53 protein-coding genes and 1 riboswitch (2 of these 54 running past the window's edge) are annotated in these 57671 nt (G+C 67.8%); of the genes, 24 read left to right on the forward strand and 29 right to left on the reverse strand.

The window, feature by feature from the left end:
- A protein-coding gene (locus Q0A27_RS07670; protein WP_291474464.1) for an MFS transporter crosses the window boundary here: on the reverse strand, positions 1-1372 show its 5' portion. Its footprint begins 140 nt before the window's first position; 1372 of the gene's 1512 nt are visible here — the first part of the coding sequence; its start codon is at positions 1370-1372; its stop codon lies off the left edge, out of view.
- A 255-nt stretch (positions 1373-1627) separates the two neighbouring features.
- Here Q0A27_RS07670 and Q0A27_RS07675 point away from each other — a divergent pair, with 255 nt between their 5' ends.
- The 6 genes from Q0A27_RS07675 to Q0A27_RS07700 all read left to right on the forward strand — a co-directional run bounded on the left by Q0A27_RS07675 (position 1628) and on the right by Q0A27_RS07700 (position 9650).
- Entirely contained in the window at positions 1628-2437 is an 810-nt protein-coding gene (locus tag Q0A27_RS07675) for an aspartate/glutamate racemase family protein (protein ID WP_291474552.1), read from the forward strand.
- Entirely contained in the window at positions 2434-3939 is a 1506-nt protein-coding gene (locus tag Q0A27_RS07680) for an NCS1 family nucleobase:cation symporter-1 (protein ID WP_291474465.1), read from the forward strand. Before Q0A27_RS07675 ends, Q0A27_RS07680 begins: the two co-directional genes overlap by 4 nt.
- A gap of 9 nt (positions 3940-3948) precedes the next feature.
- Positions 3949-5304 (forward strand): aldolase/citrate lyase family protein, encoded by a 1356-nt coding sequence (locus Q0A27_RS07685; RefSeq protein ID WP_291474466.1) that lies wholly within the window; start codon positions 3949-3951, stop codon positions 5302-5304.
- An 18-nt stretch (positions 5305-5322) separates the two neighbouring features.
- Complete coding sequence (gene allB, locus Q0A27_RS07690; protein ID WP_291474467.1) at positions 5323-6885, forward strand: allantoinase AllB; 1563 nt, start codon at positions 5323-5325, stop codon at positions 6883-6885.
- Positions 6886-6915: 30 nt separating this feature from the next.
- The gene (alc, locus tag Q0A27_RS07695) at positions 6916-7968 is read left to right on the forward strand and encodes an allantoicase (RefSeq protein ID WP_291474468.1); all 1053 of its coding nucleotides are present in this window, start codon (positions 6916-6918) and stop codon (positions 7966-7968) included.
- A gap of 158 nt (positions 7969-8126) precedes the next feature.
- Complete coding sequence (locus tag Q0A27_RS07700) at positions 8127-9650, forward strand: NAD(P)-binding domain-containing protein (RefSeq protein ID WP_291474469.1); 1524 nt, start codon at positions 8127-8129, stop codon at positions 9648-9650.
- A gap of 161 nt (positions 9651-9811) precedes the next feature.
- On the opposite strand, the gene Q0A27_RS07705 is transcribed toward Q0A27_RS07700, so the two are convergent.
- Positions 9812-10264, reverse strand: coding sequence for a hypothetical protein (locus tag Q0A27_RS07705; RefSeq protein WP_291474470.1), 453 nt, complete (start codon positions 10262-10264; stop codon positions 9812-9814).
- A gap of 8 nt (positions 10265-10272) precedes the next feature.
- Positions 10273-11040 (reverse strand): aquaporin Z, encoded by a 768-nt coding sequence (gene aqpZ / locus Q0A27_RS07710; protein ID WP_291474471.1) that lies wholly within the window; start codon positions 11038-11040, stop codon positions 10273-10275.
- A gap of 302 nt (positions 11041-11342) precedes the next feature.
- Between aqpZ and Q0A27_RS07715 the strand changes: the two genes are divergently transcribed.
- The 3 genes from Q0A27_RS07715 to Q0A27_RS07725 all read left to right on the forward strand — a co-directional run bounded on the left by Q0A27_RS07715 (position 11343) and on the right by Q0A27_RS07725 (position 14489).
- Positions 11343-12410: a 2-oxoglutarate and iron-dependent oxygenase domain-containing protein gene (locus tag Q0A27_RS07715; protein ID WP_291474472.1), complete on the forward strand. Its 1068-nt coding sequence runs from the start codon at positions 11343-11345 to the stop codon at positions 12408-12410.
- 158 nt (positions 12411-12568) lie between these two features.
- Positions 12569-14032: a nucleobase:cation symporter-2 family protein gene (locus Q0A27_RS07720; RefSeq protein ID WP_291474473.1), complete on the forward strand. Its 1464-nt coding sequence runs from the start codon at positions 12569-12571 to the stop codon at positions 14030-14032.
- A gap of 64 nt (positions 14033-14096) precedes the next feature.
- Positions 14097-14489 carry a phage holin family protein gene (locus tag Q0A27_RS07725; RefSeq protein ID WP_291474474.1) on the forward strand — a complete coding sequence of 131 codons (393 nt, stop codon included), beginning with the start codon at positions 14097-14099 and terminating at the stop codon, positions 14487-14489.
- Here Q0A27_RS07725 and Q0A27_RS07730 read toward each other — a convergent pair.
- From Q0A27_RS07730 to Q0A27_RS07740, 3 genes are all read right to left on the reverse strand, one after another.
- A complete protein-coding gene (locus Q0A27_RS07730; RefSeq protein WP_291474475.1) occupies positions 14446-16224 on the reverse strand; it encodes an alpha/beta-hydrolase family protein in 1779 nt (592 codons plus the stop codon). The genes Q0A27_RS07725 and Q0A27_RS07730 overlap by 44 nt on opposite strands.
- The gene (locus Q0A27_RS07735; RefSeq protein ID WP_291474476.1) at positions 16181-17353 is read right to left on the reverse strand and encodes an MBL fold metallo-hydrolase; all 1173 of its coding nucleotides are present in this window, start codon (positions 17351-17353) and stop codon (positions 16181-16183) included. The genes Q0A27_RS07730 and Q0A27_RS07735 overlap by 44 nt, the downstream gene beginning before the upstream one ends.
- Before the next feature lie 110 nt (positions 17354-17463).
- On the reverse strand, positions 17464-17907 hold the full coding sequence (locus tag Q0A27_RS07740; RefSeq protein ID WP_291474477.1) for a pyridoxamine 5'-phosphate oxidase family protein: 444 nt from the start codon (positions 17905-17907) through the stop codon (positions 17464-17466).
- Between the two features lie 255 nt (positions 17908-18162).
- On the opposite strand from Q0A27_RS07740, the gene Q0A27_RS07745 reads away from it, so the two are divergent.
- The 3 genes from Q0A27_RS07745 (at position 18163) to Q0A27_RS07755 (ending at position 22015) form a co-directional block, all read left to right on the forward strand.
- Positions 18163-19821 carry a long-chain fatty acid--CoA ligase gene (locus Q0A27_RS07745; protein ID WP_291474478.1) on the forward strand — a complete coding sequence of 553 codons (1659 nt, stop codon included), beginning with the start codon at positions 18163-18165 and terminating at the stop codon, positions 19819-19821.
- A gap of 21 nt (positions 19822-19842) precedes the next feature.
- Positions 19843-19942: riboswitch (TPP riboswitch) on the forward strand.
- 58 nt (positions 19943-20000) lie between these two features.
- A complete protein-coding gene (locus tag Q0A27_RS07750) occupies positions 20001-20768 on the forward strand; it encodes a 3-oxoacyl-ACP reductase (protein ID WP_291474479.1) in 768 nt (255 codons plus the stop codon).
- On the forward strand, positions 20768-22015 hold the full coding sequence (locus Q0A27_RS07755; protein WP_291474480.1) for an LLM class flavin-dependent oxidoreductase: 1248 nt from the start codon (positions 20768-20770) through the stop codon (positions 22013-22015). Before Q0A27_RS07750 ends, Q0A27_RS07755 begins: the two co-directional genes overlap by 1 nt.
- A gap of 508 nt (positions 22016-22523) precedes the next feature.
- On the opposite strand, the gene Q0A27_RS07760 is transcribed toward Q0A27_RS07755, so the two are convergent.
- Genes Q0A27_RS07760 through Q0A27_RS07770 form a run of 3 tightly spaced genes read right to left on the reverse strand, consistent with a single transcriptional unit; the run spans position 22524 to position 25851 of the window.
- Entirely contained in the window at positions 22524-23594 is a 1071-nt protein-coding gene (locus Q0A27_RS07760; RefSeq protein ID WP_291474481.1) for a 2-oxoglutarate and iron-dependent oxygenase domain-containing protein, read from the reverse strand.
- An 11-nt stretch (positions 23595-23605) separates the two neighbouring features.
- On the reverse strand, positions 23606-24886 hold the full coding sequence (locus tag Q0A27_RS07765; RefSeq protein ID WP_291474482.1) for an amidohydrolase family protein: 1281 nt from the start codon (positions 24884-24886) through the stop codon (positions 23606-23608).
- The gene (locus Q0A27_RS07770; protein WP_291474483.1) at positions 24883-25851 is read right to left on the reverse strand and encodes a PDR/VanB family oxidoreductase; all 969 of its coding nucleotides are present in this window, start codon (positions 25849-25851) and stop codon (positions 24883-24885) included. The genes Q0A27_RS07765 and Q0A27_RS07770 overlap by 4 nt, the downstream gene beginning before the upstream one ends.
- A gap of 471 nt (positions 25852-26322) precedes the next feature.
- Here Q0A27_RS07770 and Q0A27_RS07775 point away from each other — a divergent pair, with 471 nt between their 5' ends.
- From Q0A27_RS07775 to Q0A27_RS07820, 10 genes are all read left to right on the forward strand, one after another.
- A complete protein-coding gene (locus Q0A27_RS07775; RefSeq protein WP_291474484.1) occupies positions 26323-27645 on the forward strand; it encodes an amidohydrolase family protein in 1323 nt (440 codons plus the stop codon).
- A 130-nt stretch (positions 27646-27775) separates the two neighbouring features.
- The gene (locus tag Q0A27_RS07780; RefSeq protein WP_291474553.1) at positions 27776-28477 is read left to right on the forward strand and encodes an ABC transporter ATP-binding protein; all 702 of its coding nucleotides are present in this window, start codon (positions 27776-27778) and stop codon (positions 28475-28477) included.
- Positions 28474-29382 carry an ABC transporter permease gene (locus Q0A27_RS07785; RefSeq protein ID WP_291474485.1) on the forward strand — a complete coding sequence of 303 codons (909 nt, stop codon included), beginning with the start codon at positions 28474-28476 and terminating at the stop codon, positions 29380-29382. Before Q0A27_RS07780 ends, Q0A27_RS07785 begins: the two co-directional genes overlap by 4 nt.
- 48 nt (positions 29383-29430) lie before the next feature.
- Positions 29431-30627 (forward strand): ABC transporter substrate-binding protein, encoded by a 1197-nt coding sequence (locus Q0A27_RS07790; RefSeq protein ID WP_291474486.1) that lies wholly within the window; start codon positions 29431-29433, stop codon positions 30625-30627.
- Positions 30628-30655: 28 nt separating this feature from the next.
- Complete coding sequence (locus Q0A27_RS07795; RefSeq protein ID WP_291474554.1) at positions 30656-32068, forward strand: FAD-binding oxidoreductase; 1413 nt, start codon at positions 30656-30658, stop codon at positions 32066-32068.
- Entirely contained in the window at positions 32065-32844 is a 780-nt protein-coding gene (locus Q0A27_RS07800) for a creatininase family protein (protein WP_291474487.1), read from the forward strand. Before Q0A27_RS07795 ends, Q0A27_RS07800 begins: the two co-directional genes overlap by 4 nt.
- Positions 32841-33503 carry a pyridoxamine 5'-phosphate oxidase family protein gene (locus tag Q0A27_RS07805; protein ID WP_291474488.1) on the forward strand — a complete coding sequence of 221 codons (663 nt, stop codon included), beginning with the start codon at positions 32841-32843 and terminating at the stop codon, positions 33501-33503. The genes Q0A27_RS07800 and Q0A27_RS07805 overlap by 4 nt, the downstream gene beginning before the upstream one ends.
- A gap of 389 nt (positions 33504-33892) precedes the next feature.
- The gene (locus tag Q0A27_RS07810) at positions 33893-35299 is read left to right on the forward strand and encodes an amidohydrolase family protein (protein ID WP_291474489.1); all 1407 of its coding nucleotides are present in this window, start codon (positions 33893-33895) and stop codon (positions 35297-35299) included.
- Positions 35300-35394: 95 nt separating this feature from the next.
- On the forward strand, positions 35395-36024 hold the full coding sequence (locus Q0A27_RS07815) for a ClpP family protease (protein ID WP_291474490.1): 630 nt from the start codon (positions 35395-35397) through the stop codon (positions 36022-36024).
- Between the two features lie 2 nt (positions 36025-36026).
- Positions 36027-36620: an ATP-dependent Clp protease proteolytic subunit gene (locus tag Q0A27_RS07820; RefSeq protein WP_291474491.1), complete on the forward strand. Its 594-nt coding sequence runs from the start codon at positions 36027-36029 to the stop codon at positions 36618-36620.
- Here the strand turns inward: Q0A27_RS07820 and Q0A27_RS07825 are convergent.
- On the reverse strand, positions 36604-36891 hold the full coding sequence (locus Q0A27_RS07825) for a helix-turn-helix domain-containing protein (protein ID WP_367273313.1): 288 nt from the start codon (positions 36889-36891) through the stop codon (positions 36604-36606). The genes Q0A27_RS07820 and Q0A27_RS07825 overlap by 17 nt on opposite strands.
- Positions 36892-37019: 128 nt before the next feature.
- Between Q0A27_RS07825 and Q0A27_RS07830 the strand changes: the two genes are divergently transcribed.
- The gene (locus tag Q0A27_RS07830) at positions 37020-38003 is read left to right on the forward strand and encodes a nitronate monooxygenase family protein (RefSeq protein ID WP_291474492.1); all 984 of its coding nucleotides are present in this window, start codon (positions 37020-37022) and stop codon (positions 38001-38003) included.
- A 31-nt stretch (positions 38004-38034) separates the two neighbouring features.
- Here the strand turns inward: Q0A27_RS07830 and Q0A27_RS07835 are convergent, their stop codons facing one another.
- Entirely contained in the window at positions 38035-38484 is a 450-nt protein-coding gene (locus Q0A27_RS07835; RefSeq protein ID WP_291474493.1) for an NUDIX domain-containing protein, read from the reverse strand.
- Between the two features lie 248 nt (positions 38485-38732).
- Between Q0A27_RS07835 and Q0A27_RS07840 the strand changes: the two genes are divergently transcribed.
- Entirely contained in the window at positions 38733-39824 is a 1092-nt protein-coding gene (locus Q0A27_RS07840) for an FAD-dependent oxidoreductase (RefSeq protein WP_291474494.1), read from the forward strand.
- Between the two features lie 12 nt (positions 39825-39836).
- Here the strand turns inward: Q0A27_RS07840 and Q0A27_RS07845 are convergent, their stop codons facing one another.
- From Q0A27_RS07845 to Q0A27_RS07930, 18 genes are all read right to left on the reverse strand, one after another.
- Positions 39837-40310 (reverse strand): MaoC family dehydratase, encoded by a 474-nt coding sequence (locus Q0A27_RS07845; RefSeq protein ID WP_291474495.1) that lies wholly within the window; start codon positions 40308-40310, stop codon positions 39837-39839.
- Between the two features lie 24 nt (positions 40311-40334).
- Entirely contained in the window at positions 40335-42119 is a 1785-nt protein-coding gene (locus tag Q0A27_RS07850; protein WP_291474496.1) for an acyl-CoA dehydrogenase, read from the reverse strand.
- 115 nt (positions 42120-42234) lie between these two features.
- Positions 42235-44511, reverse strand: coding sequence for a DUF3488 and transglutaminase-like domain-containing protein (locus Q0A27_RS07855; protein WP_291474497.1), 2277 nt, complete (start codon positions 44509-44511; stop codon positions 42235-42237).
- Positions 44511-45608, reverse strand: a complete 1098-nt coding sequence (locus tag Q0A27_RS07860) for a DUF58 domain-containing protein (protein ID WP_291474498.1) — start codon at positions 45606-45608, stop codon at positions 44511-44513. Before Q0A27_RS07860 ends, Q0A27_RS07855 begins: the two co-directional genes overlap by 1 nt.
- A 10-nt stretch (positions 45609-45618) precedes the next feature.
- Complete coding sequence (locus Q0A27_RS07865; RefSeq protein WP_291474499.1) at positions 45619-46602, reverse strand: MoxR family ATPase; 984 nt, start codon at positions 46600-46602, stop codon at positions 45619-45621.
- 16 nt (positions 46603-46618) lie between these two features.
- A complete protein-coding gene (gene uraH, locus Q0A27_RS07870) occupies positions 46619-46987 on the reverse strand; it encodes a hydroxyisourate hydrolase (protein WP_291474500.1) in 369 nt (122 codons plus the stop codon).
- A 34-nt stretch (positions 46988-47021) separates the two neighbouring features.
- Positions 47022-47510: a 2-oxo-4-hydroxy-4-carboxy-5-ureidoimidazoline decarboxylase gene (locus Q0A27_RS07875; RefSeq protein ID WP_291474501.1), complete on the reverse strand. Its 489-nt coding sequence runs from the start codon at positions 47508-47510 to the stop codon at positions 47022-47024.
- Positions 47507-48877 carry a guanine deaminase gene (gene guaD / locus Q0A27_RS07880; protein WP_291474502.1) on the reverse strand — a complete coding sequence of 457 codons (1371 nt, stop codon included), beginning with the start codon at positions 48875-48877 and terminating at the stop codon, positions 47507-47509. The genes Q0A27_RS07875 and guaD overlap by 4 nt, the downstream gene beginning before the upstream one ends.
- 181 nt (positions 48878-49058) lie before the next feature.
- Positions 49059-50648, reverse strand: a complete 1590-nt coding sequence (locus Q0A27_RS07885) for a nucleobase:cation symporter-2 family protein (protein WP_291474503.1) — start codon at positions 50646-50648, stop codon at positions 49059-49061.
- A gap of 68 nt (positions 50649-50716) precedes the next feature.
- Positions 50717-52309 carry a nucleobase:cation symporter-2 family protein gene (locus Q0A27_RS07890; protein WP_291474504.1) on the reverse strand — a complete coding sequence of 531 codons (1593 nt, stop codon included), beginning with the start codon at positions 52307-52309 and terminating at the stop codon, positions 50717-50719.
- A gap of 24 nt (positions 52310-52333) precedes the next feature.
- On the reverse strand, positions 52334-52765 hold the full coding sequence (locus tag Q0A27_RS07895) for a riboflavin kinase (RefSeq protein ID WP_291474505.1): 432 nt from the start codon (positions 52763-52765) through the stop codon (positions 52334-52336).
- A gap of 30 nt (positions 52766-52795) precedes the next feature.
- Positions 52796-53842, reverse strand: a complete 1047-nt coding sequence (locus Q0A27_RS07900) for an LLM class flavin-dependent oxidoreductase (RefSeq protein WP_291474506.1) — start codon at positions 53840-53842, stop codon at positions 52796-52798.
- A complete protein-coding gene (locus tag Q0A27_RS07905) occupies positions 53842-54033 on the reverse strand; it encodes a tautomerase family protein (protein WP_291474507.1) in 192 nt (63 codons plus the stop codon). Before Q0A27_RS07905 ends, Q0A27_RS07900 begins: the two co-directional genes overlap by 1 nt.
- Before the next feature lie 15 nt (positions 54034-54048).
- Complete coding sequence (locus Q0A27_RS07910; protein WP_291474508.1) at positions 54049-55542, reverse strand: aldehyde dehydrogenase; 1494 nt, start codon at positions 55540-55542, stop codon at positions 54049-54051.
- 5 nt (positions 55543-55547) lie between these two features.
- Positions 55548-56309: an alpha/beta hydrolase gene (locus tag Q0A27_RS07915; RefSeq protein ID WP_291474509.1), complete on the reverse strand. Its 762-nt coding sequence runs from the start codon at positions 56307-56309 to the stop codon at positions 55548-55550.
- 9 nt (positions 56310-56318) lie between these two features.
- The gene (locus tag Q0A27_RS07920; RefSeq protein ID WP_291474510.1) at positions 56319-56879 is read right to left on the reverse strand and encodes an amino acid synthesis family protein; all 561 of its coding nucleotides are present in this window, start codon (positions 56877-56879) and stop codon (positions 56319-56321) included.
- Positions 56879-57520 carry an amino acid synthesis family protein gene (locus tag Q0A27_RS07925; protein ID WP_291474511.1) on the reverse strand — a complete coding sequence of 214 codons (642 nt, stop codon included), beginning with the start codon at positions 57518-57520 and terminating at the stop codon, positions 56879-56881. Before Q0A27_RS07925 ends, Q0A27_RS07920 begins: the two co-directional genes overlap by 1 nt.
- Positions 57517-57671 carry the end of a GntR family transcriptional regulator gene (locus tag Q0A27_RS07930; protein ID WP_291474512.1) on the reverse strand. Its footprint extends 586 nt past the window's final position, so 155 of the gene's 741 nt are visible here — the last part of the coding sequence; the start codon falls outside the window, past its right edge — the gene reads right to left on this strand; the stop codon is at positions 57517-57519. The genes Q0A27_RS07925 and Q0A27_RS07930 overlap by 4 nt, the downstream gene beginning before the upstream one ends.

Consider the following 57671-nt stretch of genomic DNA (forward strand, 5'->3'; position numbering starts at 1 on the left):
ACATCGGATCATTCACGCCCAGGTCCACGTCGTGCGAGACCGACTCCGGAGCCATGAGCGTGTAGAACATGGGCATCAGACTACCGAGGATCGAGACGGAGACCAGCGTCCCGAACTCATAGGAGACCTCTTCGATGGAGGACGCCATGCCCGCCTTCGACCGCGGCGCAGACCCGATGATCGCCGTCGAGGAGACGGACATGACCATGCCCGCACCCGTGCCGATCGCCACGAAGCAGAGCACGAAGACCCACAACGGGGCGTGCTGGAAGGCCCACATACCTACACCCAGTCCAGCGGCGATGACGAGGAAGCCACCGCTGATCAGCGTCCGGAAACCGACCTTGTGCAGGTAGGCACCACCGAAGACGGACGCCGGGATCGCCGGGAGCGCGGCGGCCGCGACGAGCAGACCGGCCTCGAGCGGGCTGAATCCGCCGGAGGTCTGGTAGCGCTGCGTGGTCATCATCTCCGCACCTGCCATGACGAACATGGCCAGCACGGCGGCGAGGGTGCCGCCGGTGAACATCCGGTTGCGGAAGATGCTGAACTCCAGCAGCGGCGCCCGCCCGTCGGAGACCAGGATGCGCTGGCGGTGACGGAACGCCGCTACACCGATGCAGCCGACAACGATCGCCAGGACGAAGAGGATCATGCTGCGGTCCGGGTTCGCCAGCTCCTTGATGCCCATGACCATGCCGACCATCGCGAACATCGCGTACAGGGAGGACGCGAAGTCCCACTTCCGGTCGCGGTTCGGCATATTAGGCGGGGCGAAGAGCAGCGTGCCGATCAGTGCGACCGCGGCGACCGGAACATTGATGAGGAAGACGGAGTGCCAGGAGTAGTGCTCCAGCAGCAGGCCGCCGAGCACCGGGCCCGAGGCGGAGCCGACGACGGCGACGGACACCCAGATGCCGATGGCGGTGCTGCGTTCACGCTCATCGGGGAAGATCTGGCTGATCAGCGCCAGGGTGGCGGGCATCATCGTCGCGGCGGCGACACCGAGGACGGCGCGGGCACCGATGAGGTACCCGGCATTCGGGGCGAGGGCGGCGAGCAGAGAACCGATGCCGAAGGTGGTGACACCGATGGTGAACATCAGGCGGTGCCCGATCCGGTCGCCGAGCGTGCCGGTGCCGAGGAGCAGTCCGCAGAGGACCAGCGGGTAGGCGTTGATGATCCACAGACCCTCAAGGTCGGTGGTGTGCAGTTGGGCCCGAAGCTCCGGCAGTGCGGTGTAGAGGATCGAGTTGTCGGCGCCGACAAGGAAGAGGCCGAGGCTGAGCAGCACGAGGAATCCCCATCGCCTGGCGGGCGACAGGGACGAGGTCGTGGCCACGCGGTCCCGGGCATTCAAGGTAGTACTCATAACAGTGCGTAACTGTACCGCACGTTCGGTGCAGTTATCAAGGTCAGGACATGACCCGGCAACGTAATCCACGCCACAGTCCCGGACCGCCCCAGGGCGACGACCATTGTTCTTCGCGGCGATTTACTGAATCGAAACAGAGATGCTTCCACAGGAAACATTCACCGGCGTAGAGTCACTCCGGTCGAACAGGCAACTCGTCCCCGTCACCCACCACTGGAGCCCTGAATCTTGAGCGCTACCGCACGCACCGGCATCACCCTCGGCATCGTCAACGTCAACACCAGCGTCACCATGACGCAGACCATCGTGGATGCCGCGACCGCCGTCGCCGCCCCCGATACGACCATCGTCGGTGTCACCCCCACCATCGGACCCGACTCCGTGGAAACCCATGTCGAGGCCGCCCTGTCCCAGGTCGGCGTGATCACCGCCGTCCACCGGCGCCACACCGCCCCGATCACCCTGGATACGCCGGCCATCGACGCCTGGATCATCGCCGGGTACGGCGACGAGGGTCGCGAGGCACTCCAGGAACTCGTCGACGTGCCGGTCGTCGACATCACCGAGGCCGCCGCCATCGCCGCGATGGCCGTCGGTGACCGCTACGCCGTCGTCACCACTCTCGACCGCACGGTTCCGATGATCCGGGGACGCCTCGAGCTCGCCGGGGTCCACGACCGTTGTGTCTCCGTCAAGGGCACCGGCCTCGGCGTCCTCGAACTCGAGGAAGACGCCGCACGCACCGACGGGCTCATCCTCGACCTCGCCCGCGAGGCTCTGGCCGACGGCGCAGAAGCCGTCTGCCTGGGCTGCGGCGGCATGGCCGGCCGCGCACCGGAACTCAGCACCGAACTCGGTGCACCGGTCGTCGACGGTGTCACCGCAGCGGTCGGCATCGCCGAGTCCCTGGTCCGGCAGGGGCTCACCACCTCGCGGGTCGGCACCTACGCCGCCCGCTCCCCCAAGAAGCTGTCCGGCTTCGAGGATCTCGAAATCTCTTCCGGCGCCCACGCCGCCGACAGTGCAGACAGCGCCGACAGTGCAGAAACGGAGCTCCCATGAGCGGCATGAAAGACGAGGTCGTGTACCCGGAGGGTGCCGATCCTCAGCTGATCAACGACGACATCGCCCCGCTGAAGGAACAGAAGTGGGGCGCCTACAACATCTTCGCCTTCTGGATGTCCGACGTGCACTCCGTCGGCGGGTACACCACCGCCGGCGCCCTGTTCGCCATGGGACTGACCTCCTGGCAGGTCCTCCTCGCCCTCCTGGTCGGCATCTTCATCGTCTACTTCGCCTGTAACCTCGTCTCCCTGCCCTCGCAGCGCTCCGGTACCCCCTTCGCCGTGGTCTGCCGTGCCGCTTTCGGTATCCAGGGCGCGAAGATCCCCGCTCTGATCCGTGGCTGTATCGCGGTGGCCTGGTACGGCATCCAGACCTACCTGGCGTCCCACGCGCTGGTGATCCTCATGGTGAAGCTGCAGCCGGACTGGGCGGAGTGGGCGGACAAGGATCTCCACGGCTTCCTCGGGCTGTCCGTCCTCGGCTACATCGCCTTCGCGATTCTCTGGGTCGTCCAGGCGCTGGTCTTCTGGCGTGGCATGGAGTCCATCCGAAAGTTCATCGACTTCTGTGGTCCCGCCGTCTACATCGTCATGGCGGTCCTGGCGATCTACCTGGTCAGCGAGGCCGGTTGGGACAACGTCAACCTCAACCTCTCCGACCACCAGCTCACCGGCTTCGCCGTCTTCTCCACCTTCTGCGCCGCCGTCGCCACCACAGTGAGCTACTTCTCCGGTCCGATGCTGAACTTCGGCGACATCTCCCGGTACGGGAAGTCGCAGAAGGCGGTGAAGATCGGCAACTTCCTCGGTCTTCCGCTGAACTTCCTGGTCTTTTCGATCATGGTGGTGCTCACCGCCTCCGCGACTGTCCCGGTCTACGGCCGGATGATCACCGACCCGGTGGACACCATCGCCGAGCTGGACAACACCTACGCCATCGCCTTCGGCGCACTGACCCTGCTCATCGCCACCGTGGGTATCAACATCGTGGCCAACTTCATCGCCCCGGCCTTCGACTTCTCGACCGTCGCCCCCAGGATGATCTCCTGGCGCATGGGCGGCATGATCGCCGCAGTCGGTTCGATCTTCCTCACCCCGTGGAACCTCTACAACTCCCCGGACACCATCCACTACACACTCGACACGCTCGCCGCGTTCATCGGGCCGGTATTCGGTGTCCTCATCGCGTACTTCTACGTCATCAACCGCGGCGACCTGAACCTCCCGGCCCTGTTCGACTCCTCCCCCTCGGGCGCCTACTGGTACTCCAGGGGCTTCAACGTGAACTCGGTCATCGCGATCTGCGTGGCCGCGGTCGTGGGCATCGTCATCGTGGTCGTCCCCGCGTTCGAGGACGCCGCCACCTACACCTGGTTCATCGGCGCGATTCTCGCCGGTGTGCTCGTCATCCTGCTGGAGAACGTCCGCCCCTCGGTGATCATGCGCGACGCCGCGACGGCTGCCGAGGCCTCCCGGAACACGGTTCGCATCCTGGACTAAACTGTCTGCGTGACCTCTGCGAACTCTGCCCCTGACCCCGGCGCCCTGTGCGCCGCACTGGGACGCCACGCCGACGCACGCCTGGCTGCCACCGATGACCTGGTGCGTGGCCCGTGGGCGAACCCGGTGACCTGGCGCCAGCCCGTGCACACCGTGTACGTCCCCGCCCACCTCATGACCGGGGAGAAGCGCGACCCGCAGATCGCCCGGACCTGGGGCGACGCAGCCCGCGCAGCCCTGGAGGCCTACGGCTCCGCCGCCGATCTGGCCCTCGAGCTGGGCGTCCCTGCGCGAAATGCCGCCACCGTCGGCGCGCTCACCGTCGCCAAGCTGGAGCGCGAACCCGTCGAAGACCTCCGGATCGACTTCGAGGACGGCTTCACCCAGCGTGGCGTCCCGCTCGAGGACAGGGACGCTGACGAGGACGCCCGGGCCACCGAGGCCGCGGACATCCTCGCCAACTGGCTCGACGCCGACGCTGACGGCGGTCACCCCCGCCACGCCCCCGCCTTCGCCGGGATCCGCTTCAGGTCCTTCGACCCGGCCGTCCGTGACCGTGGCCTGCGGACCCTGGTGATCGTCCTGTCCGGGCTGGCCCGACGCGGCGTCCTGAATAAGGTCCTGGCGAACGATCCCCGTGCCCTGCGCCTGACCCTGCCGAAGGTCCAGCACCACAGCCAGGTCGAGACCTTCGTCGAGATCCTGGAGCAGCTGGAGGAGACCTTCGGCGTTCCCGAAACGACCCGGATACCCTTCGAGGTGCAGGTGGAGACCCCGCAGGCCATCGTCGGCGTCAGAGGTGAGGCCGAGCCGGCACGCATTCTCGCCGCCGGGCGGGGGCGCATCCTGTCACTGCACTACGGCACCTACGACTACTCCGCCTCCCTCGGGGTGGACGCCGCCGAGCAGTCCATGGAGCACCCGGTCGCCGACCACGCCAAGGACGTCCTCCAGGTCGCGACCACCGCGGTGGGCGTGGAGCTGTCCGACGGCTCCACCAACCGCATCCCGGTCGGCTCCCCGGCGCAGATCCTCGACGGCTGGCGGATCCATCACCGCCTGGTCACCCGTCACCTGCGCCGGGCGGTCCGTCAGGGCTGGGACCTGCACGCACACCAACTCGTCACCCGACACCTGGCGACGATCGCCTACTTCCGGGCATCCTGGGAGGTCAGCGCCGAGCGACTGCGCGACTACGTCGCCGGCGACGAGACCCGCTGGATGGACGAACCCGCCACCGCCAAGGCGATGTCCGGCTACCTGCTGCGCGCCCACGCGTGCGGTGCGGTCACCGACGAAGAACTGGCCACCACCGGCGTCTCCACCGAGGACCTGCGCACCCTGCAGGTCACCGGACGACTGTAGACACAGTAGAAAGGCATCATGAGCACCCGAATCTTCCGCGCTGAACAGGCCGTCTACCTCCCGGAGGACGCCGAGACCGGCACCCGCCCCGTTCTCGGCCCCGTCACGGTCGTCATCGACGGCGAGACCATCGTCTCCGTCACCCCGGGACTGACCTCCGACATCCACGCCGGGCATGACGCCGAGATCATCGACGTCCCCTCCGACCAGGTCCTCATCCCGGGGCTTGTGGACACCCACGTCCATGTCAACGAGCCGGGACGCACCGAGTGGGAGGGCTTCACCTCCGTCACGCGTGCCGCGGCGTCCGGCGGTGTCACCACCCTGCTCGACATGCCGCTGAACTCCATCCCCTCCACCGTCACCGTCGAAGCCCTCGACACCAAGCAGGCCGTGGCGAAAGAGAAGGTGAAGGTCAACGTCGGTTTCTGGGGCGGAGCCGTGCCGGAGAACCTCGGAACCGGTGATCTGAAGGCCCTGTGGAACCGCGGTGTCTTCGGCTTCAAGTGCTTCCTGCTGCACTCCGGTGTCGACGAGTTCGCGCCGCTGAGCACCGAACAGCTGCACCAGGCCATGGCCGAGATCGCCGAGTTCGACGGGCTGCTCATCGTCCATGCCGAGGACGGCGAGCTCATCGACGAAGCCACCGCGCACGTGGACTCCGCCGGTGGGATCGACGAGACTTTCGACAGCTTCCTGGCGTCCCGCCCGTCGGCCTCGGAGGCGAAGGCCGTCGCCACCGTCATCGCCGCCGCCGAGGAGACCGGCTGCCGGGCGCACATTCTGCACCTGTCGGACTCCGGCTCGATCGACCAGATCTCCGCCGCCCAGGAGCGCGGTGTGCGGATCACCGCGGAGACCTGCCCGCACTACCTCTCCCTGTTCAGCGAGGAGATCCAGAACGGCGCGACGCAGTACAAATGCTGCCCGCCGATCCGGACCGCCGGCAACCGGGAACGGCTGTGGAAGGGCCTCGTCGACGGCGTCATCGGCACCGTCGTCTCCGACCACTCCCCCTGCACCGCCGAGCTGAAGCGCTTCGCCGAGGTCGCCGAGGCCCAGGCGTCCGCCCACGAGAACAACGAGCTCACCGCCTTCGCCGCGCTGGCCGCCAAGGGCAACGACCTCGGTGCCGGTGGCGCCGACCACCGTGGTTCCGGTGGTTCCTTCGGGACCGCCTGGGGCGGCATCGGCGCCGTCGAGCTGGGCCTGCCCGTCGTCTGGTCCCAGGCCCGGCTGCGCGGCCTCGGGATCACCGACGTGGTCCGCTGGATGTGCCAGAACCCCGCCGAGTGGGCCGGCCTGTCCGACCGTGGTGCGATCCAGGTCGGACGTCGCGCCGACCTGGTGCAGGTCAGCGCGGACGACGCCTTCGTCGTCCTGCCGGAGAACCTCAACCAGCGCAACAAGGTCACCGCCTACGCCCAGCGGGCACTGGCCGGTGTGGTGACCCGCAGTTACATCGGTGGCGAGACAGTCTACGTCCGCCCCACCACCCCCCGGACGCCTGCCGCCGCCGGCGAACCCGGCGACCTGGCGGTATTCCCCGCCGACGTCCGGCCTTTCACCCTCCGACCGTAGCCGTCACTACCCCGCTTAAGGAACAGTCACATGAGTGCCACCCCCACCGAACAGCCCGAGTTCACCATCTGGCCGGACCTCGCCAGCCGCGCCCTCGCCGGCTCCGTGATCTGGGCGTCCGACGAGGCCTTCGCCGAGCGCGAGAACCTCATCGCCGCCCACGAGCCCGGCTTCGACCCCGACGAGTTCGGCAACAAGGGCAAGGTCTACGACGGCTGGGAGACCCGCCGCCGCCGTCACGACGAGATCGGCGGGCACGACTCCGCCATCGTGCGCCTCGGAGTCCCCGGTCAGATCAAGGGCATTGTCGTGGACACCGCCTGGTTCAAGGGCAACTTCCCGACCCAGATCGCCGTCCACGGTCTGACCTGCGACGAGTACCTCCCGGCCGAGGAGATCGCCGCCCTGCCGGACAGCGCCTGGACCACCCTGGTCCCCGTCAGCGACGCGAAGGGCGACCACAAGCACTACTTCGAGGTCTTCCCGGCCGGCGCCGCCGCCGAGCAGCGCTTCACCCACATCCGCCTCGACATGATCCCCGACGGCGGTATCGCCCGCCTGCGCGTCCACGGTCAGCCGGTGCCGGACCCCCGCTTCCTGGGCTGCACCATTGACCTCGCTGCAGTGGAGAACGGCGGTCGGGTCACCGACTGCACGAACATGTTCTACTCCAGCCCGAACAACGTCATATCCCTCGGACGCACCCGGAACATGGGTGAGGGCTGGGAGAACGCCCGCCGTCGTACCGAGGGTAATGACTCGGTCACCGTGCAGCTCGCCGGTGAGGGCCGGGTGCGCTGGGTCGAGATCGACACCTCCTACTTCGTCTTCAACTCCCCCGGCGACGTCAGCCTCACCGGCATCACCGCATCCGGCGAGGAGATCGAGCTGGTCGCGAAGACCCGCGCGCTGCCGGACACCCGTCACCGCTTCCTCGTCTCCGACCCGGCCGAGGCCGAGACCGGCCCGACCCCTGTGGTCGCGGTGCGCGCCGATGTCTACCCCGACGGCGGCATCGCCCGGCTGCGCGTGTGGGGTGACCTCACCGATGAGGGACGCACCACCGTCGAGGCCCGCTGGTAGGCGTCCTCCTGCGTAAAGCACCTACTGGCTGAGGTACGCGGTCCGCCTGATTCGCGTACCTCAGACAGTGGATATTCGGGGAGCGGGCGGGGGTGGTGACACACGTCTGTAACCCCTCCGTATCAGGGCTGCCTGACCCGCAGAATATGATGACAGCCATGACCGTCATCTATGATCCGACCAAGCCGGAGCGCAACCGCCCCGCCCCCCTGCCGGACGCCGAGGCCGAGACCCGCCTCTCCGCCCTCGCGGACCAGGCCCGCGCCGACATGGCGCTCATCGGCCACAACCACGACTGGGTCCCCGCCCCGGCCGAGGGGGCGTACAACGTCCTCGTCCTCGGTGCCGGCCAGGCCGGTCTGGGCTCCGCCTTCGCCCTGTCGCGCCACCGCATCGGTGCGGTGAAGGTCATCGAGGGTGGCCCGGCCCACGAGGTCGGCTGCTGGACCCGCTACGCCCGCATGCACACGCTGCGCAGCCCGAAGAACATGAAGGGTATCGAGCTCGACATCCCGTCGCTGCACACCGAGCGCTGGTTCGAGGCGAAGTACGGCAAGGAGGCGTGGGATGCCACCGACCTGGTCCCCCGTGAGGACTGGAACGAGTACCTCACCTGGTACCGCGACGTCACCGGTGCGGACGTGGACTTCAACACCACCGTCACCGCCGTCCACAAGCCGGACGCGTCAGGTTACTTCACCGTCGTCGCCACCCGCGACGGTGAGCGGGTCGAGTACCGGGCCCGGCGCGTCATCTTCTCCCTCGGGCTCAAGGGTGGTGGCGGAACCTTCCTGCCGCCGCTGGTCGAGAACCTGCCGGAGCATCTGCGCTTCCACACCGAGGACGACATCGACTTCAATGCCCTGGCCGGTAAGCGCGTCCTCGTGCTCGGCGGCGGTGCCTCCGGCTTCGACAACGCCTCCACGGCGCTGGAGGCCGGTGCCGCGTCGGTGGAGATGCACGTGCGCCGTTCCGACATCCCGCGCCAGAACTCGCTGCGCTGGATGGAATTCCCCGGCATGCAGGAGCACTTCTACGATCTGACCGACGAGCAGAAGTGGGAATTCTCCCTGTTCAACGGTGGTCTGCCGCAGCCGCCGACGCAGGCGTCCGTGTGGCGTGCCTTCTGCCACGGCAACTTCTCCATGCTCACCGACACCCGCTGGGCGGACGCGACCGTGCGCACCACCGACGGTGTCGAGGAGGTCGTCGTCACCGACGACAAGGGTGTCGAGCACGTCGGCGACGTGGTCATCTCCGCCACCGGGTACGCCGTGGACCTGGGTCTGCGTCCGGAGCTGGAGGAGTTCCTCGACGACATCGCCCTGTGGTCCGACGAATTCGGCCCGGCCGAGGGGCACCCGATGGGCGGCTGCCCCTACCTGGGCGACGGTTTCCAGTTCCAGGCGAAGGACGCAGCATCCGCCGAGGCGAAGGAGTACATCCCCCGCCTGGTGCACCTGTCCACCGGTGCCCGTGCCTCCCACGGTGTGGCCGGTAACCAGCTCTCCGGCATCTTCGCCGGTCTGACCCGCGTCGCGCAGCGGATCGCCACTGACATCACCAAGGAGAACTGGCCGACGTTCTTCGAGGAGTTCAAGGCCTTCGAGCACATCGAGATCGAGGAGGCCGGCCCGCACCGCGAGGGCGAGGCCTGGTACCCGGACGGCCCGCGGTACTGACCTCCGCCGTCAGGGCCGAGGTGCGGTATTCCGTACCTCGACCCCTGGTATCCCGGTACTGACCGGCACTGTCTCACCGGCAAGGACCCGTACGGGTGGTTTCAGCTCTCCGGACCACCCGTACGGGTCCTTGCCGGAACAGCTGATGGATGAGTGACCGGTCAGTCCTCCCCCTCCGCGAGCCAGATCCCGGGGATGCCGGCGGCCTCTGAGACGGTCGTCGGTCGCGGAATGTCGATGACTGTCTCGATCCAGCTGATTCGACCTGGCACCGCAGCGGCGGCATGCGCTCTCACTGCATCCCCGGCCAGGTACTCCCAGATGAAGAGGTCGGCGAGATCCTCCTCGGTGGTCGACGAAAAAGCCCGGAGCCTCTGCCGCGCGGCGACGTCATAACCCAATAGTGCCCCGGCCTGTTCTCCGTCCGCCTCTTTCACGTGGAGAACCACCCGGAGAATGCCGTCGCTGAGGATCCACACCGCTGCGATACTCAGGGACACGCCCCGGTGCTCATCGGCAATGAGCGCCATTCTTTCCGGAAGGAGGTCAGCGAGCTTCGCCATGTCGTACTCGGACACTGCAGGGAACTCCCCGGTGAACTGGTTGTCGTACACCTGCTCATCTACCCCTCGGCGCCGACGCGGGCCTCTTCCTCGGCCGGGGCGTCATCCTCGTCACCGGTGAGGAAGGCGTAGCTGATGCCGGCGATCGCCGCACCGACCAGCGGGGCGAGGATGAACACCCACACCTGCGACAGTGCGTCCCCACCGGCGTACCAGGCCACGCCGAGGGAGCGGGCGGGGTTCACCGAGGTGTTGGAGACCGGGATCGAGATGAGGTGGATCAGGGTCAGCGCCAGGCCGATGGCCAGCGGCGCGAACCCTACGGGAGCCTTCTTCGAGGTCGCGCCGAGGATCACCCAGAGGAAGACGGCGGTGAGCACGACCTCCGCGACGATCACTGCAGCCAGGGAGTAGCCGTCCGGGGAGTGCTCGCCGTAGCCGTTGGTGGCGAACCCGGATTCGGAGGCGCTGAACCCGTCCTTGCCGTTGGCGATGACGAAGAGGACGCCACCGGCGACCGCACCTCCGACGACCTGGGCGATCCAGTAGGGGACGACCGCCGCCCACTCGACGCGCTTCGCGACAGCGCAACCGAGAGTGACGGCAGGGTTGAAGTGACCGCCGGAGATGTGGCCGACCGCATAGGCGCCGGTGACGACGGTGAGGCCGAAGGCCAGGGCTACACCGACGAAGCCGATGCCCATGTTGATGGTCCCGTCGGAGACGACCTTGGCGGCGAGGACGGCTGAACCGCAGCCGCCGAAGACGAGCCAGAAGGTGCCGAGGAACTCGGCCCAGAGGCGGTGGGTCATGGGAACAGGTGACATGGTGTTACTCCTGTGGTGGAAGCGTCAGATGTGAAATGGTGCACTCCCAGACCATAGCCTTCTGTCCTGGGAAACATAACCCCCTGCCACATAGATGCTGTCCCTTTACCCACGGGAAATACCGGTAACGGCCCTTTCACGTTCATGGCACAGCCCCGCAAAACCCGCCGCCTAGATTCAGTGGTGCCAGGGCGCGACGATGCCCCTGGACATACAGGACAGCGGCTCAGCCGGGTCTGCACGGCGTCGGGATGACGGAGCGAAAGACCGTAGGGGAAACCGCGTGACATGGAAGGACCACCATGGTTCAGACCACCACGCCCACCGACAACGCAACCGTCACCGACACCAACGCCGAGCTCACCCTCGAGTCGACGATGGGTGGCATCGGCACCGAGACCACCGACCGTTCCGTCCCGGTCATCGACCTCGACAACTGGGACCTCACCGACGAGCAGTGGGACGCCAAGGCCGAGGAGTTCTGGGACGCCGCAACCACCATCGGCTTCTTCCAGCTGAAGAACTTCGGCATCACCAGGGCCGAGATCGAGGATGCCTTCGCCACCTCCGCCCGCTTCTTCGCCCTGCCGAAGGAGACCCTGGAGACCGTCGCCAAGCCGAAGGGCAGGAACGTCGGCTTCGAGCACAAGTCCCAGATCCGCCCCTCGACCGGCACCCCGGACGAGAAGGAGAGCTACCAGATCACCCGCCCGCTCATGGACGGCCTGTGGCTGGACGAGGACGCCAACCCCTCCATCGACGGTTTCAAGGACGCCTCCCTCGCTTTCGAAGCGAAGTGCCACGAGGTCGCCATGCGCGTCCTCGAGTTCTTCGCCGTGAAGCTCGGCTTCGAACGTGACTACTTCCGCAAGGTCCACAACCCTGCCTCCGACCTGCACCAGTGCACCCTGCGGATGATCCACTACATGGCGTTGGACGCCAAGGACAACGTCGCCGACCCGAACGGCAACCCGGTCTGGCGGGCCGGAGCGCACACCGACTTCAACCTGCTCACCCTGCTGTTCCAGACCGACGGCCAGTCCGGCCTGCAGGTCATGCCGGGTGCGGACGCCGGTCAGGACGTCCAGGCCTGGACCCCGGTCCCCGCCTTCACCGACGTGCTGACCTGCAACATCGGCGACATGCTCATGCGCTGGTCCGATGACCGGCTGAAGTCCAACTTCCACCGTGTGAAGGCCGCCGACATCGGCGTCGACATACCCGAGCGTTACTCCATGCCCTACTTCGCCCAGGCCGACCGGGACGCCGTCATCGCCGGCCCCGAAGGCAGGTACGAGCCCATGACCGCCGGCGAGTACCTCGACATGCGCATCCAGGCGAACTTCGGCAAGGCCGAGTCCACGAAGTAGGACGCCGGGAGGACGCTGCGTTCTCCCTCCCCGCTTCTTCCCCTGCGTCCGCATCACGCACCGTGAGGTCGGTTCACCCCACCGTGAACCGACCTGACGCAGCGTGATGCCGATATCCCCCTTTCCGCTCAAGCGTTGACCTGCTCAGGAGCATCCCCATGACTGCCACCATGCCCGCACAGGGTGAAACGACCGGCCGGACCACCGACAACACCGACAACACCGACAACACAGCCAACGTCGATATCGGCTTCTCCACTGACGGATCCGCCGTCGACACGAACTTCGGCTGGCGCCACAACCTCGTCTTCGGCATCCAGCACATACTCATCATGTACGTCGGCTGCGTCTCCGTTCCGCTCGCCCTCGGCGCCGCACTCGGCCTCGACCAGGAGACCGTGGCAATGCTCGTCAACGCCGACCTCCTGGTCGCCGGCGTCATCACCCTCATCCAGTCCCTCGGCGTCGGGAAGATCGCCGGCGGACGCATGCCCATCATCGGCGGTGCCGCCTTCGTGCAGGTCGCGTCCATGATCTCCATCGGCCAGACCTACGGGCTGCCCGCCATCTGGGGCTGCATGCTCGCCGGTGGCGTGATCGGACTGGTGCTGGCCTGGCCGTTCAGCAGACTGCTGAAGTACTTCCCGCCGCTGGTCACCGGGGCCGTGCTGCTGGTGCTCGGGGTCTCGCTCATCAGCGTCTCCGCCGGCCTGTTCGTCGGCCAGCCCACAGTGGGTGGCGAGGACAATCCGGACTACGCCCGCCCGCTCTACATCGGTATCGCCGCGATCGTCGTCATCGTCGCTGTCGCGCTGACCTGCCTGGCCCGAGGAGTCATCGCCAAGGCGTCGATGATCATCGCGACGGTCGTGGGCGTCCTCGTCTGCTGGCCCGCCGGCCTGCTGGACTTCTCCGGTGTCGGGGACGAGCCACTGTTCGCCCTGGTCAAGCCGTTCCACTTCGGCACCCCGGAGTTCCCCGTCGTCGGCGTGCTGTCGATGTCCGTGGTGATGATGTTCCTGTTCGCCGAGACCATCGCCAGCGTCTCCGCGCTGTCCGAGATCACCGGCAAGAAGATGACCCAGGGCGATGTCGCACGATCCCTCGTGGGGGACGCGGCGTCCGGCATCCTCGGCGGCATCTTCAACGGCTTCTTCGACACGGTCTTCAACCAGAACGTCGGTGCGGTGCGCACCACCCGCGTCCACTCCCGGTACGTCACCGCCACCGCCGGCGCGGTCCTGCTGGTCATGGGACTCATGCCTGTCACCGGCGCGGTCATCGCCGCACTGCCGGACCCGGTGATCGGCGGCATCTCGTTGATCCTTTTCACCTCGATCGCCGCGGTCGGCGTGAATACGTTGCGCAAGGTCGATCTGACGGACACCATCAACTCGACGATCATCGCCCTGGCCGTCGCGCTGGGCCTGTTGTCGAAGTTCTCCACCGGGATCTGGTCGAACTTCCCGGACTGGGCTCAGACACTGCTGTCCGACGGTGTGGTCCTCGCCGCGCTCGCCGCGTTCTTCCTCAACCTGCTGTTCAACCACACAGGTATCGCGGAGAAGGCCCGTGCCGCACGTAACGAGACCCGGCCCACCGCAGAATCACTGTTCCTCTGACAACCGTCGGCGATGTACCCTGACCAGTACATATCACTCCCAGGCAAGGTACATGGTGGACGTCATGAAGTTCCTCACCCGGCTCGCGGTCTCCCTGGCGTCCTCCGCCGTGGCGATCCTGCTCTGCGCACTGCTCATCGACCGGTTCACGCTGTCCTGGGGAGGCATCGTCGTCGCGGTCATCGTCTTCACGGTCGCCCAGCTGCTGCTCGCCCCTGCCGTCACGAAACTGGTCAGCCGCTACGCCGAAGGATTCGTCGGCGGTGCGGGACTGGTCTCCACTCTCCTGGCCCTGTGGATCGCCACGCTGCCGTCTGGTGGCCTGCGGATCCAGGGTGCCGGTACCTGGGTGATCGCCACGGTCCTCATGTGGGTATTCACCACCGCAGCGGCACTCATCATCACTGTGGTGCTCAGGAAGCGGGCAGGTCGCCACTCCGCGACAGCAGCGGAGTGATCTTCGCCAGCTTCTTCCCGCCCTCCTCGCCCGTCCAGCCGGCCGGCTCCAGGATCTTCGCCCAGGCCCGCGGGATCTCCGAGAGGTACTTGTGACCGTGCCCCTCCGGCACATCGGTGGAGACCGCCATATCGGCACTGACCTGCAGGAAGCTGACGATCGGCAGCCACCGGGTCGAAGACAGTACATCGGCACCGCGGGCCTCCGTCAGCCAGTCCGGCTCGTTGAACAGCAAATCCGGCGACCACCAGGTGATCGGGTCGGAGGCATGCTGCAGATAGACCGCCCGCGGCTCCTTCCACCCGGTGTCCGGAGCGTCCAGGTCCTCGGCGGACGCACCGAAGCGGAGGTGCTCCCCACCGTCATAGACCGGCAGCCGCTCGGGCGACCCGGCGTCCCGACGGTCGGTGGCTTCCCGCCAGAGTTCGTTGTTGAACGTCGGGCCGATGAACAGGGCACCGTCGGTCCGGGCGGAGAGGGTCGGGATCGTCCCGAACGCCGCTTCCGCACCGAAGGAACCGAGGGACTCACCGAAGACCACGATCTTCGGGCGCCGGTTCTCCGGCAGTTCCCGCACCTTCGCATCCACCGCCTCGAAGAGGTACACGCCGGCCTGTCGGGCCTGCTCCTGGTCGACGAGGAAGGACAGCCAGCTCGGCAGGTAGGAGTACTGCATCGACACGGTCGCGACATTGCCGTTGTACATGTACTCCAGCGAGTCGACGGTCGCCTGGTTGATCCAGCCGGAACCGGTCGCCGAACCGACGGCAATGACCTCGCGTCCCATACCTCCGGCGCGGACCAGTTCCTCGGCAGCGAGTTCGGCGTTCGCCCGCAGATCGTCGCCGGAGCCGAGGCCGACGAACGAGCGGATCGGTTCGACAGCGTGGTAACCGTTGATCTCCTCCAATGTGTCAGTGGAGGGCCCGTGGGAGACGAACTTGCGTCCCTCACGGCCCAGAGATTCCCAGCTGACCAGGGATGCGTCACTACCGGACCGCATCTCGCTCGTCGGCTTCACCGACGTTTCGGTGGTGTCGTCGTTCGCAGTGGCGAAAGACGCGTTGAGGAACTTCAGCGAGTAATTAGCGACGACACCGTTGGCCAGGAAGACACTGAACGCCACCACCACCGCAATCGCCGACACCCGTGCGATGCGCGGCGGGAGGACGTGGTGCAGCCAACCGTTGAGGGTCCGGACCAGTTTCCCCCAACCCTGTCCGAGCAGGACGAGAAGGAAGAAGACCAGAACCGCGACAATCACCGTCACCGGCCAGACGGTCCAGCTCAGGTGCCCTTCGCCGACCAGAACACGAACCTCGTTCTGCCACACCCGGAATTGCCACAGTCCGAGAACCGCACCGACGACGGCGACAACGCCCAGGGGGACCCACCACCGCCAGGACAGCGTGCGGCCCCGTTTCTGCTCCGCCGGATCCTTGTTCATCATGTACCGGACCAACCAGGAGACGAAGACGCCGATCATGTAGCCCACGGCGGCGGACGCTCCGGTGACCACGCCCTGGAAGAGGGGACCACGGGGCAGCAGCGAGGGTGTCATCGAGGCGAGCATCATCACCACGGCGACGACGGACCCGGTGTAGCTCAGCCGCAGGCGGTAGGTGGTCAGCCGACTGAGCCGTTCTTCGAGGGTCCCGGTGGCATTCCCGGTGGTCGGGCCGGTTCCGGCGTCAGTGCCCGTCCCGGGGGACTCTGCATTCTTCGTCGAGGCCAAGGGTCCGCTCCCATCGGATCAGTGCGTCCTCCCCGTCGTCAGTACGGGAAAGTACGAGGTCACGGTACATCATTGTCTGCCGTAGACCGGACACCAGCATCGGTGATTCCCGCAGTCCCTCCCAGCCCGAGGACCAGGTCAGCTGCGAAGCCAGCCGCCACACACTGATCTCCGGGTTCCAGTCGAGGACGCGCCGCACCTCCCAGGCACGGGCGAGGACATGCTCGGCAGTCTCGCGGCGTCGTGCCGCAAGGCCCGAGAAGACGTAGCCGTGACCGGGGATGACCAGCAGATCGTCGAACTCCTTGATCCGGTCCAGGGACTCAAGATAGTCGATCACCGGGTTGCCGCCGAGCTGCCCGACGCCCAGTCCGATGCCCGGGTGGATCTCCGGGAGGATCATGTCGGCGGCGAGGAAGATTCCGGCGTCCTCGTTGACCAGGCACATGTGCCCCGGGGTGTGGCCGGGGGTGACGACTGCCCTTGTCCTGCTGCTGCCCCCGAGATCGTCGTCGAGGCCGTGGTCGGCGAGCAGATCGCCGTCGGCGAGCCGGATATCCGGCCGGCGCCGCGGGATGAACGCGGGGACGCGGGGGTTGTTCATGTGCTCGACGGCGGAATCGAGGATGCCGGCAGGTGCCCCGAAGCGCTCCGGCCAGGGGGCGTAGACGTCGTCGGCGTCTCCGACACGGGACTTCTCGACGGTGCGCCACTCCCGGTCACCGACAATGAAGCGGGCGCGGGTGGCGTCCAGCAGACAGGATGCTGCGGCGACGTGGTCGGGGTGGGCGTGGGTGACGATGACCTGGGTGATCTGTTCGAGACGGCGTCCCCGGTCGTGGAGGAATCGGTCGAGGTCGCGGAGGTACTCGCCCTCGTGCTTCTTCCCGGTCCAGCCCGGGTCGATGACGGTGATACCGTTCTCGCCGAGGTGGATGGTGGAGAACACGGACGCCATGACCCCGGACCCGGGCATTGTCACCGGACGCACCCAGGTCCCGGTGCCGTGGCCTTCCCCGGCTGTGCCGCCGACGACGCGCACCGGCCCCGGGGTACGACTGTTCTGCGCAGCGGTGTACTGCGGCTTCGCGAAGGGCGTCACCTGGGATGCGGCCGGGGGAGTCGACATGTTCTCAACGTACCGGTTGCAGCAGTAGGAGGCTGACGGTGGGCCGGGGCACAGTCATCCACGCGTGACTCCGGTGATGTGGTTGATCCTCCGTTCCCGGGGTACGTCGATCAGTACCGCTCGGGCTCATCGCCGAGGTTGAACTTCCGGCCGGAGAGGCCGTCCTCGTTCGGGGTGATCACCACGTAGTTGTACTTCAGCGTCGGCAGCCAGGGCTTCAGCGGCGCTTCATCGGCCGCGTGGATCTCGGTCGTGTCCTTGAGGATGCGTGCGGTGCCCTTGACGATGACGGACCAGGCTTCGCCGGTGTCCTCGGAGGTCTGCTCGACATTGTCGACCTCGAACAGGACATCATCGTTGAGGTTGAGGCTGAACAGTTTGGTGCCCTCGGCGGTGCGGAAGAGGATCTTTCCGTCATGCACGATGTAGTTCAGCGGGAAGAGATCGATGTCGTTCTTCCGGTGGACGACGAGACGGCCGAAGGTCTTGGTCGCCAGGAGGTCCAGGGACTGCTCGTCGGTGAGGGGGGTGACGGGAGAGTGGTTGTCGGTCATGCCCCCCATTGTCCCACCCCGCCACCCTCTCCTCCCCCGGATGTGGGGACCAGCGGGGGCAGCAGGACGCCGGTACCGGGGGTGACATGTCCGGAATCTCACGACGAGGGCAGCCGCAGAAGCCACATCGGATCCACTTCGACAGTCACCGACCTGTCCGCCTGACATTTCAGACTCAAACCCTTAGTATCACCGGTAGCAAGAAGTGAACAGTGACTCACAGCACCTCCTACCCACAGACGGGAACACATCACAATGCTCGGACAGATGATGGACCAGCCGCTGCTCATCAGCAGCATCGCGCGCCACGCGGACCGGCGGTTCGCCGACCAGGAGATCGTCTCCTTCACGGTCGACAACCCGCGCCACCGCTACACCTACCGGAACGCCTTCTCACGCGCCCGGAAGCTGGCCAACGCCCTGGCACGTCACGGTGTGGAGCAGGGTGACCGTATCGGCACCATGGCCTGGAACGACTACCGCCACTTCGAGCTCTACTACGGTGTCTCCGGCTCGGGTCTGGTGTGCCACACCATCAACCCGCGCCTGTTCGAGGACCAGCTCGTCTTCATCATCAACGATGCCTCAGACAAGTTCCTCTTCCTCGACCCGATGTTCGTCGGCACCGTCGAGGCACTGCTCCCCCGCCTGGACAATGCACCGCAGCTCGTCATCCTCACCGATGACGGGCACATGCCGGAGACCTCCTTCGATGCCGTGAGCTACGAAGCCTTCATCGCCGACGAGTCCGACGACTACGACTGGCCGCTGTTCGACGAGAACACGGCATCCGCCCTGTGCTACACCTCCGGTACCACCGGCAACCCCAAGGGCGTCCTCTACAGCCACCGTTCCACGGTGCTGCACAGCTTCGGTGTCTCCCTCCCGGACGTCTTCGACCTCTCCGCCAAGGAGGTCGCCATGCCGATCGTCCCGATGTTCCACGTCAACGCCTGGGGCATCCCCTACGCCACGGCGCTGACCGGCACGAAGCTGGTCTTCCCCGGCCCGAAGATGGGCGACCCGGCGGAACTGCAGGCCCTCATCGAGGAGGAGGGCGTCACCAACTCCGCCGGCGTGCCGACCGTCTGGCAGGGCCTCATCGCCTACCTGGACGCATCCGGCAAGCGCATCGACTCCGTGAAGACCCTCGTCGGCGGTGGTTCGGCGGTGCCCTACTCCCTCATGGTGGCCTACGAGGAGCGCTACGGTGTCGACCTCGTCCACGCCTGGGGCATGAGTGAGACCAGCCCGCTGGGCTCGATGTTCCACACCTCCCCCGCGCTGGAAAAGCTCCCCGAGGAGGAGCGGCAGAAGGCACGCGCCAGCCAGGGTGCCCCGCCCTTCGGTGTGGAGCTGCGCATCGTGGACGAGGACGGCAACGTCCTCCCCCAGGACGGAGAGGCGGTAGGTGCGCTGCAGATCCGCGGCCCCTGGATCGCGTCATCCTACTTCAGCGCCGACGGCCCGGGCACGGTCGGCGCAGACTCCTTCACCGCCGACGGCTGGTTCGACACCGGCGACGTGGCCTCCATCACCCCGCTGGGCTACATGCACATCGAGGACCGCGCGAAGGACCTCATCAAGTCCGGCGGCGAGTGGATCAGCTCCATCGAGCTGGAGAATGTCGCCGTGGCCCACCCCTCGGTGAAGCAGGCGGCGGTCATCGCCATGCCGGACGAGAAGTGGCAGGAGCGTCCGCTGCTGGTCGTCATCCCCGAGGAGGGAGCTGACCTGGATGCCGCAGAGCTGCTCGGCTTCTTCGACGGCCAGGTCGCCAAGTGGTGGATCCCCGACGCCATCGCCGTCACCGACGCGATCCCGCTGACCGCCACCGGCAAGATCAGCAAGCTTGACCTGCGCAAGCAGCTGGACGCCGGGAAGTTCACGGTCCAGGCGCCGGCGACGGCGTAACCGTCGAACCTGCTACGCTCGCATCCTGACACGGGGTGCCGCCCGACCAGGGCGGCTGAGATCACACCCGTTGAACCTGAACCAGTTCGTACTGGCGGAGGGATTGTCAGGGTTTCCGCATGTCTGTGCATGCACAGGCACGCATGCCCGAAGGTCCTTACCGCTTGTGACCGAAAGGCATGAGCATGAACCTCACCGATCAGACCGTCCTCGTCACCGGAGGCGCCCGTGGCCTCGGCAGGGCACTCACCGACGCTTTCCTCCGCGAAGGCGCGACCGTCATCGTCAACTACTTCTCCAGCGGGGACGCCGCGGCGTCCCTCATGGCGGAGCACCCCGGCCGCGTCCTCGCCGTGCAGGCGGACGTCCGCGACCGCGAGCAGGTGGATGCCCTGTTCACCGCGGCCGCAGAAGCCAGCCTCGGCCCGGTGACCACAGTCGTCAACAATGCGCTGGTCGACTTCTCCTTCAACGGGGACGCCCGTCCGAAGGCCACCGACATCAGCTGGGGTGACTTCCACCGCCAGTTCGAGGGAGCGGTGGGTGGTGCGGTGAACGTCATCCAGGCCGCACTGCCCGGCTTCCGGGAGATCGGCAGCGGACGCGTGGTGAACATCGGCACGAACCTCTTCCAGAATCCGGTCGTCCCCTACCACGACTACACCGCTGCCAAGACCGCGCTCCTGTCGTTGACCAGGACGTTCGCGGATGATCTGGGCCCGGAGAACATCACCGTGAACATGATCTCCGGCGGTCTGCTGCGCACCACGGACGCCTCCGCCGCCACCCCGGAGGCCGTCTTCGACGGCATCGCCTCAGGGACACCGTTGCGTGAGGTCACCACCCCGGAGCAGTTCGCGGACACGGCCCTGTTCTTCGCGTCCCCGTGGGCCCGCGCGGTCACCGGTCAGAACCTCGTCGTCGACGGTGGTCTGGTGAAGAACTGATGCACCTGAACCTCTTCGCCTACGGCTGCGGGCACCACTCCGCCGCCTGGCGCGCCCCGGACTCCGCCTTCGACCGGCTCGGTGACGTGACCTGGTGGGAGGACCTCGCCCGGACTGCGGAACGGGGGCGCTTCGACGCCTTCTTCCTCGCCGACGGCCAGTCGCTGAACCCTGTCCCCGGTCCGTCCTGGTTCCTCGAACCGGTCACCGCGCTGACCGCCCTCGCCCGGGCGACCACCCGGCTCGGACTGGTCAGCACCATCTCCTCGACCTTCTGGGATCCCTTCCACGCCGCCCGGCTCAGCGCGAGTCTGGACCACATCTCCGGTGGCCGCGCCGGTATCAACGTGGTGACCTCCATGACGGACGCCGAGGCCCGCAACCACGGGATGGACCGTCTGCCCGACCACGCGGAACGCTATGCGCGTGCCGCGGAGTTCATCAGTACCGTGACTGCCTTGTGGGGGTCCTGGCCCGCCGGTTCCTCCCCTGCTGAAGCTGTACCGGTGGACCATCACGGCCGGTACTTCGACGTCGACGGGCCGCTGAACATCCCCGCCACATCGCAGGGCCACCCGGTGCTCTTCCAGGCCGGGGCGTCCGAGCCGGGCCGTGACCTGGCCGCCCGGTACGCCGAAGGTGTCTACGCCGTGGCGTGGGACCTCGACTCCGCCCGCGACTACCGTCTGGACCTGCGGCGGCGTGCCGCCGGGTACGGTCGCGACCCTGATGACCTGGTGATCATGCCGGGTCTGGTGACCTTCGTCGGGAAGACGGAGGAGGAGGCGAGGGAGAAGCAGCGGGAGCTCAATGAGCTGCTGCCGGTGGAGGATTCCCTCCGTCAGCTGTCCTTCTTCGTCGGTCAGGACACCTCAGGGTGGGACCTTGATGCGCCGGTGCCCGAGCTTCCGCCGCTGGCGGAGTTCAGCGGTCCGGCGGGACGCTACGCCACGATCCTGCGGATCCTCGCGTCCTCCCCGGGTGGTCGTCCGACGGTCCGTGACCTGCTGGGTTACCTCGCCGCCGGTGGTGGTCACGCCACCTTCGTCGGCACTCCGGAACGGATCGCCGGTGAGATGGAGCGGTGGATCGTCAATGGTGCCGCCGACGGCTTCAACCTCATGCCGCCGACCCTGCCCGGCGGGCTCGACGATGTCGTGGACCTGGTCGTCCCGGTCCTGCAGGAGCGTGGTCTGTTCCGCCGGGAGTACACGGCGGACACGCTGCGCGGGCATCTCGTGGGATAGTGCCCCGTACGAGCACCTGATTTCCCTGCATCTCGAGCTTTCCGTCCGTCCACGGAGTCTTCCTTATGCAGGGGTGCACGTCGTACCCTCGACGAGATGGGGAAGCTCACCCTGGATCAGCGCCCCTCGCTGGAGACCGCCCTGGAGGAGTATCGCGAGAAACCCCGGACGCGACGCCACGGGGAGAATCCTTGTTGATCACCATGTCCGGGAAGCCGATCTCCGTCTGGTCATCGCAGCGGGGCTGACGGTCCTCTCCCTTTTTCGGCATATTCCTGTGCCTGTTCGGCCTGGAACCACCCGGGTCCGTTGTCGGTGCCGCGTTGTGTGGGTTGGGAACCCTCGCGCCGACCATCGGGTCATTCCTGCGTCCAGGGCCGCCACGGGAAAGTGGTTGGAGCTGCGGGCAGCCGGGCCCGGTGTCGGCATCACGCAGTCTGAGGCTGGTCAGGACCACCTCCCGACGACCTCACGGTGCGTGATGCGGACATACCCGAGGAGAACCCACCTACCGCCGCGAGGACAGCACCCGCTCCGACTCGCGCGCCGTGTCCGAGGCGTTGAGCTCCAGCGACCGCGACCCGGCGAGCTTGCGGGCCACATGCTCGCCCACGGTCACCGGCTCGTACCGGGCGGGGTGGTCAGAGTCGACCATGCCCGGCAGCGGACCGACGATGGCGTCCACGTTCCCGTCATGGAAGAACGCCGCCGACCGACGACGCAGGATCGTGCCGTCCACCACCGGCGGCTTCACCCGGTGCAGCGTCGACCTCCACTGGTCATTGGTCAGTCGCGCAGTCACGTCACCCAGGTTGACCAGCAGCGCACCGGGCTCGGGAAGCACATCGTTCCACGACCCGTCCGACCCCAGTACCTGCAGTCCGGCGACCCGGTCGGCCCAGAGCACGGTGACGATGCCGTAGTCGGTGTGCTCGCCCATGCCGTTGAGCTCGCCGTCGAGCTCCACGGTCACCCCGGGTTCCAGGGCGTAGTTGATGGTGCGCAGTACGTCGATGGAGTGGTCGGCCAGGGATCCGATGGTGCCGCGAGGCTGACCCAGGGCGTCCTCGAAGATGTCGACGAGCGTCTCGGCCACTCCCTGGGCAGCGCCGAACCACGCCTCCAACTGCGATCGGAAGCCGGCCATCCCTTCGGCACCGGCACCGGACTCCGCCGGCCACACGTTCTCCGGGTAGTCCGAGACCGGCAGGTCCAGCTCCGGGAAGGCGGACGCCTGCACACCGATGTTGAAGGCCTCGAAGAAGTCGTTCATCCCGGTCGCGGACTCCACCCCCAGTGACAGTGACAGTCGCTCGGACTTCGGCGGCGAGTAGCCGCGGTTCACCGACGGCGGTGTCGTGACCTCCTTCTTCACCTCGAGATCGCGGAGGAAGAAGGCGTCCAGTGCCGAAGCCAGGCCGTCCCATACCTGCGGGTCGATGCCGTGCCCGGTGAGCTGGATGAAGCCGACCTCGCGGGCTGCGGCGTCCACCGCGGCAGCGACGGCAGCCTTTTCGGAGTCGGTACCGCCGGTGACGTAGGCGGTGATGTCGATGACGGGTACGTGGAATCCGGTCATGTCAGGTCCTTTCAGGATCGTTCAGCAAGTAGTTCAGTCAGTTCAGCGGCAAGCCGGTCGGCATCCGCGGTGAGCAGTTCGCCGTCGCGTACCACCCATTCCCCGGCGACCATGACATCGCGAGGACGCCGCCCGGGGGTGGCCCACAGCAGGCCCGCGGGCCAGTCGTGGACACCGGCGTCGGCGACCCCGGAGCAGTCCCAGACGCACAGGTCAGCGGGTGTCCCGGCATCGAGGACGCCCAGTTCAGGCCAACCCAGCCCTGCGGCGGAGCCGGCGGTCGCCATACCCAACGCCTCCTCTGCGGTGAGGACGCGCCCGGTCAGCCCGGAGACCTGCACCGCCAGTCGGGCATCGGCGAGAAGGTGACCGCCGTCATTCGAACCGCCGCCGGAAGTTCCCAGGCCCACGGTCACCCCGTGGTCGAGCAGGTCGCCGACCGGGGCGACGCCCCAGCCCATCGGCACATCGCAGCCCGGCGCGTGGGTCACGGTCACCCCGGAGGACGCCACGACCTCCACCTCGGCGGCGGTGATACCGCACAGGTGGGCCAGCGTGACGCCCGGTTCCAACCAGCCCCAGTCGGCCAGCAGGTCCAGCGGCCGACACCCGTACGTCAAGGCGGCACGCTCGACGTCCACCTGTTCATTGGACTGGGTGCGGCGCAGCAGCCCGAGTTCCCGGGCCACGTCGCGCAGGGCGGTGAAGGTCTCGGGCCCGTCGGTGTGGGCGCCTGAGGGACCGACGGCAAGCTGCAGCGTTCCGCGTCCGACCGGGTCCCCGGCCATGGCAGCGAAGGAGGCGTGGATGGCACGGACCGAGTCGACGACGGCGTCGGCGTCCTCCCCGGTGGTGCCGCGCACGAAGCACAGCCGGGCGCCGAGAGCGTCAGCCACCGTCGCCGTGGCACAGGCCAGATCCACCGGAGATACCCCGTCAGGCCAGGTCAGATGATGGTCGGCAACAGTCGTCACCCCACACAGCAGGGACTCCGCCACACCGACGGACGCCGCTGCGGCACCGAGCTCCGGATCGACGGCGTAGCCGCGGTAGGCCTGTCCCATCACCGACAGCCACTCGGCCATCCGCACACCGCGGGTCCCGGGCAGTGTACGGAACGCGGACTGCAGCAGGTGGTGGTGGGCGTTGACCAGACCCGGAGTGACGATACAGCCGGAGACGTCGATGCTCTCGGCGTCTGTGGGCAGGACAGTGGTGATCACCCCGTCGACGACGGCCACATCGGACGACGCCCCCACCGATGTCAGCGCGCCGCGCAGTACGGTACTCAAAGGTCCAGCACCAGCCGTCCGGAGAAACACCGGGAGACGCACACCATCATCGACTCGTTCTCGGCGCGCTCCTCCGGGGTCAGCACCGCGTCCCGGTGGTCGACTTCCCCGGAGACGACCTCGACCTCGCAGGTCCCGCACATACCTTCCCGGCAGGAGGACGCCACCAACCGGCCGTGCTCCTCGAGCACGGACAGCACCGAGGCGTCCGCCGGCACGGTGAAGGTCTCCCCGGAGGATGCCAGCGACACGTCGAACGAGGTGGCCTCCCCCGAAATGTCCGGCGCGGTGAACTGTTCGGTGAAGACGTCCACCGCCGGCTGGTCGGCGACCACGGCGGCGACACCGTCGGTCAGGGCGCCGGGTCCACAGACGTAGACGGCGGTACCACGGGGCAGGTCGGCGAGCTCTGCGGCGAGGTCGACTCGTCCTTCCGCTGACCCGTGGAAGCGCACCGCGTCCCCGTAGGAGGACCGCAGCTCCGGCAGGTAGGGCATGGCGTCCTCCGTGCGGGCGAGGCAGAGCATCCGCCACGGGCGGTCGGAGCGCGCGACCTGCGCGGCGAGCGCGATCATCGGCGTGACACCGATGCCGCCGACGACGAAGACGTAGTTCAGTGCGCGGGTCAGCGGGAAATGGTTGCGCGGCTCCCCGACCTGCAGTTCCGTGCCGACCGTGGCGAGGTCATGGAGGGCTGCGGACCCGCTGTGCCCGTTCTCACGCGGGTCCGTGGCGCGGTCCACGGCGATGGTGTAACCGGAGCGGTCGGCGGGGTCCGAGCACAGTGAGTACTGGCGAAGCAGCCCACCGGGGACGGTGACGTCCAGGTGGGCGCCGGGCGTCCATCCGGGGAGGACGCCGGGGGCGGACGGTTCGAGGCGGAACTCGTCGACCCGGTCGGTGAGCGGGCGTCGGGCGGTCACGGTCACCGGGTGTGACACAGGGGAGGGCACAGAGGCGGGCATCGGTTCACCTTCACAGAATCGGTGCCGCCCCAGCCCGGCGAGTACACGCCACACCGTAGCACGACCCCGCCGACATGGCACCACATCACTGCAGGTCATGGCATATGCAACACGGGAGAAACATGGATGCACCCTTATACTCCCCACGCTCCCGAAGCGTCACCGTAGTGAACAGAACCCGAAACAGACGGGAAACACGGTCTCCGTAGATTCACCTCCTGCATGACGAACCACGCGGTGCACGACCGTTGTCCGGTTCTTGAACGTCTCCGCCCCAGCCCGGCGCAGACGACGGACACAAGAGAGCACTCCTGCACACCGCCGACTGTCATGGTCGATCTTCCCCGGTCGCCACCCGGCGTCCGGTAGCAACGACCAGTGCAGCCGGTGATGTGACACCACCGATGACCACGGGACGCACACCGCCGACACGGCACCGGTCACCCTCAAGACCCGGAAGAGGAGGGTCCGATGAGTGTCATTCCGGGAGCACAGCTCCACGGCATCGCCGGTGTTCAGCTGTACGGTGCCCCCACCGGTCAGCTGATGGACATCACTGTCGACGGCACGACCGTCACCGAGGTCCTCCCCCACGATCCGTCCCGCATGCGCACTGCGACGGTCGACGGGAGCTGGCTGGACCTGCACGGCTACACCGTATTCCCGGCCGCCGCCGACCCGCACACCCACCTGGACAAGGCCCTGAGCCATGACCTCGTGAACCCGCCGGCCGGTGACCTTGACGGGGCCATCTCCTCGTGGGTGGCGGCCGCCGACGGGTTCACCGAAGAAGACATCCTCGACCGGGCCCGATGCGCCGCCCGGCTGATGCTCGCCCAGGGCACCACCGCGGCGCGCACCCATGTGGACGTCTACCCGGCCGAGGGGCCGGACCTTTCCGACGCCCCCTACCGGGGCATCCGTGCCCTGACCCGGCTGCGGGAGGAGCTCACCGGACTGATGACCCTCCAGATCGTCGCCCTGGTACCCGCCCACACCCCGGACGACCAGCTCACCGAGCTCACCCTGGGCGCGTTGGACTCTGGAGCGGACCTCGTCGGCGGTGCCCCGCACCTTGCCGGGGATCCGTTGGGCCAGACCGACACCCTGCTCGATGTCGCCGAAGCCCGGAGCGTGGGCTGTGACCTGCACACCGACGAGTTCCTCGCCGGTTCTGCCGGTGATCGCACGCAGACCGTCCACCGCTACGCCGAACGTGTCACCGGCTGGCCCGCCGACCGGATCCGCGGCGCGGGCCACTGCTGCCGCCTGTCCCAGATGGATGGGGCGGAACTCGCGGACACGGCGTCCTCCCTGAAAGACGCCGGGATCCACGTCATCGCCCTGCCGGCGACGAACCTCTACCTGCAGGGCGGCGACGGTCCACCCGGTCCCCGGGGACGGGGCATCGCCCCGCTCACCGCCCTGCGCAACCACGGTGTCGCCGTCGCCGCCGGCGGCGACAACATCCGTGACCCCTTCAACCCGACCGGCCGCGGCGATCCACTCGAGACCGCGTCCCTGCTGGTCACCGCCGCGCACCAGACCCCGGAACAGGCCATCGACCTGGTCACCGTCGGCGCCCGCGCCGCCCTGGGACTGCCACCGGCCGGCCCCGTGCCCGGGCAGACCGCCGACCTGCTGTGCATCCGCGCCCCGGACACCCCGGGTCACGCCACCGCAGCGACATTCCTCGCCGCGGCACCGGCCGACCGCACCGTCATCTCGGGCGGACGCCTCGCCGCACAGACCACCCTGACCACCCACCTCCCCGACCTCCGGCCGGTCGGCTGAGCTTCACGGCTCATCAGAGCAGCTCAGCGACCGACCCCGCACCTTGAAGCGAAAAAGGAGAACCCCCGTGAGTACCCCGACCACCCGGAGCGACCCGACCACCCCACTCGTCAGTTTCACCGGCACCGGCATGACATTCGACGGCGGCACGACCGCCCTGACCGGAGTGTCCCTCGACGTGCGCCCCGGTGAGTTCATCAGCGTCGTCGGCCCGTCCGGTTGCGGCAAATCCACCCTGCTACGCCTGGCGTCCGGCCTGGAGACAGCCACCGACGGCGTGATGTCCACCTCCACCGACCGGATCGCCTACGTCTTCCAGGACGCCACCCTCCTGCCCTGGCGCTCGGTGAAGGACAACGTCATGCTCCTCGGTGAACTCGATCACCTGCCGAAGGCCGAGCAGGAGCAGCGCTGTACCGAAGCGCTGGAGACTGTCGGGCTCACCGGGTTCGAGGACCACCTGCCCCACCAGCTCTCCGGCGGCATGAAGATGCGCGTCTCCCTGGCCCGCGCCCTGACCATCGAGCCGGAACTGTTCCTCTTCGACGAGCCCTTCGCCGCCCTCGACGAGATCACCCGTGAACGTCTCGGTGTGGAACTCACCCAGCTCTTCGCGGAGAAGAGCTTCGGCGGCCTGTTCATCACCCACTCGGTGAGCGAGGCGGTGTTCATCTCCACGCAGGTCGCGGTGATGTCCGGCCGCCCCGGCACCATCGTCGACGTCGTCGACGTGCCCTTCGACTTCCCCCGCAGCCCCGAGCTGCGCTTCACCCCGGAGTTCACCGCGATCGCCGAGCGGGTCTCCACCTCCCTGATGGCGGCCCACTCATGACGACAACTGCACCCACCCCCACCGCACAGACCACGTCCAAGGAGGACGCCGTGTCCGTCTCCACCGCCACCACCACCGCTGCCGCGATCCCTGCCAGCTCCGCACCCGCCCCCGGCCGGCCGAAGCGGAAAGTCAACATCCCCTACGCCCCGGTCCTGCTGCCGCTGGCCGTCCTCGCCGTCGTCGTCGCCGTCTGGTACCTGGTCAGCTACGTCTTCCTCGACGAATCCCGACGCTTCCTCATGCCACCGCCCGACCAGGTCGTCACCGAAGGGTTGTTCGGCCCGAACGCCGGCGAGATGTGGCAGGCCCTGTGGCAGACCACGAAGATCGCGATGACCGGCCTGCTCATCGCCGCAGTCGTCGGCATCGTCTGGGCGATCGTCATGGCCCAGTCGAAGCGCGCCGAAACGGCCCTGTTCCCCTACGCCGTCTTCCTCCAGTGCATCCCGGTGCTGGCCCTCGTCCCGCTCATCGGCTTCTGGTTCGGCTTCGGCTTCTCCGCGCGCGTCTTCGTCTGCGTACTCATCGCCCTGTTCCCCATGGTCTCGAACACCCTCTTCGGTCTGCAGTCCGTCGACCCCGGCATGCGTGACCTGTTCGCCCTGCACAAGCCTTCCCGACTGACCGTCCTGCGCAAGCTCGAACTGCCCGCCGCGATGCCCTCGATCTTCGTCGGCCTGCGCACCTCCGGTGGCCTCGCAGTCGTCGGCGCGATCGTCGGTGACTTCTTCTTCAAGCAGGGGACACCTGGCATCGGCGTCCTGCTGGACAACTACCGCTCGCGACTGCAGTCCCCGGACCTGTTCGCCGCGATCATCCTGGCGTCCCTGCTCGGTGTCGTCGTCTTCCTCGTCTTCGGCCTGATCAGCAACCGTGTCGTCGGCCGCTGGTACGGCAAGTAGTCCCTTCTGCACGTTTCCCCGCACGTTTCCTGACAGGAGCCCCCCACCATGAAGTACACCGTCTCTGCCTTCCGTACTCTCGCCGCCACCACTCTCGTCGCCACCACCGCCGTCTCCCTCGCCGCCTGCGGTGGCGACGACAGCACCTCCGCCGCGTCCTCCTACGACGGCGAGATCGGATCGACCGACCTCTCGGCCGTCTGCCCGTCCACCGTCACCGTCCAGACCGACTGGTTCCCCGAGGCCGAGCACGGCCACCTCTACCAGCAGCTCAACTACGGCGGCGAGGGCAAGGACGCCGTCACCATCGACGCGGACAAGAAGACCGTCTCCGGCCCGCTGTTCGACGGCGACAACGGCTACACCGGTGTCGACCTGGAGATCCGTTCCGGTGGCCCGGCGATCGGCAACCAGTCCGTCACCTCGCAGATGTACCAGGACCAGGACATTCTCCTCGGCTACGTCGACACCGACCAGACCATCCAGCAGTCGGACGCCATGCCCACCGTCGGCGTCATGACGACACTGGAGAAGTCACCGCAGATGATCATGTGGGACCCGGAGACCTACCCGGACGTGCACTCCATCGCCGACCTCAAGGACACCGGAGCGACCGTACTGACCTTCGCCGACATGTCCTACATCAAGTACCTCACCGGCGCGGGCATCCTCGACGAGTCGCAGATCGACGAATCCTACGACGGTGCACCCGCCACCTTCGTCGCCGCCGGTGGCGAAAAAGCTCAGCAGGGCTACTCCTCCTCGGAGCCCTACAACTACGAGAACACCATCGACGGCTGGAAGAAGCCCGTGGACTACCAGCTCATCCACGACGCCGGTTTCCCGACCTACAAGTCCTCACTGGCCGTACGGGCCGACGCCAAGGACGACAACGCCGACTGTCTCAAGGAACTCATCCCGGTGCTGCAGCGCGGCACGAAGGACTACATGGAGGACCCGACGGCCGCCAACGACCTCGTCGTCCAGTCCGTCGCCGACTTCAACTCCGGCTGGGTCTACGACCAGGCGAACGCCGACTACGGCGTGGCCAAGATGCGTGACGAGGGACTGGTCGCCAACGGCGCCGACGGCACCCTCGGTTCCTTCGAGGACGCCCGCCTCGAGGAACTCGTCGACATCCTGACCCCCATCTTCGCCGAGCAGAACACCCCGGTGAAGGACGGCATCACGATGGACGAGATCGCCACCAACGAATTCCTCGACCCGTCGATCGCGCTGGGGTGATCCGGTGAGCCAGGCAGTGCACGAGGGTGTGAAGGTCAGCACCGACGTCGGCCATCTCTTCGCCGTCGCCGATGACTCCGGACGCCCCGACTTCTCGCCCACGGACGTCGACGCCCTGGTCGACGACCTCATCGCGGTGCTCGGCCCCCGTGGTGTCTCCCAGCTGCCGCGTGCGGTCGACCGGGCGTCCCGCGACGGATCGGGCATGTCCCCGGTGATCACCGCGCAGTTGGACGCCGGGGAACTCAGCGTCCCCGATGTGGTCTGTTACCCGCGGGCCGCCGAGGAGGTGCCGGAGATCATGCGCGCCGCGGTGCGCCACGGCGTGCCGGTGACGACGCGTGGCAAGGGCACCGGCAACTACGGGCAGGTGCTGCCCCGGTTCGGCGGGCTGGTGCTGGACATGACCTCACTGACCACCATCCACGAGATCGACACGGAGGCCGGCACGGTCACCGCCGACGCCGGGGCGAAGATGCTCTCGCTGGAAAGCTACGCCCAGGAGCACGGTCAGCAGCTGTGGATGTACCCCTCGACGGTGCAGTCCACGCTCGGAGGGTTCCTCGGTGGCGGCTCCGCCGGCACCGGCACCATCGTCCACGGCCGCAACCACGAGGGCTTCGTCACCGCGGTCGACATCGTGCCCGCCACCGCCGACGCCCGGATCATCCACCTCGAGGGTGAGGACGCCCAACCCTACGTACACACCTACGGGGTGGCGGGCGTCATCGTCCGGGCGACGGTGAAGGTCGAACCGCTGGGTGACTGGCGGTCGGTCTACGCGTCCTTCCCCGACCGGTCCTCGGCCTTCGCCGCGGCGACCGCGGTGATGCGGGCGCGGCTGCAGCCCCGGCTGATGTCCGCCGACGGTCCCGACATCGTCGCCGCCCTGCCCGATGACGAGGCGCTGGTGCCGGGTCGCGGCAGTGTGCGCGGCATTCTCGACGTCTCGCGGCTGCCGGAGTTCGAGGCGATCGTCGCGGACCGCGGTGGACGCATGGAGGCGTCCCGCACCGGGGTCACTGCGTCCGTGAAGCTCTCGACACTGTCCTACAACCACCCGACGTGGTGGCTGCAGAAGAAGGAGCCGGGCCGATGGTTCCACATGGAGTGCCAGGGCACGGCGGTCGTCGACCGGTTCGAGGAGGTGCTCGACGTGTACTCGGTGACCGGCGACGACGGGACCGCGCAGCGGGCGAACTTCCACCTGGAGGTCGGCAACGACATGATGTTCGGCATGCTCAACGGGCCGGTCCTGCCCGGAGAATCCATCGGGACGGTGCGGGAACGGATAGCCGCCGGCGTGCCGCAGCTGGAGGCACTCGGGGTGTCCGTGCACTCCCCGCACCAGTGGTACATCGACCTGGAGCCTGAGCGGGTGCGCCGGTTGGCCGCGGACTTCGACCCGTACGGCCTGCTCAACCCCGGGAGGTGGATGTGAGTACCGCATCCCGTCGCTGGGCCGATCTCACGACCGCGGAGGTGGGCCGGGTGATTACCGCGTCCTCCCTGGCCGTGGTGCCGGTCGGTGCCGTGGAGCCCCACGGACCGCACCTGCCGATGTCCACTGACCTGGTGATGGCCGAGGCCGTGGCGTCCACGGTGGTGTCCCGTGCCGTGGCCGCCGGGCATGACCTGTGGCTGCTGCCGTCGCTGTCGATCACCAAGTCCGATGAGCACGCTGCGCTGCCGGGGACGCTGTGGCTGTCCGCGCCCACGCTCTTCGCCACGTTGGTGGATCTCGGCCGGTCGCTGGCCGCCGCCGGGGTGCGCAGGGTGCTCTTCGTCAACGGGCACGGCGGCAACTCCGCACTGCTGGAGGTCGCCCTGCGTGAACTGCGTCGACGCTTCGACCTGCGGACTTTCCTGGTCTCTTCTCCACCGACCCCGGGCGAGACGGAATGCGGCTTGGGCATCCACGCCGGCTGGTCGGAGACCTCGATGATGCTGCATGTCGCACCGTCGCTGGTGGACATGGACGCCGCTGCGGCGTTGGGGCCGAAACCTGCGACTGCCGTGGCGTCCTGCGACCATGTCGGATTCGGGAAGGCGGTGAAGTTCGGGTGGTTGTCCACTGACTTCGATGCGTCCGGGGTCGTCGGCGATCCGACGGGTGCGTCGGCTGAGGTCGGTGAGCAGCTCTTCGAGGACTACGTCGCCTCCGTACTGGATGCGGTGCCGGAGATCCTGACCTTCAACCCGGGGAACCTGTCATGAGCACTAGCGTGGGTGTCATGGACCAGACCGCTGACCCCGCCGTCCTGTTCGACGCCTGGATGGTGGAGTTCCGCGCCCTCATCGCCGAGGACGCCGGGCTGACCTGGCCGCCGACGTCCACAGACCTCTCGGAGGTACCGCCGGTGCTCATGACGCTTGCCACGGTCGGTCCCGACGGCTACCCGCGGACCCGGAATGTCATGGTGAGCCGGACGGACGCCGGCCAGATCTTCTTCCACACCGACTCACACTCGGAGAAGGTGCGGCATCTGGAGTCGAACCCGAAGGTCTCGCTCACCGTTCTCGCCGCCGACCGGTCGAAGCAGGTCACCGTTGTGGGAGACGCTGTCCGGTCGACACCGGGCGAGGAGGCGGAGGCTTTCGCTGCGCGTTCCCGCTACCTGCAGCTGCTCGCCTGGCTCAGCGACCGGGACCTGGCCGAGAAGCCGGCGGAGGAACGGCACCGGGAGTGGGCGCAGTTCAGCGCTGAAAACCCTGACCTGGCGTCCTGTCCGCCGGAGACCTGGGCCGGCTTCGCCGTGGTCCCCCGGGAGTACCTGTTCTGGACCGCCGACAGTGACGGGCCCTCGCAGCGGGTGCACTATGTGTGCGCTGAGAATTCAGTGAACGGCTGGACCACTGAGGTGCTCCCGGGCTGAATCCACCTCGGACCACCCGTCGCCATGTCCGCATCACGCAGTGTGAGGCTGTTCTGACATGGCCCGCAGCGACCTCAGGCTGCGTGATGCCGACACCTGCTCCGTGACGCCCCCTGACGCCCCCTGACGCCCCGTGACGCTCCATGACGCTCCGTGACTGCCGGGAAACGTGCCGGAAACTCCCGGCCCGTAGCCTCGTCACAGTCAGCGAGAACAAGCAAGAACGAGCAAGAACGAGCACGGACAACCACATAGCCGCGGTGCACGACCGTTGCCTTTCCCCGTCGGCAAGCGCAGGAGGGGCACAAGAGAGCATTCCTGCACACCGCCGACTGACCGTCAACTGACATGTCACTGACCCCAGCCGGACCCAGGAGGTTCCATCTGCCATGAGCACGCTCTTCACCGACGCCGTCATCATCCCCGTCGACCCCGCCCAGCCCCGCTGGTTCCGCGGCTGGCTCTCCGTCGACGACGAAGGACGCATCAGCGGTCTCGGTGAAGGTGCACCGGACCAGGCGACCATCGAAGCTGCCGACACCCTCGTCAACGTCGAGGGCGCCTTCCTCGCACCCGGGTACATCTCCGCGCACAGCCACATCTACACCGGCGGCATGCGCGGCATCGCCCACACCGAACCGCTGTACACCTGGGTCACGCAGAACTCCGCGATGCTCGCCGAGGCAGACCCGGAGATCATGTACTGGCTCTCCCGCGCCGGTGGACTCGACCACCTCGCCGCGGGTGTGACCAGCGTCTACAACTTCACCCAGTCGCGCGTGGTGTGCCGGTTCGACTACGCATCCTCCACGCTGAAGGCGGTGAAGGTCCACGACCCGGACTTCGTCACCCGCCAGATCGACGGCGTGGCGGACGCCGGTATCCGGTTCGTCACCTCGGTACGCGTCGACGACGAGCAGCTTCCCGAGGCGGACGCCGTCGCCGGATTCGACGCCGCGATGTCCCACCTGACCACCATCGACGCCAAGACCCCGGCGCTGAACCTGGGCGGCTCCGTCTACGGCGCGGTGCAGTGGGCGTCCGGCCGACGGACCGCCGAGCTGGAGAAGGAGCTGATGGCGAAGTGGGCGATCACCAACCAGGCACACTTCGTGGAGACCGCCGAGCAGATCGAGATCCAGCAGGCGAAGTTCGACTGGTACGACGACGCCGGTGTGCTCGGCACCGACTTCGCCTTCGGGCACTTCGTCCACCCGACCGAGCGGATGGTGGACCGGGTGGTGGAGTCCGGCACATCGGTGGTGTGGCAGGCGATGTCCAACGGACGGCTCGGCTCCGGCATCGCCGACATCACCGGGCTGCTGGCGAAGGACGTGACCGTGGGTATGGGTGTCGACGACCAGTCCTGCACGGACACCTCCGACCCCTTCGAGAACATGCGCACCGGACTGTTCACCCAGCGTGCGGTCCATTCGGACGCCTCAATCATGTCAGTGGACCAGGTGCTGCACCTGCACACCCTGGGCTCGGCATCCTCGATCGGAGTGGCGGACAAGGTGGGTTCGCTGACGGTCGGCAAGTACGCCGACCTGGTGGTCGTCGATCCGCGGCACCCGGCGACCGGTCCGGTGTGGGACCCGGTGGCGACCTACGTTCTGGCCTGCGGGCTGCGACACCTGCGCCGGGTATACGTCGGCGGCAAGGTCGCCTTCGACGCGGACCTGCCCGGTGGTGTGACCGGTGCCGACGGCGTGACCTACGACGAAGTCAACCGGGCCGCCGACGAGGGCATGGTCCGCTCCGCCGTCGCCGGCGGATTCACCCCGGCGTACTGAGCATCCCTACCGGGGCGGGTGATCCGCTGACAGCGGATCCGCTCCAGGCAGCATGGCCTTGTCGGCGCGTCCTCCCAGGTCGCAGGGTGGACGCCATGTCAGAGAACACACCCGACCCCACCCGAATCCTGGACGCCGAGATCTACCGCGACCTCTTCGAACGACGCACCGTCGTCCTCGGCGACGCCCTCGAACAGGACACCTCCAACCGACTCTGCGCCTCGGTCCTGCTCCTGTCTGCCCGTGATCCTCAGGCGGACATCGCCCTGCTCATCAATTCCCCCGGCGGCTCGGTGCCGGGGATGCTCGCCATCCGCGACTGTCTGCGCGGCATCCCCAACGACGTCGCCACCGTCAACCTCGGTATGGCCTACAGTGCGGGCCAGTTCCTGCTGTCAGCCGGGACGCCGGGCAAGCGCTACGCCCTGCCACACTCCAAGGTGCTGCTGCACCAGGGGTCCGGCGGGATCGGCGGCACCGCACAGGACATCGAGATCCAGGCTGCGGACATCGCCCATACCCGCGATACCGTGCTCGGCTGCATCGCCGACGACACCGGACGCCCGCTCGAGCAGGTCACCAGGGACTCGCTGCGCGACCGCTGGTTCACCGCCGAGGAGGCGAAGGAGTACGGATTCATCGACCACATCGTGCCTGACCTGGAATTCCTCATCGGACCCGGCGCACTCACCGCCCGCCGTTCCCGGCTCGGGCTGGGGGCGTGACCATGACCAGCTACCCGATCCCCTATGTCACCACCTCCACCCCGACCGGTGAGAAGACGGTCGACATCTACAGTCGCCTGCTCGATGAACGCATCGTCTACCTGGGCACACCCGTCGATGACGGCGTGGCGAACGCGGTCATTGCGCAGTTGCTGCACCTGGAGAGCGAGAGCGCGGACGCCCCGGTCTCGCTGTACATCAACTCCCCCGGCGGTTCGCTGTCGGCGACGATGGCGATCGTCGACTGCATGGAATTCATCGGGCCGCAGGTGGAGACGACCTGTGTCGGCCAGGCTGTCGCGTCTGCTGCACTGCTGCTGGCCGCCGGTACGCCGGGCCACCGCGCGATCCTGCACCACGGGCGGGTGGTCCTGGCCGCACCCGTCACCGAGGGAGGACGCGGCACCATTCCGGATCTCATCATCGAGGCCGAGGAGATGGAGCGGATCCGTCGGCTGCAGGAGTCGGTGCTGGCGTCCCACTGCGGTCGCACCGCGGACCAGGTCAGGGAGGACACGGAGCGGCAGCTGGTGCTCGCCCCGGATGCCGCGGTCGACTACGGGATCGTCGACAGGGTGCTCACGCAGCGCACATGAGGACGGCCCCGCCGGTGCCGGTGGTCGTGGCAGGGGACGTCGGCGCCCAGGACCGGATCGCGCCACGGGTGAGCTCGAAGGAGGACTTCCCCAGTGCCCCGGCCACCGCCTCGAGCATCTCCGACGACGGGTCCTTCATGCCCCGTTCGAGTTCAGAGAGGTACTGCGGCGAGATCCCGGCACGGTCGGCGGTGTCCCTGAGACGTTCTTTCCTGGCGGTGCGGTGCCGTGGCAGGAGGATGTCGGCATCACGCAGCCTGAGGGCGCTCAAGCCCCCTCGCCAACGACCTCAGGGCGCGTACTGCGGACATGCCGGGGTGTCTCCCTGAAAACAAGTGCAGACCGGGACCGGTACGGATAGGCTCACCTTCATCGATGTAGTCAACCAAGGAGCCCTCCGTGCCACTTCCTCCCGTTCTGCAGTCACCGCTGTCCGTGCCCGTGGTGGCGTCCCCCATGTTCATCGCGTCCTCCCCGGAGCTCGTCATCGCGCAGTGCACGTCCGGGATCATCGGTTCCTTCCCGGCGCTCAATGCGCGCCCCGCCGAGAAGCTGGACGAGTGGCTCACCCGGATCGAGGAAGGCATCGCCGCTTTCCAGGAGGAGAATCCCGACGCCGTGGTCGCGCCGTTCGCGGTGAACCAGATCGTCCACCACTCCAACGACCGCCTCCGGCAGGACATGGCGACGATCGTGAAGCACAAGGTACCGATCGTCATCACCTCACTCGGTGTCGTCCCGGAGATCAACGAGGCTGTCCACTCCTACGGCGGCATCGTCCTGCACGACGTGATCAAGAACCGCCACGCACAGAAGGCAGTTGAAGGCGGAGCGGACGGCATCATCGCCGTCGCCGCCGGAGCCGGCGGACATGCGGGCAGCCAGTCGCCGTTCGCGCTGCTCAACGAAATCCGCCAGTGGTTCGACGGCCCACTGCTGCTGTCCGGGGCGATCTCACACGGGCGCTCCATCTTCGCCGCCCTGGCCGCCGGCGCGGACTTCGCCTACATCGGTTCGCCGTTCCTGGCCACCCCGGAGGCGAACACCGTCGACGACTACAAGCAGATGATCGTCGACAGCAACGCCTCCGACGTCATCTACAGCAACCTGTTCACCGGTGTCCACGGTAACTACCTGCGTGGGAGCATCGAGAAGGCAGGCCTGGACGCGGACAACCTGCCGGAATCCGACCCCTCGAAGATGAACTTCGGCTCCGGCGGCGGGAACGACGCCAAGGCGTGGAAAGACATCTGGGGCTGCGGCCAGGGCATCGGCTCCATCACCGGGATCCAGCCCGCCGCGGACCTCATCGCACAGTTCAAGGACGAGTTCCGGGCCGCGGTGGACGCGTTCGACGAGAAGGTGCGTGTCCGGCAGCTGTAGCTCTACGCCGGCCCGCCGGGGAGGCATGACTTCACTGACGCTGCCTTATTCTCCCCGGATTTTTCCGAGGTGTACCGCAGCCATGCCGAGTGCGGCGATGGTCTCCCCGTCGGTGATAACGGTGCCGACCATCGCCAACAGTGCCCTCACTGCCACCAGAACCGGACTGCGCCCGCAGGCCGCGGGCGATGAACACCGTCTCCGGTGCGACGCAGATCCCGTTGAGGGCGTTCATCGTTCCGGTCTGCGTCCACTCGTCCGCCTCGAACCCGGTCTCCACCAGCAGTTCCCGACGTGCGGCCGCCAGAGCGTCCTGCCCGTCTGTGCCGCCCGAGACCACCTCGAGGGATCTCCCGACGGTGCACCGGTCGATATCGACCATGAGGACGCGGTCGTCCTCGTCGAGAGCGATGATGATGACTGCGGGGTTGCGTAGTTCGACGACACCGTAGATGCCGTCGGCACCATCGGGACGCACCACCTCGTCCTCACGGACCCGGATCCACGGATTCCCGTAGGCGAACTGCGAGGATGTGGTGGCTCAGGCTGACGTGGAGCCTTGCGCTGTATCCGTACGCTCACTCATGCGGGCCAGCCTACGACGTCGCACCAGGGCATGTAGGCATCACGCAGTCTGAGGCTGTCTGGGACCCCTCGTGAGCGACCTCACGCTGCGTGTTGCCGACATGCCCTGCCAGCGTCCCGAGCCGAACGCCTAGGCTGTGGACCATGCGCATCACCGTCATCGGGGCCGGCGTCACCGGCCTGTCCTGTGCCCTTGAACTCGCCGGAGCCGGTCATGAGGTGACTGTCGTCGCCGACCACGGCCCCGGGGACACCGTCTCCGCCCGCGCCGGCGCACTCTGGTTCCCCTACGACGTCACTGTCGAGAATGCCCCTGAACTGGAGAAGCGCTCCCTGATCAGGTTCGTCGAGCTGGCAGACCAGGCCGAGGCCGCGCAGTCCGGGGGCGCGGATGACGTCACCGACGACATCGCCCCGGTCGAGATGCGCCGCGGCTTCCTCCGTGAGCGCCTCGACCCGCCGGACCGCTCCTGGGTCCCGACCGTCACCGACGTTCTCGGCGAGGACGCCGTGACCGAGGTCGAGCGGGAAGGTACACGAGGAACCGAGCGGGGTGTCGAGACGACCCTGCCGATGATCATGACCCCGACCTACCTGGCCTGGCTCATGGACTCCTGCCGGATCGCCGGTGTGGCGTTCCGGTGGAAGACGGTGGAATCCCTCGAACTGCTGGTCACAGGCTCCTACAACACCGCTCCCCCGGAGGCGGTCGTGATCTGCGCCGGCATCCGTGGCGGTGAGCTGCTGGGTGGGGACGACGAGATCACTCCGGTCCGCGGGCAGGTCATCGTCTTCGCCAACGGCACCGACGACGGCACCGACGATGACGAAGGAGAAGAAGGAGACGCGAACGGGACAGGAGACAGCGGCCCCGTCCTCACCGACTGGTACGTCGACGACGATGATCCGGCGAACATGACCTATATCTTCCCCCGCGTGGACGACATCGTCGTCGGTGGTGTCGCCGAGGTCGGGAACTGGAACGAGGATCCGGACGCGGAGACCGCCGAAGCGATCCTCGCCCGGGCAGAGGCCCTGGTCCCGGCACTGAAGGAGCTGCCGATCCTCGGTCACGGCGCAGGGCTGCGTCCTTCCCGGTCCACCCTGCGCATCGAGCAGGTCGACACCGACGAGGTGAACATCCCGGTCATCGCCGCCTACGGACACGGCGGAGCTGGCGTGACCCTGAGCTGGGGCACCGCCGAGCGCGTCGCGGAGATGGTGGACGCACTGTAGGTCAGCCGCTGATCAGGCCGAAGGTTCCCCGAGCAGCAGCACGAGGAACTCGCAGAGGACGCCGGGCTTCACGGTGCCGTCCCCACCGTCGATCTCCAGGGTGAGCTCAAGGGTGACCAGCGTGCCGGAACCCTTGGGGGTGACATCGGCGAGCAGGGCGTGGGCGCGGATCCGGTCGCCGACGTGCACCGGGACGGGGAAGCGCGCCTTGTTCAGCCCGTAGTTGATCAGTGCGGGCCAGGCGGAGAAGTCGAAGGTCTCCCCGGCCAGGGTCGGCAGGTACGAGAGGCTGAGGAAGCCGTGGGCGATGGGTCCGCCGAAGGGGCCGGCGTCCGCCCGCTCCTTGTCGACGTGGATCCACTGGTGGTCGTCGATGGCGTCCGCCATGGTGTTGACCCGCTCCTGGGTCATGGTGGTCCAGTCGGTGACGCCGAGGTCCTCGCCCTTCGCGGCGGTCAGTTCCTCGGTGCTGGTGAAGCTGCGCATGGAGTCTCCCGGGTGGTTGAAAGGTCAGATAAGTGAGTCGTCGAGGTCATGGAGCCGCCGGTCTTTCGAGGCGACGAGGTCGAGCCGGGCGTCCGCCCGGGGCAGCAGGTGGTCGATGAAGAAAGACGCCGTGAGCAGCTTCGACTCAGCGAAACTGTCGGCGCTTTCTCCGGTACCGTTCCTCTCCCCCAGGGCACGGACCTGGTCGGCGAGCAGCCAGGCGACGACGATGTCGCCGGCGGCCTCGAGGTACATCGTCGCGTTGGCCAGGGCGGTGCCGGCGTCCTTGTCCTCCCAGACAGTAGCGGTGGCTTCGGCGAGGCGCGTGGCGCGGGACCGCAGCGGATCGGCGAGTTCCGGGTGACTGTCCGCCAGCGCGTCGCAGGTCGCGGTGATCCGGCCGAGCAGGTCGCGGAAACCGGAGCCGCCGCTGAGCAGGACCTTGCGTCCCAGCAGGTCGATGCCCTGGATGCCGTGGGTGCCCTCGTGGATCGGGTTGAGCCGGTTGTCGCGGTAGAACTGCTCGACCGGGTGGTCGCGGGTGTAGCCGGAGCCGCCGAGGACCTGGATCGCCAGGCTGTTGCCTTCCAGACACCACTGCGACGGCCAGGACTTCGCCACCGGGGTGAGCACCTCCAGCAGCAGGTGGGCGGCCTCTCTCTCCTCCGGGGAGGACGCCGCCACGGACTCGTCGAGCACCTTCGCGGTATAGAGGACCACCGCGACCGCACCTTCGGCGTAGGCCTTCTGCTCCAGCAGCATGCGGCGCACATCGGCGTGACGGATGATCGGCACGGCCGGGGTCTTCGGGTCCTTGGCGTCCAGCGGGCGGCCCTGGATGCGTCCGCGGGCGTAGTCACGGGAGTGCAGGAAGCCGGTGACGCCGAGGGCTGTCGCACCGGCGCCGACGCCGATGCGCGCCTCGTTCATCATGTGGAACATGTAGAACAGGCCCTTGCCCTCCTCACCGATGAGGTAGCCGACGGCGTCGTCGTAGTTCAGCGCGGTGTTCACCGTGCCGCGGTAGCCCATCTTGTGGTTGATGCCGACGAGGCTGACGCCGTTGCGCTCGGTGAAGCAGCCCGGTTCGCCGGGGTTCTCCAGCCACTTCGGCACGATGAACAGGGACAGCCCCTTCACACCGGGACCACCGGTGCGGGCGAGGACGAGGTGGACGATGTTCTCGGTGACCTCCTGGTCGCCGCCGGAGATCCACATCTTGTCGCCGCGGACGCGGTACGTGCCGTCATCCTGCTTCGTCGCCGAGGTGGTGAGGTCGCCGAGAGCGGAGCCGGTGCCGGGTTCGGAGAGGTTCATCGTGCCGGACCAGCGGCCGTCGAGCATCGGAGGCAGGAACTTCTGCTGGAGTTCCTCGGTGGCGTGGGTACTGATGAGGTTGGCCGCACCCGTGGTGAGCAGCGCATAGGACACGGTGCCGAGGTTCGCCGCCTGGAACCAGAGGAAGGCCGCCCGGTAGATCAGTGCGGGCAGGCGGAAGCCACCGTGCTTCCCGTCCATCGTCGCCGAGAGCAGACCGGCTTCGGCGAAGGCGTCGAGGGCGGGCTTCACCTCGTCGATGAGCTGCACCTTGCCGTCGACGAGCGTCGGTTCGTTGAGGTCACCGGTGCGGTTGTGCGGTGCGAAGAGGTCCTCGGCGAGCTGCCGGGAGAGGTCCAGCAGGCCGTCGAAGGTCTCCCTGCTGTGCTCGGCGAAGCGGTCGAAGCCGGTGAGGGATTCTGCGTCGAGCCAGTCGTAGAGGCAGAAGTTGATGTCGGTGGCGTCGAGGATCAGTGATTCTCGGGTGTCCATGTGACTCCTCGGGGTCGGTCCAGGGTCAGGGCGGCTGTTCTGAACTGTGATTCATTACATTACCTGACCCAACATACCCGACTCCCCTGCCGTTCACCGGCGGATCGTCAACGCCTCACAGTCCTCGTCGCCGGAACAGTGACCGCGGCACCAGCACCGCCAGCACCCGGGTGACCCGACTGCCGCGTCCGGACAGGTCCTCGACCGCACCGTCCAACAGTCCGCGCAGGTCCTCCCGCGAGTCCGAGTAGTCCCGGCCACCGAAACGCTCCGCTGAGGCCGCGGACGCCAGCGCCTGCACCTGGTCACCGCCGAGCTGCTCGGCCCAGGCCTCGGGCGTGCGGGCCCGCAGGTCTCCCGACGCCGGGCTCAGCCCGAGGTCCGTGGCCTTCGCGGTGGCCTCGGACCAGGCGTCCTGCGCCGGGTGACCGCCGGAGGTGATGCCACGGCGACGCCACCGGCCCACCAGCCACCGCACCAGCGCCGGAGCCAGGAGCAGCAGGACCACACCTACCGCCACCAGCACCGGAAGCGGGATCGTGAACCCGGAATCCTCCTCATCAATCTCCGGGGACGCCGGATCCTCCGGCATCTCCTCGGGCTGCGGGATCGCAGAGGGCTCTGAGGGCTCTGAGGGCTCCGGTGGTTCCGGGGTCTCCGAGGGGGTCTCGGACTCGGCCGGCGGTTCCTCCGAGGGCTCCGGTGGTTCCGGGGTCTCCTCAGCCGGAGTCTCCTCGGCGGGCTGTCCTTCCGCGGAAACCTCCAGGCCACCGGGACCACCCGGCGTCGGCTCGAAGGCGACCCAGCCGATGCCGTCGACGAGGATCTCCGGCCAGGCGTGCAGCTCCCGTGCCTTCACGTTCGTCGGGCCCTCAGCATTGGTCCGGGCCGCGTACCCCACCGCCATGCGGGCGGGGATACCCAGCTCACGCGCCATGACGGTGAAGGTCGAGGCATAGTGCACGCAGAACCCGGAGCGCTGGGTCAGCAGGGACTCCATGACGGAATACGGTCCCTCCGCCCCGGGGTCGTAGGGGACCGAGTCGTCGTAGCTGAAACCGCTGGTGCGGAACCAGTTCTCGAGCGCGTACCCGGCCTGGATCCGGTCTGTCACTCCCCCGGCCGCCTCGTTCGCGGCATCGCGCAGCGAGGTCGGCATCTCTCCCGGAAGTTCCAGGTAGGACGCCTGGTCGATCGTTCCGGTGTCCACACCGGACGCCGCCAGGGCACCGAGGTCCACCTCGCCGAGCCTGCTGGAGACCAGCGGCACCGATTCGACGGTGTACAGGTCACCGTCGCGGGTCACGGCCTTCGACGCCTTCGCGGTCGCGGAGTCCGTCATCCAGGTCCATTTGTCCGGTTCGAAGTCACTCCGGTCCTCCGGCCTCTCCTCGGTGGGAACCACCCGGTACGCCGACTGCGGCAGCGGCAGCCATTCACTGCGCAGCCCGTCCATCGTCACCGTCGTCGACTGCAGGCCCGGCGGTGTCTGTGCCGACCGGGGTTCATCGAGGCTGACGGCGCCGTCCTCCCTGGCGTCCTCCTTCGGGGTCCAGCGCCCGTCCTCGAAGTCGGCGAGGGTGGCCAGCGTGAAGTAGTGCGCTCCCGGGGTCGCGGTCTCGAAGCTGAAGACGCGGGACCCGCTGCGTTTCTGCAGGTCCTCGGCCAGGGAGACGGTGACGTCCGGCACGGTGCTGTTCACCGGGGACTTCACCACCGCCGGGTTCCAGACGCGGTCGGTGGCGTCCGGCATCGCGGCGACGACACCTACCGCGATGACGCCGGCCAGTGCCGCCATCGTCAGGCCTGGCACCGAGATCCGGGGCGCGGCGGTCCAGGCCAGGAGCACCAGCAGGACGCCGGCCGCGATGATCAGCGACCGGTCGACGACCACACCCGTCGCGGCGACCGGCGCGAGCAGCAGCAGGGACAGGAAACCGCCGGTGGCGAACGGTGCACCTACCCCGACCAGCAGGGAGGACGCCGCGATCCCCAGCATCAGGCCCATGAGCAGCAGCAGGTCACCGACCGGACCGGCGGGGTCGAAGGGTGTCGCCGCGGTGTTGACCACCTGCGCCGCCTGGTCGAACATGTCGACCGGGTGGCGTAGCCACTCCCCCGCACGCCCGGTGCCGATGAGCAGGACGAACCACGTCACCGCGCCGGCCGAGGCGCCGCTGACCAGGGCGAGAGTCTCCCGGCGTGGCGGCAGGACCGAGGCCACGACGGTCGCAGGGAGAACGGTCACCGCGAAGATCAGGAGGATCTGCCACTGCCACGCACCGACGTGGAAGATGAGGTCCATCGACTGCAGGACCACGGCGCACAGCAGGGTGATGAGGACGCCGGCCATCAGAAGCCGGGGTCGGAAAGCTCTGGTCGGGGCGGCCATCAGCGACGCGCCTCCGGGGTGTTCAGGGCGAGGTCCTCCACGACGACGAGTTCACCGGTGGCTCCATTATCTCCGGCGCCCCTCATCCGGTCGGTGAGACCGCGGGTGACGGTGCCGGTGACGATCACATCGGCGGGGACCACCAGCGCGTCCCCGGGCGTGTCCCCGGCAGTGTCCGTGGTGCTGACGAGCGCGAGGACGCGGCGCACCTCGTCGCCGTGTCCGCAGGCCTCGACCGGGCGGTCACCGCAGGTGAGCAGCACCCGGTAGCCCTCCTCGAGCAGCCGGTCGGCGACAGTGACCGTCGCCGAGACCGCCGCCTCGAAGGACACCTCAGAGCTGTAGCAGTCGGCATCGGTGACCAAGTGCACGGTCGCGTCCTTCAGATCGGGGGCGTCGTACTGGTTGACCAGCAATTTTCCCAGTCGGGCGCTCTGTTTCCAGTGGACCTGACGCACGGCGTCCCCGGTGCGGAACTCACGCAGCACACCGGCTGGGATGCCGGACACCGCCGAGTAGTCCACGGCGGCGCCGTCACCGTCGTCGGAGCGGGCCGGCAGCGGGCCGGGGATCTCCTCGGGCAGACCGTCGAGCGGACGGGGCAGGACGAGGAGGTCACGCCCGGCGTCCACCCGGATCCGGCGGACAACCAGGCCCAACGGGTCCGGCAGGACGAGCCCGGCGATACCGGTCCACTGCACACCACGCTGCCGGGCACGGAAGTTCACCTGGGAATCGACCGGGGTCCGGGCGACTGTGGCGTTCTGTCGGACAGCGCGGTCGCCGAAGAGCCACAGCACCCGGGTGTGCAGCTTGAGCGGCAGGCGTTGGACGACCGTCGCGGAACAAGCCACACCACCGCCGACGGTCGGGGTGGTGTCCGGCACGTCGACCTCGGTGCGCATCTGTGCCAGCGGCGGCACCACCAGCACGAACAGCAGGGAGAGCAGCAGCATCACCGCGGGAAGCACCATGAGGTAGCGCAGATCCTGGAGTTCGAGGACGCGCCACAGCACCACGAGAATCACGGTGCAGACGAGGAAGCCCCACCCACGCCCGGTGAGCGCGACCGGCAGGGTCTTTCGCTTCGCCCTCATCGCCGACCCGTCACTGCAGCCCGGTCGAGGCGACGATCCGGGAGACGAGATTCACCGCCGTGGAGTGGGCGTCGCCGACGGTGGCGAAGCGTCCCCGCAGCGACAGACGGTGCGGCAGCACCATGGCCGCCAGGTGGGCGACATCATCCGGGATCACGAAGCCGCGGCCCTGCATCGCCGCACGTGCCCGGGCCGCCCGGATCAGGTGCAGGGTGGCACGCGGGCTGGCGCCCAGGGCGATGTCGGGGTGTCGCCGCGTCGCCGAGACAATGTCCACCAGGTAGCGGGCGACCGGCTCGCCGACGGCGATGTCGCGGACCGCACGCTGCGCGGCGAGGACGTCGTCGACACCGACGACGCTGCGCACCAGTTCCTCAGGACGCCGTGCACCGTGGGAGAGCACCATGTCGATCTCCGCCTGCGGCTCCGGGTACCCCAGCGAGATGCGGGTCATGAACCGGTCACGCTGCGCCTCGGGCAGCGGGAAGGTCCCGGCCATGTCCTGCGGGTTCTGGGTCGCGATGACCATGAACAGGTCCGGCAGGTCATGGGTGGTGCCGTCGACGGTGACGCGGCGTTCGGCCATCGCCTCCAGCAGGGCGGACTGCGTCCTCGGCGAAGCACGGTTGACCTCGTCACCCACGGCGAAGTTCGTGAAGACGGGGCCGGGGTGGAACTGGAAGCGTTGGGCCTCGTCGTCGTAGACCGTCACACCGGTGACGTCGGTGGGCAGCATGTCCGAGGTGAACTGGATGCGCCTGACCTCGGCATTCACCGAACCGGCCAGGGCGGTCGCCAGGGTCGTCTTGCCGACACCGGGGACGTCCTCCAACAGGACATGACCGCCGGCGAGCAGGGTGGTGATGACGGCGTCGATCGCCGCGGTCTTGCCCTTGAGGACCTGCGCCAGGGAGGTGTGCAGGGTGTGGGCGAGATCGCGGACCGCGGTGACGGCGGCGTCAGTGGTGCCGGTGGTGCCGGTGGTGTCGTTCATCGACGCGTCCTCCCCCTCAGGATCCGCGGTAGGTGGAGTAGCCGAAGGGGTTCAGCAGCAGCGGAATGTGCAGGTGGGAAGGGGTCGCCGGGTCCACCTCGGGGTCCTCGACAGTGAAGGTGATGTCCACCCACGGGTAAAGGGTGGCGGTGTCGGCGGCGGCGAGGAAGTCACCGGTGTGGAACCGCAGGCGGTAGGTGCCCGGGGCCGGGTCGACGGTGAAACGGTACCGGCCGTCGGCGTCGGTCGTGGCGGACTCCAGGACGGTCGGCTCGGCGGTGACGTCCGGGCCGTGGTCGGTGACCTCGAGCTTGACGAGCTCGACCTGCAGACCCTGGGCGGGCAGACCGGTGGTGGTGTTGAGGCAGTGCGTGGACAGACTCATGATGGTGCTCCTTGTGGGTGTGTACTGCTCGGTGTTATTCAGTGACGGTGCCGCGCAGGCGCAGTCCGTTGATGGCGTCGAGCTGGCTGATGCTGAACAGCCACTCCTCGGCCGGGTCGACGGTGAGCCGTCGCTCCAGCTCGGCCCGGATCTCCGCACTCGACCGACCGGCGGCCTTGATGAGAAAATTCCAGCCGAAGTGCTCCCGGTAGGTCGGCTGGAGCTCACGCACGGCGTCCAGGTCGGCGGACTCCGTCGCACCCGCCTGCTCGGAGGCGGACCGGGAGCCGGCGGAGACGCTGCCGCCGATCGGGGGGTGGGCGTTGACCGCCGCCAGGACCTCCGACTCCGGCTGGGCCGCAAGCAGGGAGGACGCCGCGTCGACGAGTGCGTCGACCGAGGTGAACGGGCGGGCGTCCGCCACCGAGACGGCCAGCGGAGCGGAACCGAAGACGGCCTCCAGTTCCGGGGTGACGTCGGCGGCCGGGGCGTCGTTGAAGTCGGCGAGGGTGAACGTGGTCATGGCGCCATCGTAGCCATCCCCGCACCCGGCGTCCCCACCAGCGTGCCGTTGACCACCACCCCCGCGACCGTCCGGTCGTCGCCGAGCATGAGGCAGGCGAAGAGGAGCTCCTCGGTGGTGGTGCACCGTGCGGCACGGTGGGCGAGGACGGGATCGGCGGGTGTCCCGGACGTGGCAGTGCCGGCTGCCGGGTCGAGGATGACGAGGTCGGCGTCCTTCCCCGGTGTGATGCTGCCGACGTGTGCGTCCACCCCGAGGGCACGGGCACCGTCGAGGGTGGAGTGGTGCAGCAGGTCGGCGGCGGTCAGCGGGGCGGAGCCGGTGGAGCTGGCGAGGAGACGGGAGACCTTGTACGCCTCCCCCGCCGTGGCCAGCGGGGACAGCGAGGTGCCGGCGCCGACATCCGAGCCGAAACCGATGCGCAGGTCCGGGACCTTGCTGCGGATGTCCTTGAGCGGGAAGAGTCCGGAGCCGAGGAAATTGTTCGAGGTCGGGCAGTGTGCCAGCGAGGCCCGGGCCTCGTCGAGACGGGTGAGTTCGCGGTCACTGAGGTGGACCGCATGGCCGAAGACGGCGCGTTCCCGGACCAGACCGGCGCGGTCGTAGACGTCGGTGTAGTCGGTTGCCTGCGGGAACAGTTCTGCCACCCAGTCACATTCGGCGGTGTTCTCGGCGAGGTGGGTCTGGATGACGACGTCCGGGTGGTCGGCGGCGAGCTCACCGAGGGCCCGGAGCTGGGCGTCCGAGGAGGTCGGTGCGAAGCGCGGGGTGATGGCGTACTCCAGGCGTCCGGTCCCGTGCCAGCGGTCGATGAGTGCCTTACTGTCCGCGACGGCGGACTCGGGGGTGTCGAGCAGGTCGGCCGGGGCGTTGCGGTCCATGCACATCTTGCCCGTGATGATCCGCAGGTCCTTACGCTGCGCGGCCGTGAACAGGGCGTCCACGCTGTGCGCGTGGACCGTGGAGAACACCAGGGCGGTGGTGACACCGTTGCGGAGCAGCTGGTCGGTGAAGAACTCCGCGGTGGCCTCGGCATGGGCCTTCTCGGCGAAGCGGGCTTCGGCGGGGAAGGTGTAGCGGTCGAGCCAGTCGAGCAGCTGCTCGCCGGGCGAGGCGATCATCCCGATCTGCGGGTAGTGGACGTGGCAGTCCACGAGGCCGGGGATGATCAGTGCGTCGCCGTGGTCGAGGAAGGCAGTGTCAGGGTAGGCGCCCAGGATGTCGGACGCCTCCCCCACCGCCACGATGGTGGAGCCGTCGACGACGACGGCGCCGTTCGGGATGTCGAGCAGTTCGGGGGTGCTGGGCGAGGTGTTGGTGGAGGTCGCGTCCTGCGGGGTGACGACGTGACCGAGGTGGATGTCCACGGGGATTCTCCTGGGGAATGGGGTCGCAGAGGGGCTGGGCGGTGTGATGCCCGCTCACGCCCCGTGGGCGATCTGTCCCCTGGTCCACGCCCGGAGGTGTCCTGTCCCGTGTCTCATGGGCACGAGTATGCCGGAGCCGTGTTTCGGCCGTGTCACATCGGCGCATCGCGCAGCAGCCGGGCTACTCCTGCTTCCGCTCCTCGGCGGCACGGATCTCCTCCGCCTTCGCCGCGGCAGCACGGGCCTCAGCGACCGCGGCCCGGGCGATCTCCGCCTTCGACTGCGCCCACACCGCCGCACGCTCGGCGTTGTTGAGCACCACCGAGGTGGACTCCGAGTCCCCGGTCGGGCCGGATCCGTCGGTCTCCTCCGGCCCCTCGGTCTTCTTCCCCTCCAGCGCCGGGGCGAGGTGCCCGCCACCGGTGCGGTTGAGCAGCAGGTTGAGGACGATCACCGTGATCGCACCGGCGGAGATGCCGGAGTCCAGGATCATCTCCAGCTCCTCCGGCAGCTTCTCGTACATACCCGGCAGGACGCTCGGTAGCATGGCCACCGCGATGGACACACCGACGATCAGGGCGCGGGTCTCGTTCCACACGACCGTGGACAGCGTCCTGATACCGGAGGACGCGACCATGCCGAACAGTGCGACTCCGGCCCCGCCGAGCACCTGGGACGGGATACCGGTCGCCACGGCACCCATCTTCGGCAGCAGGCCGAGGATGATGAGGATGATGCCGGCCGCGGTCACCACGAAGCGCGAGGCGATGCGGGACAGCGCCACCAGGCCCACATTCTGGGCGAACGCGGAGTACGGGAAGGTGTTGAAGACACCACCGAGGACGGTGGCCAGACCGTCGGCCCGCAGACCGTCGGAGAGCGTGCGACCGTCGACCGGCTTCTTCACCACGTCACCGACGGCGATGATGTCACCGGTGGTCTCGGTCATGATGACCAGGCCCACGATGACCATGGTGAAGATGGCGGCGGCGTCGAAGGTCGGGGCACCGAACTGGAACGGGGTGGGGATGTCCACCCAGGACGCCGGGCCGACCTCGGACCAGTCGGTCATACCCATGAACTGACCGATGACGGTACCGACGATGATGCCCCCGAGCACCGCCAGGGACTTCGCGCGAACCGGGGCGAACCGGTGGATGCAGATCACGACGATCAGCGTCAACAGGGCGAGCAGGAAACCCTTGGCGGTTCCGATCTCGGACTCTTCACCGTTGCTGTTGTGCACCCAGCCGGCCGCGACCGAGAGCAGCGACAGGCCCACCACGGTGATGACGGTGCCGGTGACGATCGGCGGGAAGTACCGCACCAGCCGCGCGAACAGCGGCGCGAGGAGGATCATCATCACGCCCGCGGCGATCACCGAACCGTAGATCGCGGTGACGCCGTGCTCGGAGCCGATGGCGATCATCGGCGAGACAGCGACGAAGGACACGCCCTGCATCAGCGGGAGTTTCGCACCGAATCGCCACAGTCCGACCGACTGGATCACCGAGGCCAGACCGGCGACGAACAGGTCGGCGACGATGAGATGGTGCAGGTCAGAGGAGTCGAACTGACCTGCGTTGATCAGCGCGCCACCGACGATGAGCGGCACGGCCACCGCACCGGCGTACATCGCCAGCACGTGCTGCAGGCCGAGGATGAACAGCCGGGGCCACGGCGGACGCTGGTCGACGGGATGGAGGGCAGGCGAGTCGGCTACGGGGTCGGGGGCGGACTCACCCGGCGCGGCATTCGGCGATTCGGTCATGCGGAGAATTATGACACCCGTACTGTTTGAGATCTGTGTCCGGGGGATCATGGCGCCCCCGGTTGTGGTCAGGCTCTCGTCGGTGGTTCCGCTGTGCTCCCCGCGCCCCCGGTGTCTTCAGCGGCGCGGATCTCCTCCGCCTTCGCCGCGGCAGCCCGGGCTTCGGCGACCGCGGTGCGGGCGTCCTCCGCCTTCCGTGCCGCCCAGGCGGCGGCGCGCTCGGAGTTGTTGAGCACCACCGAGGTGGATTCGGAGTCTCCGGTGGGGCCGTCGTAGGTCTCCTGTACAGCACCCAGCCCCGGAGCCAGATGGCCGCCGTCTTCGCGGTTGAGCAGCAGGTTCAGCAGGATGACGACGATCGCTCCGGCGGAGATGCCGGAGTCCATGATCATCTCCAGCTCGGTGGGCAGCTTGGCGTAGAGGTCCGGCTGGACGCTCGGCAGCATCGCCACGGCGATGGCCACACCGACGATGAGTGCCCTGGTCTCCGTCCAGGTCACCGTGGACAGCGTCCTTATCCCGGACGCCGCGACCATGCCGAACAGTGCCACACCGGCACCACCGAGGACCTCGGAGGGGATGCCGGTGGCCACTGCACCGAACTTCGGCAGCAGACCGAAGATGATGAGGATGATGCCGGCGGCGGTGACCACGAAGCGGGACGCGATGCGGGACAGTGCCACCAGGCCGACGTTCTGGGCGAAGGCCGAGTAGGGGAAGGTGTTGAAGATGCCGCCGAGCATGGTGGCCAGGCCGTCGGCCCGCAGACCGTTGGACAGGGTCTTTCCGTCGACCGGCTTCTTCACCACGTCACCGACGGCGATGATGTCACCGGTGGTCTCGGTCATGATCACCAGACCGACGATGGCCATGGTGATGATTGAGGCGATGTCGAAGGTCGGGGTACCGAACTGGAAGGGCGTCGGGACGCCGACCCATTCGGAGCTTCCGACCTCGGACCAGTCGGTCATGCCGACGAACTGGCTGATGATCGTGCCGACGATGATGCCGCCGAGGACGGCCAGCGACTTCAGGGCGCGGGGAGCGAAACGGTGGATGAGGATGACCGTGACCAGGGTGATCAGGGTCATGATGAAGCCCTTCACCGTGCCGCCGTCCGGCTCCTCACCGTTGCCGGCCTGGTTGTTGAACACCCAGCCGGCGGCGACGGAGAGCAGGGACAGCCCGACGACCGTGATGATGGTGCCGGTGACGATCGGTGGGAAGTAGCGCACCAGGCGGGCGAACAGTGGTGCGATGAGGATCATCAGCACACCGGTGGCGATGACTGAGCCGTAGATGGCGGTGATGCCGTGCTCGGAGCCGATGGCGATCATCGGCGAGACGGCGACGAAGGACACACCCTGCATCAGCGGCAGTTTCGCGCCGAATTTCCAGATGCCGACCGACTGGATCACCGAGGCGATACCCGCGACGAACAGGTCCGCTGCGATGAGGTGGTGCATGTCCGACTGGTCGAACTGCCCTTGCGCGACCAGTGCGCCACCGACAATCAGGGGGACGGCGATCGCACCGGCGTACATCGCCAGGACGTGCTGCAGGCCCAGGATGAACAGCCTGGGAAGGGGCGGACGCTGGTCGACCGGGTGGACGGTGGATGCCGCGTCGGGCCCGGTGGTCTCAGGAGCGGAAACATTCATGCCCCTCAGTGTCTGCGAGGCGTGTTACCGCCCGGTGACACCGATGTTGCAGGACGCGTCCGCAGCCCACTCCCGGGTCCGCGCGACATCATTGTCCATGCACTCGATCAGCTCCTCGACAGTGTCGAAGGCCAGCTGGCCGCGCAGCCGCTCACACAGATGCACCGCCAACTCCCGGCCGTAGAGGTCCTTCGAGTGCCCCGCCGGGAAGTCGAGCACGAACGCCTCCAGCAGGAAGACGCCCTCCGGGCCGTAGAAGGTGGGACGCCGCCCCATGGACACGGTGACGGTGAGACTCTCACCGGTTGACCGGTCCTCGGCCACACCGGCCCACACACCGGACAGCTCCACCTCCTGGTCCGGGGTCAGTCCGGTGACGGCGATGTTCGCGGTCGGGAAGCCGAGTTCGCGTCCCCGCTTGTCACCGTGCTCGACGGTGCCTGTGACGATGTGCATGATGACCTCCTCGTGAGTGCGTGGGGCGTCCTACCGGAAGTTGGGGATAACCTGGTCGATGAAGAGCTGCAGCGAGGCCTTCTTCTCTTCAAAGGTCATCGAGTTGTCGATCCAGTAGGAGTACTCGTCGTAGCCCATGTTCTCGTAGTCTTTCAGGCGGGTGGTGACCTCCTCGGGAGTGCCGATCATCGCGGACCTGTGCAGCGAGTCGGGAGCGAACTCGGGGCGCTCGGCGACGGTCTCCAACGGCTGCGGGTCGAGGAAACCGTTGACCGGCTCCTTCCTGCCGAAGGCCCAGGAGCTGAAGGTGCGGTAGTAGCGGCTCACGGCCTCGGCGGCAGGACGCCACGCCTCGGGCTCGTCCGGGGAGTGGACGAAGGTGTGGCGCAGGACCATGATCTCCGGCTTGCGCCCGATCTCCGGATGGTTGGCGACCGCACCGTCGAACTTGTCCTTGAGGTCACGGACCTCGGCGTCGTCCTTCATCAGCGGGGTGACCTGGACATTGCAACCCTCGGCGACGGCGAAGTCGTGGGTCTCGGCGGTACGGGCGGCGACCCACACCGTCGGGCCGTCGTCCTGGACCGGCTTCGGCACAGAGGTGGAGGTCGGGAAGGACCAGTGCTCACCGTCGTGGGCGTAGTCCCCGGCCCAGAGTTTCTTCATCGCCGGGATGAGTTCGCGCAGGTAGGTGCCGCCGTCCTTGGCGGACAGGCCACCGGCCAGGCGGTCGAACTCGAACTGGTAGGCACCACGGGCCACACCGATCTCGGCGCGTCCCCCTGAGATGACGTCGAGCAGCGCGGTCTCACCGGCGGCGCGCACCGGGTTCCAGAACGGGGCGATGATGGTGCCCGCGCCGAGCCGGATGGTGCTGGTCTTGCCGGCCAGGGCGGCCAGGGAGACCATCGGGTTCGGGGCGACGGTGTACTCCATCGAATGGTGCTCGCCGGTCCAGACGGTGCCGAATCCACCGGCCTCGGCCAGCTGCACGAGCTCGACGAGGTTGTTCCAGTGCTCTTCGTGGGTGATGGAGTTGTCCCAGCGCTCCATGTGGATGAACAGTGAGAAACGCATTATGAGTTCCTTTCGGCGATAGTGACGTTGGTGCGGGCCCACAGGTCGTGCGGTACCTCGCGGACGATGACGGTGATGTTCTCGGGGGCGGCGTCCACGGTCTGTTCCGCGACCTTGTGGACCCCGTCGATGAGCGCCCTGAGCTGTTCGGGGCTGCGTCCTGCGGCAATGGAGATGTCGATGAGAGGCATGTGGGTTCTCCTCAACTAGCCACGCATGACGAAGGGGTCGGCGACCGGACCCTCGTCGGTGTTGATCCAGACGGACTTCAGGCGGGTGTACTCGTTCATGGACTCGATGCCGTGCTCGATGCCGACACCGGACTTCTTGAAGCCCTGGCGCGGCGACATCGGCGACATCGCCCGGTAGGTGTTGATCCACACCGTGCCGGCCTCCAGGCCACGCGACATACGCATCGCCCGCTGCAGGTTGGAGGTCCACACACCTGCGGCGAGGCCGTACTCGGTGTCGTTGGCCTGTGCGAGCACCTCCTCCTCCGTCTCGAAGGGGATGACGGCGGTGACCGGGCCGAAGATCTCCTCCCGGCAGACACGCATGTCGTTGGTGGCGTCGGTGAGGACGGTCGGCTGCAGGAAGTAACCCGGCAGGTCGACATCCGGGCGCTCACCGCCGTAGTGCACGGTCGCACCCTCGGACTTCCCCAGCTCGATATAGGACTTCACCTTGTTGAGCTGGTCCTCGAAGGCCAGGGGTCCCAGCTCCGTGTCGTCGTCGAGCGGGTCGCCGATCCTGATGGTGGACGCCCGCCTACTGACCTTCTCCAGCAGCTCGTCGTAGACGGAGCGGTGGGCGAAGACGCGGGAGCCGGCGATGCAGGTCTGGCCGGCGGCGGCGAAGACACCGGCGACGACACCCATGGCGGCGTTGTCGACATCCGCGTCCCCGAAGACGATGTTCGGGGACTTACCGCCGAGCTCCAGGGTGCAGCCGATGAAGCGTCCGGCGGCGGACTTCGCGATGCCGGAGCCGGTGGCGGTGGAGCCGGTGAAGGAGATCTTCGCCAGGCGCAGGTCCTCGACCAGGGCGGCACCGGCTTCCGAGCCGTAGCCGGTGACGACATTGACAACACCGTCGGGGAAGCCGGCCTCGGAGGCGATCTCGGCGAGCCGGACGATGGTGCGCGAGGTGTACTCCGAGGGCTTGATGACAAGGGTGTTTCCCGCGGCCAGCGCCGGGGCCAGCTTCGAGATCGTCAGCGTGATCGGCGAGTTCCACGGGGTGATCGCACCGACCACGCCCAGCGGCTCGCGCATGGTGAAGTTGATGATGTCCAGGCTGGTCGCCGGGATCTGGGAGCCCTGGACCTTGTCGGCCAGTCCACCGTAGTAGTAGAGGTACTCCGGCACGCTCTTGAGCTGGCCGCGCATCTCGCGCAGCAGCTTGCCGTTGTCGAGGCTCTCGTAGAGGGCGAGTTCGTCGCCGTACTCCCCGATGAGGTCGCCGAAGCGGCGGAGCAGGTGGCCGCGCTTCGTGGCGGTCAGTCCGGCCCAGGCGGGGTTGCGGAAGGCCTGGGCTGCGGCATCGACGGCGGCGGCGACATCCTCGTCGGTGCCGCGGGCGACCTCGTAGAGGGTTTCGCAGGTGGCCGGGTTGGTGGAGGCGAAGTACTCGCCGGACGCAGGGGTGCGTCGCTCTCCGTTGATGAAATGGTCGATACGGTCAGTGATGGTGGAAGACACAGTTCTCACTCCTTCCGGTGGTGTTGACGGGTACTGACGAGCTCAGCGATCAGGGCGCTGAGCAGCTCCGCGTGGGTGTCCGGCACCATGTGCCGGGCGCCCTGGATGATGTGGACGTGGGTGCCGGGGACACGCTCGGCGATCCGGTACGACATCTCCGGGGTCGACCCCGGGTCCTCCGATCCGGTCACGGCGAGCACCGGCACGGTGATGCGGTGTAACTCGGGGGCCAGTTCGGCGTCCCCGGTGGCGAAGACCCGGTAGACGTGCAGGTAGGAGGGCACGTCATTGGCCAGCAGGATGCGCCGGGTGCGGTCCCGCAGGGCCGGGGCGCCGGGAATGCCGGCATCGTCCGGGAACCAGCGGTCCACCGCACGTTCGGCCCCGAGGGCGAAGTCGATCCCGGCGGTCTCGAGGCGTCCCGCGACGGCGGCAGCCTCCTCCTCATTCCGGTCACACACCGAGTTCACACAGGTGAGAGTGAGGACGCGGTCCGGGTGGTACACCGCGACGTACTGCGCGATGAGGGCACCGACGGAGAAACCGACGAGGTGCACGGGCCCGGCCGGCATCCGGTCAAGCACGTCCGCCGCCAGGTCGCCGAGGCTGACCCCGTGGGTCAGTGGCGGCCGGGCGCCGTGACCGGGCAGGTCGAGCGCGACGACGTCACTGTCCGGGAGTGCATGGCCGAGTTCGGCGGACACGGCGTCCCAGATCGTGCGGTCGAGTCCCACCCCGTGCAGCAGGACAACTGATGCGGCGCCCACGGCAGGTTCCTACTTCTCCGCCGCGTTGAAGGACGCCAGGCGCTCCTGCGGGCGACCGGACGCCGTGCCGCCGAGGGCGATGACGATCTCGTCGGCGTGCGGGGCGTCCGCCACCCGGCACTCCACCGTCTGGTGGTGGGAGCGGACGGTGGCGTCCGTGAAGTGCTTCAGCGGCATGTCGAAGGGGGCGCCGGAGACGCCGCGCTTCTCGACGGCGGGCAGCAGGGTCGAGGCGTTGGCGGCGTCCCGGAAGTGATTGCCGAACTTCAGGGTGTGGATGAGCGCGGAGCCGTGCTCGATCTCGCCGTCGGTGCCGACGATCGCGGCCTTGCCGAAAGCCTCCAGCGGGCCACCGAGGGCCTCCATGACGCGCGGGGCGAGTAGGGCTCCCAGGTCAGAGGCGGTGGCGTCGATGCCGGGGGCGAGATCCTCGACGAAACCCTGGCCGGCCCACGGGTTCCTGATGACTGCGGCGACGACGACCACGCGCTTGGCGGGGCTGACCTCGCGTCCGCCCTCGGTGAAGATTTCGTCGACGGTGGTGGTGAGCTTGCGGAGTTCAAGAGCCATCAGATTCTGCCTTTCAGGATGTCGGTGGTGACGGGGATGTCGGTCGTGCGGTCCCCGATGCGGGGGAAGGGACGCGGTCCGGTGGACGCCGCGGCGATGACACAGATCTCGTCGGCGTGCGGGGCGTCCGCCAGGGAGACGTCGATGGTCTGGTAGTGGTCCCGGTTGGCTGCATGGGTCTTGTGCCACATCGGGACGTGGACATTCGTGCCTGGTTCGGTACGGCCGTCGGTGAAACAGATGATCGAGGTGCCTTCGAGCATCTCCCGGAGGAGATTGCCGAAGTACGGGGTGTGGATCAGCGCGCCGGCGTGCTCCAGCTCGCCGTCCGTACCGACCAGCGCCGCCTTGCCGAAGGCCTCGATGTTGCCGGCGCCGCCGAGGGTCTCGAGAAGACGGTCGGCCAGCAGCTTGGCGATCACCGGGGCGATCTCCCGGGTCGCGTCATTGAGGCCGGTGTCGGGGCCGGTGGAGGCCCCGTCAACGATCCACGGGTTCTTCACCACGGCGATCGCCGCGGCCTTGTGGACCGGGGTGGCGAGGACCGCACCGGCCTCGGCGACGACCTCCTCGGTCACGAGAGTGACCCGGCGGACGCCGAGGGCGGCACCGAGCTCCTCGAAAGTGGTGGGTGTACTCACTGCTGCTCCTCTGTTTCTGCTGTTTCTGCTGTGTCTGCTGTGTCTGCTGTGTCTTCTGTGTCTTCTGCGGCTTCTGTGTTCCCGAAGGTCCGGTACAGCGCCGCCCGACTGGACGCGTGCACGTGGTCACGCATCGCCATCTCGGCGCCGT

This window comes from Corynebacterium sp. (assembly GCF_022712275.1).
Taxonomy (GTDB): domain Bacteria; phylum Actinomycetota; class Actinomycetes; order Mycobacteriales; family Mycobacteriaceae; genus Corynebacterium.

What these genes read in the sequence shown, in the direction of transcription:
- Q0A27_RS07680 (WP_291474465.1), top strand. Translation starts at nt 2,434, where the DNA reads ATGAGCGGCATGAAAGACGAGGTCGTGTACCCGGAGGGTGCCGATCCT.
- allB (WP_291474467.1), top strand. Translation starts at nt 5,323, where the DNA reads ATGAGCACCCGAATCTTCCGCGCTGAACAGGCCGTCTACCTCCCGGAG.
- alc (WP_291474468.1), top strand. Translation starts at nt 6,916, where the DNA reads ATGAGTGCCACCCCCACCGAACAGCCCGAGTTCACCATCTGGCCGGAC.
- Q0A27_RS07700 (WP_291474469.1), top strand. Translation starts at nt 8,127, where the DNA reads ATGACCGTCATCTATGATCCGACCAAGCCGGAGCGCAACCGCCCCGCC.
- aqpZ (WP_291474471.1), bottom strand. Translation starts at nt 11,040, where the DNA reads ATGTCACCTGTTCCCATGACCCACCGCCTCTGGGCCGAGTTCCTCGGC.
- Q0A27_RS07715 (WP_291474472.1), top strand. Translation starts at nt 11,343, where the DNA reads ATGGTTCAGACCACCACGCCCACCGACAACGCAACCGTCACCGACACC.
- Q0A27_RS07720 (WP_291474473.1), top strand. Translation starts at nt 12,569, where the DNA reads ATGACTGCCACCATGCCCGCACAGGGTGAAACGACCGGCCGGACCACC.
- Q0A27_RS07725 (WP_291474474.1), top strand. Translation starts at nt 14,097, where the DNA reads ATGAAGTTCCTCACCCGGCTCGCGGTCTCCCTGGCGTCCTCCGCCGTG.
- Q0A27_RS07735 (WP_291474476.1), bottom strand. Translation starts at nt 17,353, where the DNA reads ATGTCGACTCCCCCGGCCGCATCCCAGGTGACGCCCTTCGCGAAGCCG.
- Q0A27_RS07740 (WP_291474477.1), bottom strand. Translation starts at nt 17,907, where the DNA reads ATGACCGACAACCACTCTCCCGTCACCCCCCTCACCGACGAGCAGTCC.
- Q0A27_RS07745 (WP_291474478.1), top strand. Translation starts at nt 18,163, where the DNA reads ATGCTCGGACAGATGATGGACCAGCCGCTGCTCATCAGCAGCATCGCG.
- Q0A27_RS07750 (WP_291474479.1), top strand. Translation starts at nt 20,001, where the DNA reads ATGAGCATGAACCTCACCGATCAGACCGTCCTCGTCACCGGAGGCGCC.
- Q0A27_RS07755 (WP_291474480.1), top strand. Translation starts at nt 20,768, where the DNA reads ATGCACCTGAACCTCTTCGCCTACGGCTGCGGGCACCACTCCGCCGCC.
- Q0A27_RS07760 (WP_291474481.1), bottom strand. Translation starts at nt 23,594, where the DNA reads ATGACCGGATTCCACGTACCCGTCATCGACATCACCGCCTACGTCACC.
- Q0A27_RS07770 (WP_291474483.1), bottom strand. Translation starts at nt 25,851, where the DNA reads ATGCCCGCCTCTGTGCCCTCCCCTGTGTCACACCCGGTGACCGTGACC.
- Q0A27_RS07775 (WP_291474484.1), top strand. Translation starts at nt 26,323, where the DNA reads ATGAGTGTCATTCCGGGAGCACAGCTCCACGGCATCGCCGGTGTTCAG.
- Q0A27_RS07780 (WP_291474553.1), top strand. Translation starts at nt 27,776, where the DNA reads ATGACATTCGACGGCGGCACGACCGCCCTGACCGGAGTGTCCCTCGAC.
- Q0A27_RS07785 (WP_291474485.1), top strand. Translation starts at nt 28,474, where the DNA reads ATGACGACAACTGCACCCACCCCCACCGCACAGACCACGTCCAAGGAG.
- Q0A27_RS07790 (WP_291474486.1), top strand. Translation starts at nt 29,431, where the DNA reads ATGAAGTACACCGTCTCTGCCTTCCGTACTCTCGCCGCCACCACTCTC.
- Q0A27_RS07805 (WP_291474488.1), top strand. Translation starts at nt 32,841, where the DNA reads ATGAGCACTAGCGTGGGTGTCATGGACCAGACCGCTGACCCCGCCGTC.
- Q0A27_RS07810 (WP_291474489.1), top strand. Translation starts at nt 33,893, where the DNA reads ATGAGCACGCTCTTCACCGACGCCGTCATCATCCCCGTCGACCCCGCC.
- Q0A27_RS07815 (WP_291474490.1), top strand. Translation starts at nt 35,395, where the DNA reads ATGTCAGAGAACACACCCGACCCCACCCGAATCCTGGACGCCGAGATC.
- Q0A27_RS07820 (WP_291474491.1), top strand. Translation starts at nt 36,027, where the DNA reads ATGACCAGCTACCCGATCCCCTATGTCACCACCTCCACCCCGACCGGT.
- Q0A27_RS07840 (WP_291474494.1), top strand. Translation starts at nt 38,733, where the DNA reads ATGCGCATCACCGTCATCGGGGCCGGCGTCACCGGCCTGTCCTGTGCC.
- Q0A27_RS07845 (WP_291474495.1), bottom strand. Translation starts at nt 40,310, where the DNA reads ATGCGCAGCTTCACCAGCACCGAGGAACTGACCGCCGCGAAGGGCGAG.
- Q0A27_RS07850 (WP_291474496.1), bottom strand. Translation starts at nt 42,119, where the DNA reads ATGGACACCCGAGAATCACTGATCCTCGACGCCACCGACATCAACTTC.
- Q0A27_RS07855 (WP_291474497.1), bottom strand. Translation starts at nt 44,511, where the DNA reads ATGGCCGCCCCGACCAGAGCTTTCCGACCCCGGCTTCTGATGGCCGGC.
- Q0A27_RS07860 (WP_291474498.1), bottom strand. Translation starts at nt 45,608, where the DNA reads ATGAGGGCGAAGCGAAAGACCCTGCCGGTCGCGCTCACCGGGCGTGGG.
- Q0A27_RS07865 (WP_291474499.1), bottom strand. Translation starts at nt 46,602, where the DNA reads ATGAACGACACCACCGGCACCACCGGCACCACTGACGCCGCCGTCACC.
- uraH (WP_291474500.1), bottom strand. Translation starts at nt 46,987, where the DNA reads ATGAGTCTGTCCACGCACTGCCTCAACACCACCACCGGTCTGCCCGCC.
- Q0A27_RS07875 (WP_291474501.1), bottom strand. Translation starts at nt 47,510, where the DNA reads ATGACCACGTTCACCCTCGCCGACTTCAACGACGCCCCGGCCGCCGAC.
- Q0A27_RS07885 (WP_291474503.1), bottom strand. Translation starts at nt 50,648, where the DNA reads ATGACCGAATCGCCGAATGCCGCGCCGGGTGAGTCCGCCCCCGACCCC.
- Q0A27_RS07890 (WP_291474504.1), bottom strand. Translation starts at nt 52,309, where the DNA reads ATGAATGTTTCCGCTCCTGAGACCACCGGGCCCGACGCGGCATCCACC.
- Q0A27_RS07895 (WP_291474505.1), bottom strand. Translation starts at nt 52,765, where the DNA reads ATGCACATCGTCACAGGCACCGTCGAGCACGGTGACAAGCGGGGACGC.
- Q0A27_RS07900 (WP_291474506.1), bottom strand. Translation starts at nt 53,842, where the DNA reads ATGCGTTTCTCACTGTTCATCCACATGGAGCGCTGGGACAACTCCATC.
- Q0A27_RS07905 (WP_291474507.1), bottom strand. Translation starts at nt 54,033, where the DNA reads ATGCCTCTCATCGACATCTCCATTGCCGCAGGACGCAGCCCCGAACAG.
- Q0A27_RS07920 (WP_291474510.1), bottom strand. Translation starts at nt 56,879, where the DNA reads ATGGCTCTTGAACTCCGCAAGCTCACCACCACCGTCGACGAAATCTTC.